Origin of the sequence: Lactococcus muris (assembly GCF_042849115.1) — a bacterium.
Lineage (GTDB): Bacteria > Bacillota > Bacilli > Lactobacillales > Streptococcaceae > Lactococcus > Lactococcus muris.
In genome coordinates this window covers 115,343-159,784 of sequence record NZ_BAAFQO010000004.1, presented here as the reverse complement: position 1 = coordinate 159,784, position 44,442 = coordinate 115,343, and the positions used below count along the sequence as shown (strand labels likewise).

Here is a 44,442-nt window from a genome sequence, read left to right as displayed (position 1 = left end):
GGAAAAACTAAGTCTGAGGCTTTGAGGTCCAGCAAAAGTGTGATAGAATCTGAATGAGTCATAGGAATCCTAACTAAAAATGGTGATTGGTAACTTCATTTTAGCGGATTACTATGGCTTTTTTCCTACAAAAAATGGCGGTAGATTTTCATCTACCACCACAGATTATACAGAACCTTATATTCTTATTTCCAAAAATCATCAAAAACGGTAATGGGCAGGTGACGCTTGTGTTCCGTTTTAAGATACCAATTTTCGATTTTTTCTTGTGCTTCGGGGCTGATTGAGCGACCTTCTGTATAGTTGTCAATATCCTCGTAAGTCACACCCAAAGCGACTTCGTCTGCCAAGCCGGGCTTGCCATCTTCCAAGTCTGCTGTAGGAACTTTCTCATAAAGAGAAGGTTCTGCGCCTAAAGCGGCGAGCAACATTTTACCCTGACGTTTATTGAGACGGAAAAGCGGCAACAGGTCAGCACCACCATCACCAAATTTTGTGTAGAAACCTGTGATATTCTCTGCTGCATGATCTGTCCCTAGCACAGCACCTTGCATGCCACCTGCAATGCCATATTGGCTAATCATACGTTGCCGTGCTTTGATATTTCCCTTGTTAAAGTCAGAAATTTCCACACCTGTTGCTTCTAAAGCCCTAACTTGCGCATCAACGGCCTCTTTAATATTTACTACCAAACTAACGTCTGGTTTGATAAATTCAAGAGCTCTTTGGGCATCTGCTTCATCTGCTTGCACACCATAGGGTAAGCGAACCGCAACAAACTTATAATCTTTATTTCCAGTCTCGGCACGCATTTCTTCCATGGCAATTTGTCCCAGACGTCCCGCCAAAGTCGAGTCTTGACCACCAGATATGCCTAAAACATAAGTTTTAATAAAAGGGTATTTCCTCAAATAATCTTTGAGAAAGTCAATAGACTTACGTATCTCCTCTTGTGCATCTATAGTGGGTTTAACTCCCAACTCTTTGATAATTTTTTCTTGTAAAGACATATTCACCCCAAAATTTTAGCCATATAAAATTCATCGACCAATGCATCATTGATTTTAAGAGACTGGCTACGTACTCCTTCAATAATAAAACCATTTGTTTTATAACAAGATATTGCTGCAGCATTATTCACTGCGACTGTGAGCTCTAAACGAGAAACTCCTGTATTTTGAGCCCAGTCCTCAAGCTCAGTAAACAAGCGGCTCGCAATACCTTGACGACGATAGTCTGCACGAACGGCAACAACAATAGAAGCTCTATGCCGTGCACGTCTATAGGCCTGACGAAAGGCAGCGAGATAAGCAACCAGCACACCTTGATCGTTGTCGGCCCCTATCAAAAAGTCAGTTGAAGCAATCTGATTGGCCAACTCATGTCGCTTCGTTTTTTGCTCATCCGGTTCAATCAGCATAAATTTGTTTTCTTGATAGATTTCTTTTTGTAATTGACCAAAAGCCTCCGCATGAGCCAGTTCAATATTTTTTATTCTCATAGTATCAATCCACTTTCATTTCAGAAACTTTGGCGCGCACTTGACTGATGAGGTGCATCTTATGGTTCCACAGTTCTTGCGACAAGTCAACAGGATAAGGCTGAGGATTGAGATTACGCTTATACTCATCCCAAAGCTCTGTCAGGTTTGCTGCAGCAAAGCTCTTGATTTCTTCTAAGCTTGGCAAAGTATAGACCTGTTGTCCCTTAACAAAAATCTCTTTGAGTAAGGATTTTGCCTTAAAGTCGCGTACATTTTTATTGATGAAAGTATGTACAGGATGAAACATATAAATTTCATCAAGCTGGTCTGGTCTTTCATCATCAAATGTGATATAGTCTCCTTCAGATTTACCATCACTTTCTCTTGTTATACGCCATATTTGTTTTTTACCCGGTGTCGAAACCTTTTCAGCATTGCTTGATAGCTTAATCGTATCCTGCATTTCACCCTGATCGTCTTCCATTGACACGAGCTTATAGACAGCACCCAGCGCTGGCTGATCATAGGCTGTGATAAGCTTGGTCCCCACACCCCAGACATCAATCTTCGCTCTTTGCATTTTCAAATTCAAGATAGTTGCCTCATCTAGGTCATTTGAAGCATAAATTTTAGCCTCGGTAAAGCCAGCCTCGTCTAATTGCTTACGTACTTTTTTGGAGATGTAAGCCATATCGCCTGAGTCGATGCGCACACCTTGGAAGTTGATTTTGTCGCCAAATTCACGTGCCACACGAATGGCTGCCGGAACACCAACGTTCAAAGTATCGTAAGTATCCACAAGGAAGACACAATCTTTATGCGTTTGAGCATAAGCCTTGAAGGCTTCATAATCGTTGCCGTAGCTCTGGACTAAAGCATGAGCATGTGTCCCACTCGGTTTAATGCCAAAGATCTTAGCCGCACGCACATTACTTGTTGCATCTGCACCTCCGATATAGGCCGCACGCGTCCCCCAGATGGCAGCATCCATTTCTTGTGCTCGGCGTGTGCCAAACTCAAGCAATGGGTCATCCCCAATGACAGACTTAATACGTGAAGCCTTTGTCGCAATCAGCGTTTGGAAATTAATGATATTCAGAACAGCCGTTTCGATAAGCTGACATTCAGCCAATGGTCCTTCTATCTGTACCAAAGGTTCGTTGGCAAAAACGAGTTCTCCTTCTTGGACAGAACGGACTGTACCTGTAAAACGAAGCTGCGCCAGATACTCTAAAAAATCCTCAGGATAATCCAAATCACGGAGGTAAGAAATATCCGTTTCTGTAAATCTTAACTTGTTCAAGTAGTCAACCATGCGTTCCAGACCTGCAAAAATAGCATAACCGTTTTCAAAAGGCATTGAACGGAAAAAGACTTCAAAAACAGAATTACGCTGATGACGCCCCAGTTCCCAGTAGGTCTGCATCATATTTATTTGATAAAGGTCTGTGTGTAAAGTTAAACTATCGTCTGGATATAGTGGCATGGTAACTCCTTTTATGAGTGACAAATTATATTCTAGCTCTATTTTAACAAAATTTAACAGTAAATTGTATTGTCATCTCTCCTCTTCTCTTAAGTTTATCGCATATTTTTCACTTTTACAGAATATTAATCATTGGAACAGGTTATTTTTTTAAATATCGTTTCTAAATTCCAGCACCATAATAGAGGGAAAAAAATCAGCTTTACTGTTTTTGAGCTATAACACCCACGAAACACTGGTAACACAGTGAAAACTCATATTTTTGAGTTTTTATAAATTGACAGTCACAAAAAATTCACAAAATGATAGGAGCACTAAAAGCTGGATCTATCGGACAGCAAAGACGAAAAGTCTCTTTGTTTATTAAATTATTTTTTAAAAATAGAAAAACATGAGATAATGATTAATGTAATATTAAAAAATAAGAAAAGAGGTTTTTATGACTAAAAACAGAACTTTACATGAAGAAAAACGTAAATCCCAGCAAAAGGCCAAACGCAAAGCTCGGCTTCACAAAATCGAAACAGCAACCGCCACATCCGCGCTTCTGCTCAATCCAGCTGTAGTGAGCGGAAAAGTGTTAGCTAAAAAAGCGGATGCCATCGGTGAGCCCCAAACCGAGCTGGTCGTCGAAGCACCAACGCCAACAGAAATCCCAGAGCTCGCAGCAATTGAAGAGCTTGAAACAGGTGCCGAGGAGAGCGCTGTACCAACTGAAACATTTGGCGTCAATCTAGAACTGCCACTACAAGTACAAGATTTTTCCGAAACATCAGTTCAGACTCCAGTTCAAAACGTAGGTATTGCTCCGACAGCCATAGCAATCTCTCCGACAGTCACAGGAGTCTGGTCTGGCATCAGTTATGAGTATGTATCAGAAAGTGGAATTTTGAACATCACAGGAGGCCAACTTCCCTATAATACTGGTGGAGGCGTGCACTTTGACACCCTTGAACAGACTATCGGTCCAATCCGAGAAATAAACTTTACAGGAAAAACCTATGCTTCAGTCAATCATTATGGACTGTTTTGGCGTTTGGAAGAGCTCACAACGATTAATTTCAATGGAAATTTTGATACTTCTGCTACAAAAAACTTCGAATCTTGGTTCCGCTGGACACCCTCTTTGACTCACATTGATTTGAGTACACTCAGCACATTAAATTTAACCACAAGTGTTAATCATATGTTTCAAGAATCTGGAGTACAATTTTTAGATTTGAGTATGCTTGATTTTTCTAGAGTGGTAGAAATGACTGGTATGTTTGAAGATGCTGGTGATTTGGAAGAGGTCATACTGCCAGAGAACTTTGGAGCTTCGGCTATGACGATGGATTGGATGTTTGATATGTATGTCAGCGGCAGTAAGTTGACAAATATTGATTTGAGTAAATTCAATACTTCTAATGTGGTACAAATGACTTTAATGTTTAGAAATCTAGACCACATACCTACACTTGATTTTAGTAATTTTGATACCTCTAAGGTAAAAATGATGAATCAAATGTTTATGCGTAGTACCTTTGAAACATTAGATTTGAGTAACTTTAATACTGCGAAAGTTCAGCAGTTTAGTCAGATGTTCCAAGAAACAGAGGTTAAACGTCTGGATTTGTCAAGTTTTGACACAACAGGTGCTGTAAGTTTCCAGAATATGTTCCAAGACTCAACAGTTGAATACCTAGACCTTTCAAGTTTTGACACCTTGTTTACAAATGTAACTCCAGCTGAGGGATGGACCTCTGAAAACTGGATGGAAAACTATGTGAAACCTTATGCAAGTCGGAAAGATATGTTGGCGAATACCCATCATCTTACAACCTTGATTTTGGGACCAAAGACGGTTCTTGAAGACACTAACCTCCCAGGGGAAATCCCAGGTTATATGAACAGCTGGATTCGTCAAGAGGACGGAAAGGTGGTGAGCTCAGAGGAACTCATGGAACTTTCTAAAACAGAAGGGAATGCCGCTGGGATATGGGTACGAGGTGTGCGTTATGAGCAAGACATTCATAACTTTGCCGTGAAAAACGATATCAGTGATGAAGGCCTTCGAGAAGCGCTTGATCAAAATATTGGTGAGCTACTTTATGCCGGTGACCAAGAGATTGATTTGGACATCACTCCTGCTCTGGACAACTATCTTGTAAAAATGAGTGCCTTACGAGATGAAAACGGCATTTTACCAGCAGGTATTTATCCGATGGAAGAGACGATGGTTTATGATGAGGATCCTGGGGAAGGGGAGCGTTCGGTACTGATTACCTTCAACTTGACACTGTTCGTCTACGATGAGGATACGACTTGGGCAGCGAACGATATTTATGTGAATCTGGAACACTTAGAGCGTAAACACAGCGAACGTCCAACGCTTGACCATGACCACTTGCTTGCTAATGGTGTGCTGAAAGCCACTCGAATTTCAACGGTTGAGGAGCTTCATGATAAAAGTATGATTGAGTTTATCGAATCAGATGTACAGGATTTGATGACAAATGAGACATCAGAAATGCTACATGAGGTTGGCTTCAAAATCAATACTCCCGAAATAAACACTTTAAATGTGGAAGGATATGATGGTATTCTGAAAGTAAATATTACAAGTGATGAGAATATGCTAGGAAATCCACCAAAAGAAAATGAAGCTGAAAAGCCCGAAAAACCAGAGCCACCAGTGATTCCAACACCGATTGTGGTGGAAGAAGATGTGGTGGATCCAACACCGATTGTAGCGGAAAAAGATATGGTAGTTCCAACGGAATTCGTGGCTGATGCAGAAAATGTACCGGCGCCAGATGATGAAGATCTCCCAAGCACTGGCGACCTAACAGACGGTGCAGCCCTTGGCGTCGCAGCATTGACCGCAGCCGCATTGCTTAAAAAACGCAAGAAAAAATCTGAAAAAGATGAAAAATAATCGCATCTGAATAGGTGAACCTTCAAATTAAAACAGACAAAAAAGCAGTCAAAACCGCTTGCACAGCGGTTTTTCATGAGGAGATTGTTCTAACACTATCCCATCCTGCAGATACGAACAACGCTGTTGAAACTCATCATTTGAGCTTAAAAAAATTGATTTTCACAAAAGTGATATATGGAACAATAAAGTAAATGAAAGCAATATTCTTTAGTGAACATTGCTTTCATTTTTTACTGATTTCATTTAGAAATATCACTTAACCAAGGAGAGAGGATAACCTATAATCTTTTAGTACAGCTCTAATCTTCCGCTTTTTTGCTATAATATGTGAAGAATAAAAAGGAGCTATCAATCCTAATGTTAGAAAAAGTAAAAAGAAATAAAATTGGAATTCTTGGCGGCAACTTTAATCCAGTCCACTTTACCCATCTGATGATGGCTGATCAAGTCGCTCAACGTCTTGACTTAGACAAGGTGTGGCTCATGCCCGAAGCTCTTCCCCCACATGTTGACGAGAAAAGAACAATCTCAGCCGAACACCGTGTAAATATGCTGGAGCTAGCGATTACGGATAACCCCCGCTTGGCTCTTGAGCTCGGGGAGGTAGAACGTGGCGGAAAATCCTATACCTATGATACGATGAAGCTCCTCACTCAAGATTATCCAGATACTGATTTTTATTTTATCATTGGTAGTGATATGGTGGAATATCTTCCAAAATGGTACAAGATTGAAGCTTTACTCGACTTGGTTCAGTTTGTTGCTGTTCAACGCTCAGCATCCCCTATCGAAAGTCCTTATCCTGTACAGTGGCTAGACTTGCCCCTCTCTTCTGTTTCCAGTACTTCTTTACGTAAGATGTTTAAAGAAGGGATTGAACCTGCTTACCTCATGCCTCAATCTGTTATTGATTATATTAAAAAAAACAAGCTCTATCTTGAAGGATAGAGCTTGTTTATTATTCTGCAAATTCTTTCTGTTTTAATAATTCATGCCCTTGAAGTACAAGGATACCAAAGACGATCAGATAAAGACATAAAAAATTCTTCTTGGTTTTTAAGTACAACTCTATTCTATAGAAGCTCCAGCTAACGTTGGCTCTTTTTTTGTTTTATGTCTTTATAAAGTTTATGACCCTCAGGAATCATAACAATCGCAATAATTAAAGTAAAAATATAGCTGTAATCATTTTGATGAGTTATTAAACCATATATAAGAGTCACTGTACATATAACTATAATTATAGATTGCATTATTTTAAATATTTTCATGACTTCACCTTGTTATTGAAAAGCAACAGCCTAAATTTGAGAACCTGAATAATTTGGAGTTGTATTGAATACAATTCCTCCCGGAAACTTAGACATAGGATAGCCCAAAGCTCCAGCTGCTGCTCCTATTGCACCAGCAGCAGCCTTAGCATATGCATGAGGAATAAAATACAAAACTCCAGCAACTACACCTGCCGAACTAGTGATTACTCCAGAAACTTGACGAATTTTGCTACGAGAAACCCCTACACGTTTCCCCCACCAATAAGTATGACTATAATTACTGCCTTCTTTAAACTTAATTCTCGATTGGTTCTGAACACCACCTGCTTCTTGTTGAGCAACCGCAGCACTTTCTGCAAAAACAACGGAATTATCTGTTTTAACTATATTTTCTTTAGAAACTTTTTTAAATTGTTGATTCAAGAACGAATTACTTTCTTTGATTATTGCTTTCAATTTAATAATTTCGTCCTGAGTAGTATTTTCAGGTAAAAGACTTTCATCAAGAACAAATTTATTGTTATCTAATTCTATTGCGTTATCGTATTTGGAAACGAAGCTTCCAGTTAATTGCTCATTCTCATCAAGATTTTGAGCAATCGCAGACTGGCTACTTACATCTGCAAAAGCAGGATTTGGTGCACCAGACAAACAAAGCACACCCAACAAAACAGCAAAACTCAGCATTAGTTGTTTTAACATAGCATTCCTCCTAAATGTCTTTTAATGAAGCATTTTTAATTTTAGAGACTCTTGAAACTGAATCGTAATTATATTGTATAATACAAAGTATAAATTTGTAGAGAGGACAAAGACCTGTAAAGGGGGTGAAAAATTTATAAAAAAGAACGAAATAATCTGGAAGATACACAGAGCAAGACAGTTAAAAAATTAAAATGAACGTGTGGGAGAAACTTTTTCTTCTTATTATTTTTTGAAGAACATAGTCAAAGTAAAATTTTCGGTTCTGTCAACTCTGCGGTGGTAATCGCTAAAAATGAGTTAGAATGAGTATGAGAAAGTTGCCTTGGGGCAGCTTTTTAGTTTGTTTTTGAGAGAATTTGTTGGAGTAAAATCCGTTTTCTGAGATGGTCAAATCTGACAAAGCCAAAGGCAATGCGTTTAATGAGTTTACAAAGATTATTCTTGCCTTCAAGTGGGCCGTTGGAATAGGGCGAAACAATGCCTCGTGAAATAGCCTGCTTGTGTTTAAGCAAGTAACGACAAGACTTTTTAAAGTCCTCTGGCAAGCTTTCAGGCAGGGTTTGGATGACTTCAAAAAAGTCCTCTGCTTGCTTGTTCTGAAAAGCATCCAGTGCACTTTGATAGACTTCATAAGCCGCTTGAAGCTGCGGGCTATAAGCCAAAAGATAATCAATGACCTCACCTTCGGTCCGCCATTCGCCCCTGAAAAGTGGCCATTGTTTCCGGTTCTGATAATTGACCTTGCCGTTCCATTTGAGGATCTGGCGCCAGTATTTCTTGAATTTGCGGTAGATTTTCCTCTTGTCGCCCTTGAGGTTTTTGAGTGCCTTCATTTCCTTGACTCACAGCTGGTTAAAGGCTCGTGACAACTGTTGGACCACATGAAAGCCGTCAATAATCAGCTGAGCGTTGGGAAAAAGCGTCAAGAGGGCAGGATAGGAGGAATTCATGTCCATGACAATGGTTTTGACTTTCAGACGTTCAGAGCGAGGAAATTTCAGGAAATAGGCCATCAAGTCCGCTTGTTTACGACTTTCTAGGATGTCAATAATATCATGTGTCAAGCCATCAGAGTAGACAAAAGCTAAGCCATTATCAGAATTTTGAGTGGCTTTAAATTCATCAAAACACAGGACTTCTGGCAGCTGCCTAAAAGCTTGTTTTAAAGAGATTTGATCCACGATTTGCCAGCAGAAAGCAGGCGACACAAAGTAACGCTTTGCCACATCTTTCATTGCCATCTTGACCTTGAAATCAAGGAGGATAGCGACCTTAACAGTAGATGAGATATTTCCCCCAGGTTCTACGAAATAAGGTGTAGGCGTAAAAGTAACGCCACAATCTGCACAGTTATACTTTGCTTTGGTCAACTCCAGAACTCTTGGCCTGTGTCCGGCAGGTGTCATAAGCACCTCAGAAGTCCTGTAATCACGGACTTTACGAGACTCAGAAATGACACCACAGCTACTACAAATGGTCTTCTTGGGGCGATAGGTAGCTTTGAAAATCAAGGCTTTGTGATACCCTGTAAGCTTAGTGTAGTCTTCGCGAACAAAATTTTCCAGTGGAAAATCTAACTCTGAGGCTTTCAAGTCGAGCGAAAGTGTGATAGAATCTGAATGAGTCATAGGAATCCTAACTAATAAATGGTGGTTGGTAACTTCATTTTAGCGGATTACTATGGCTTTTTTCCTACAAAAAAATGGCAGTAGATTTTCATCTACCACCACAGAGTATACAGAACCTTTATTCTTCAATAACTTCCTCAAAATCAACGGTCCCTTTACGCTTGTTGGCGGAAATGACACGAATTTTTAGGACATCACCCATGCGGTAAGTTTTTTCTGATTTTTTGCCCTTGAAAATGTCTTCTTCTTCATCGAATTCGATAGCTTCTTCAACACCGGTATGAAGATTGACCGTACGAATCAAACCTTGTACAGTATTTTCAAGTTCCATGAAAAGGCCAAATTTTTGAACACCGGTTACGGTAGCTGTGTAAACTTCCCCAATATGATCTTGCATATATTCTGCTTTTTTCATGGCGTCAACGATGCGTTCCGTCACAACTGCACGATGTTCCATGTCGGAAGACTGTTTAGCAATTTCAGGCAAACGGTCTTTCCATTCTTCTTTTGTACGGTTGGAATGATCTTTTGAATAAAGACGAAGCAAACGATGTACAACCAAGTCGGGATAACGACGAATTGGACTGGTAAAGTGTGTATAGTCCGTCGCGGCTAAACCATAGTGATGCGTATTTTTTTCAGAATACAAAGCTGTTGACATGGTATGACGTAATTGATAAGTCAGCGTTTTTTCAAATGCTGTACCCTTAATCTCTTCCGCAAAGTAATTCACGGCTTCATGAGAATCAGAGCTTAAGCTAAATCCAGCATCTGCAGCCTTTTCCATCAGTTTGGCAAACGCTTTTTCCTTAGGTTTGTCATGCACGCGGTAAAGCGAAGGCAGTTTTTTCTTCCGAAAATCAAGGGCAACTGTTTCGTTGGCTGCCAGCATAAAGGACTCAATCATACGTTCTGCCGTGCCACGATCACGTTTCACAACATCAATCGCATGCCCCTTTTCGTCCAAGAGAACTTTCGCTTCACTTTCATCAAATTCGATCATGCCACGTTGATGGCGCATCTCTTCGAGCAGCGCATGAAGTTCGCCAGCAATAGCAACAGAGTCCACAATTTTAGGGAACTGCTCTAAACTTTCACGATGTCCTTCTTGGCCTTTGTTGAGCATCTTGTTCACTGTGGAATAGGTCATGCGATAAGTTGTCTTAATCACCGATGGACCAATCTTATAATTGATAATTTTACCTGATTTATTGATTTCCATAATGCATGACATGGTTAGACGTTCTTGGGCTTCGTTCAGCGAACAAAGGTTATTTGAAAGTTTTACCGGCAACATGGGCACAACACGATCTGTAACGTAGACAGATGTGGCACGTGCGAAGGCCTCCTCATCTAAAGGGGAGCCATCGGTCACATAGTGAGAAACATCAGCGATGTGAACACCTAGCTCATAATTTCCATTGGCTAACTTCTTAACATGGATGGCATCATCTAAGTCTTTCGAATCCTCACCGTCAATCGTATAAGTGATTTCTGAACGGTAATCTTCACGACCAGCAAGGTCTTCCTCGGTTAATTCTTCTGGTATTGCTTCCGTTTGAGCTATTGTCTCCGGTGTAAATTCTTGCGGAATTTTCATGGCACAAAGCACCTCTAAAATATCGATCCCGACATCATCCTTGTGACCGATAATTTCTAGCAATTGCCCTTCAAAAGCCTTGTCTTCATCTGGATGCTGTGTTACTTTGACACGTACCACATCTTCTTCCTGTAACCCGGGAAGAGGCTGCCTAATGTACAAAGGATCTGTTATTTTTTCATTGTAAAGTTGAATGATTCCTTTATAACCCGTCAATTTGCTTTGACGACTTGATAAACTTTTATAGGTCCCAACGGTTTCAGTAACAGAGCGCTTTATAATTTTTATAATCTGCCCATCTGCACCACGTTTCGCATTTTTTTGATGAAGCACTCGAACAAGGACAGTATCTCCATCCATGGCTGATTTGGTAAATTTTGGTGAGATGAAGATATCATTGCTCTTGTCGATTGCATCCAGTGGGTTCACAAAACCAAAACCTTTCGAATGCTTATGAAAAATGCCTTCAACTTCTGTTTTTTCTGGTGTATTAACGATTAAATCTGATATTTTGGCCATTACTATCTTTCTGTTTTTTCAATCTATCTTTTCCATTATAACACACCCTTTGATACGTCTTTTATTTTGAAGCATTTTTGGCTTTTATATAGTTTTTCAAATCTTTTGTATATATCCCCATCTCCCATTGACGTTGAGTACTGTTGAGATACTGCGCTAAAAGATAGGCAATATAGGGTCCTGTCGTTAAGCCTGAGGATCCCAATCCACTCGCCACTATTAAACCTGCTTCGCCCTCTATTGGACCGAAAAACGGTGCAAAATCTGGTGTATAAGCCCGTGTTCCTACACGATAATTATAGGCTGTTTTTGTGAAAAAATCTTCTTTCAAAAAAGGTTGTACTCCCTTTGTCAACTGTTCAAAAGCTTCTTGGGTGGGACTTAAGTCCCAAGCCGCTTCATTCTCATGTGTAGCGCCCAGAAGCAGACGTCCCTCTTGAAAAGGAATGAGTTCTGCCTCGCCATCCAAGAAAGCCACTGGCCATTCTCCCGTCTCAAAGCTTGTATCAAAGGACAAAAGCTGCCCTTTTTGAGGGGAAACAGCTGCCGAATATCCCAGCTGTTCCAACAGACTTTTCAATGCTGGTCCAGGTGTCAAAACCAGTTCATCCACAAAGAAGCTTTCTTGAGTTGAAGCAACCTCCCAGTCATGCCTTCTCCTCCTTACTCTGGCTTCAGTTTTAATGATGTGAATCCCTTTTGCCTCTGCTCGTGCGCGAAGGTGTTCCAAGTAAGCCTTTCCATCTAGACGAGCACCACCTGAAATATACAAACTCTCCGCTGCTTTAAGTAAAGGCAGCTTTTTTTCTGTTTCCTCTGGTCTTAGACGGCGAATTTCACCAATCTCTGGTGCCGTTTTTCTACGCTCTAAGGCAAGCTGTTCAAGCTCTTGAAGTGCTTTTGAACTTCTCAAAAACAAGCTACCACATTTTTCATAGATACTTTCGTGTAAGTTAAAATCCGTCACCAATTGCTCAAAAAAGGACGCTCCATCCCGCGCTAAAGCATACCATTTTTTATTACGTCTCTTGGACAACCACGGTGAAATAATCCCGGCGCTCGCCCCTGTTGCTTGATTTTTCCCTGAGTCAAAAACCGTAATTTCAAATTGTTCTCTATCTAAATAATTGGCCAAAGTCATCCCAATGATGCCCCCACCTATAATCGCTATCTTTTTCATCTTTCTATTATACAAAAAAATACTTTCTAATGAGTAAATACCTTCTACGCACAGAGAACATAAAAAAGCATGTCCCTCAGTGGAATTTGAGAGAGCATGCCTTCCTATATACTACTTACTGGTGGACGATAAGTGCTGGACGTATCCTTAGTTGAGCGTTAGAATCATAAGTTTGCAGGGCACCTCCGGTGGTCAAGCGCCAGCCTCTACCACTTTCTCCAGGCGTACGAAGCCACCATGTACGCATTTGACCCGTGCGACGTTCCTCACGACTTTCCCAAGCTAGTCCTGGACCTGACAAACGTGCCACATCTGCCAATGACAGAGAAAAAGCTCGGCTGGTACCACTTAGGTCAACGGCAGAATTATCTGCACCTACTTCTCCTGTTAGATGAAGCGGTATCCAGCCATTACCCTCAAAAGTAACATCAGCAAATGCAATACTTCCTACTGTGAAAGTATTTTCTACAGGTTGTACCATGGCTTGAACTGCTGGGTCAAGAGCATCATACCACTGATTGAGACGAGTATTCTGATTATCCCAAGAAATCTGTACACCAGCTTCATTCCGAATAATCAAATGATTCCCACCACCCTGATTCTCCAAATAACGATACTGCTCATTAGCCATAGTGAAGATAGTCCCCGGTGCCATAATGCTAAAATTGATTTGGTCGGGTTGAACATTCTCCTCAGGCCCCGGGTTCCCCCAGTTGTTATCAATAGAGCCATTCTGTACAGCTGTCAAGAAGTCTGACAAGTCATCATGATGCGTATAGTTTGGATCTGCAGCCAAGAAGTCATTGATACGGTCGGGACTGATCAGTTGCCCGTCCACATGGATACCGTAGTAATATTCTCCCGGGATAGCATTCGCTGCTGCGGTCATCTCTGCTGCATCCAAGAGGTAAGAGGTGGTCTCTCCTGCTTGAAGTTGGTTGGCCCAGTAAGCCCAGCCTGTTTGGTGGTCGATGACCCAGAAGTTCCCGACTTTCAGGTTATTAGGTAAGGCTGCCCACTGGCTGATGGTCATCGGAGCACGCTCTTGTTGCAGGTTTTGAGCTGCATCATGGGTGACTTCTTCTCCCGGCCAAACTGGTCCGCTGTTGTCAAAGCTGTCGCCAGAGGACCAGTAGGCATCTGTACCGTCTCCGGGATGCGTAGCGCCGTCTGTGACACCGTCTGTGGCTGTGCTTGTGACCCAGTCACGGGCATGTCCTGCGGCTGCTGTCATCAGGTCTTGGTTGTCCCGGTTGAAGGTAGGCATGAACCATGGGGCATCTTGACCTGAGCGGCTCCAACCAAAGGTTAGGTTAGAGTAGGTGTTGAAGGCTGCCGAGTCTCCTACACGGGTGTTGAGGTTGTTCTCTGAGGGACGCATGACCGTCCAAGTGTCCACTTGGTCACGGACGGTATTGTTCACTATAGGGGTGAAGTCTGTATCTCCTGTTGAGCGTTTCTCCATGAACTCGGAGAGGCGGATACGGGCCATGAGAGGCACATTGCCATAGTTCTCCACGAAGACGTCCTTGTTTTCCGTGTCACGGTTGTAGTAGTCGTGGACACGGCCTCCGGGGATGTTTTCTCGGATGCGGTCATTGATGGCCCGCTGGTTGAAGGCTTGGAAGGCGAAGGTGCCGCCTACTAAGAGCAATAAGAGGGACAGGAGCGCGAGGTTGCGCAGCCGCCGCTGGTTTTTCTTTTCTGGTGTCATAAACTCCTCCTTTGACGTAACCTGTGGTTTAGATTTTTCATTACATTTGTATTTCTAATGTTACGTTTACTTTCTGAGTCTATAGTATAAAAAAAAAAAGGTCAAATGAAATGAGTGTTTGATGAGAAATAGTCGATGGAGGAATTTTTACAGCACCTCATTTTTATTATTCCCCTTTTCTAGAATAATGGTATCGGAGCTTCAACAAAAAAGAAGTTCTCTTTGGAACTTCTTATTAAATTAAACGCTGACATTTGTCAAGTGTTTTTCAAATAAAATAAAGAAAAGCCAGCACGCTTTTCTTCAAATTTTAACCATAATGCTAAAAAGAGACCACGATATGGAAACTTAAAATATCTAGCTCTCTAGATTTAAAACTCAAACAATCTCCCAACCTTTGTTCAGCAAGCTATATTTTAACTGTTTGTTCGCAAAAAAAGCATAAATAAAGGTTAAACCTCCCAATGAAGGCAAAGAAACTTCCCACATTTGCCCCGTCAACATGAAACTAATAAAACTAACTATCGTAACTCCAAGGAACATATAACCAATAACTCTCCACTCGCCCCTAAACATCAATGCCCAAATGCCAAAGAAAAATACGGTCCATGAAAAACCTTGTTTAACTATGCGCGTAGCACCTGTACTGGTGTTTTTTAATGTAATGTGAGTCATACTTATCTCCTCATCTTTCTCTTTGTTCTTTAATTTAAAATTCAAAAACCTTGCCCCAGTGTAAAAACTCCTCTTGGTCTTTTCTTCCAGTTCTCCTCTTGTTAATCTACTGTCTTCATATCAACGCTTCGAACAAATTCATATTACTTTCTCTGCGAGGTTCACTTTTATATCACGCATTTCCATTTTTTCACGATTTTTAATGCCTGATACGAAAAGAACTATGCAAATCCTATGCTATTTAAAACACTAGATTCAGCTGAATTAAATGGTGCTGTAAAAAATAAAATAAGAAACAGCGCTAAAATATAGCTAAACACCTCTCTCAGTTTTATAATATATTGACTTCATTTAATCTATTTTTTCAACGAACAACGGTTCTCTGGACTTGACTAAAAACATTGATTCGCACTTCTTCTCCGATTTCCATTGTTCCTTTTAGTTGAGCTTTGACATTAGTCACTTTACTTTTTTGTCATTTACTTCTGTAATGTTCTCTAGCTAAATACGACAAAAGAAGAATCCCAATAATCATTGAAATTCCCCAGCTCGTCCACTCTGCTGAATCTGAATGCTGTAAAAATGGTACGTAGGCCAGCAACAGCTTTTTAATTCCTAGGTTAACAGCTACGATAACTGCATAAGAAATGACACCTTGACAAAACCACTTCACGTCTTTCCTCCTTCCATAAATTTCTTCATAAGTATTTAAATCTATTTAGCGAATAAGGTAGCCAAAATGTAGAAAATGTAGATGTGTGCTGGATAAAAGATATAAAAGAAATTTTTCATCCCTTTACCCTTTTTCCCATCGTACAGTGCCATCGGTATCGCTGCAAACACCATCATCCACTGAATGCCCCTAGTTTCTAAAAGAAACAGCCCCATTGAAAGTAAGACGAGGCATAAGATTTGAATCCAACGTTTTTCTCTAAAAATATAGAATAAAAGCCCTAAAATAACCACCATAAAGCCGCCTTCAACCATCAAAATGTTAGGAACGAGTAGGAACAGCTGTATCAACCAAGTTGGTGTATTCTCATTTAATATCAAAACTTGTAAAAGGGCAGGTAAAATAGGGAGCAAAGTAATGACAATGCCTTTTAAAATCTTCTTGGCTTTCAATAAATCCCAAGCATACATGTAAACCGTTGTCATGAAGAAAGTTGAAAAAGCATTATTAATAAGCGTAATGTCTGGATTGCGCAGCAAATAAACGTTGAGCAAAATATTTCCTGCCCCCATCAAGAGAGAGGCAATCAAGAGTCGGGTCATGAGTTTTTTCTTGCTTCTCGTATAGAAAAAGCTTTCGGCCATTAAAAACAAGAAGATGGGAAAAACAGGTCGTCCCAGCATATTGAAGAACTGTGGTACGTCAGCAGTATTCCACATCTGAAAGATATGGTCAAAAATCATCAAGACAACTGCAAAAAGTTTGAGATTTGTCCCATTGAAAATACTGTTTTTTGTTTGAATTTCTTGCAAAATTTTTCTCCTTTATAAGCTTAATAACCTTGCTTTTTTCCAAAAGATGAGAGCTTTTTCCTCTTTCTTATAAAGACTTTCTCCTTGAGCAGCAGACAAACAAGAACTTAAGATTGAAAAAGGAAGTCAGTTCTTGTTTGTCTATTGTTCAAAGCTAGCCAGCAGAGAAGATAGAAAAAGGCTCCATTGATAATTCTTCCCCTATTTTAGACGCATAATACGCTATTGAAGATGAAAATTGGTGCCAAAAGCACTCCAGATCAGATCAGGTCACATTACTTTTGCCAACTTTTTTCTTAATCTTTTGTTAATATTATTCTTTTCAAAGCATTCTTATTAATACATTTATTATTTTCGTATTATTATTGTATAATTATTATGCGACTTTGACAATTTACATTTGAACTACATTTGTAAACCTTAATAAATTATTCCTTTTTGAATGTCAAAAATAAATAGACAAAATGGAGGACTACAACAGTGCTTTCTGAAACTGCACAAGCCATTATCAATCACACAATAGAGCTTTTAGAAACCAAACCTATAACATCTATTTCAATTGTAGAAATCACGTCTTCGATCCAAATCAGTCGTGTAACCTTTTATAAGTATTTTAGAAATATAAGGGATGTACTTGATGTCTTGGTTGAAGAACTGCTGCTTGGGTTCAGCCAAAAGCTTCAAGAAAAGAACACCCATTTACTTGACTTTGTGAACATGAACAGCTCTTCTGCAATAAAAGCTACCCTGTACGACAATGCTCTAGGCGTCGATAAATATTTCTATGCAAACCGCAAATACATCAAGGGCTTACTCTTCAAAAATAGCGGAATTGATTTTATCTCAATGCTACAAGCGGTGTACTACAATCATTTCCATGTTGCGATTGAAAATGTCCTGTCTATGTACGATAAGAAACTCATCTCAAGATATGTGAACTTTATGGCTTCTGGTGTTACAGCCATTTGGCAAGAATGGTTTGTCAATAATTTTGATTTATCTGTTGAAACGATAACAAATGACCGCTTAGATATGCTTGCTCCGTCGCTCACGGCACTTTACACGAGAAAATAAAAGGAAGGTCTTTATAAAACTCTTGCTAAAGCAAATCAGAAGACAGCTAAAAACGGAGAGAGTGAGCAAAAATAACCTGAACATAAGAGAGAAAGAAACTTATTTTATCCAAAGAAAAAACGCTCAGAGATGCGTTTCATTGCGCATCTTAAGCGTTTTTTCTTTAAGAATTTATCTATTTTCGTAGGCTTTCACAGTTTCTAAGAAAGCTTTACCATATTTTTTCAGTTTTACTTGTCCCACACCAGAGACTTTTAAAAATTCTTCTTCTCCCTGAGGCATGATTCGTGCCATATCTTTCAGTGAAGCATCTGAAAAAATCATGAAAGGTGGAACGCCTTCTTCTTTGGCAAGCTCAAGACGTAGTGTACGCAAGTCTTCAAACAGTTCTGCATTAAAGGATAATTCTGATGCTGTCGTCTTTTTCTCTGGACTCAAAGCTGCACGGCGCCAAACTCTTTCTCTACCCTGCAGCACGTCTATACCGCGCTTCGAAACCCCGAGTAAGGGATATTTCCCCGCAGAAACTACCAGATAGCCTTCCCCAGTCAAAAAGTCAATCAATTCTCCAATCGCTTTTTGAGAATAGTCTTTCATAATGCCAAAAGTAGAGAGTTTTTCAAAGTTCCAGCGGGCTAAATTTTTATTTTTAGAACCAACCAATACTTGTGCTACTGCTGTCTTCCCAAAGCGCTGCTCCATGCGAACTACACAGGACAGCACTTTTTGGGTTTCCAAGGTAACATCCGTACGCTCACGATCATCCAAACAATTCGAGCACTTGTGACAGTCCTCACCCTTATCACCAAAATACTGCAAAATATAGCCTTGCAAGCAAGTTTCTGAACTCGCATAAGCCTGCATCTGTCTGAGCTTTTCGTACTCTTGTTCCTTGTGCTGCTCACTTCCCTCACCTTGTTCGATGAGAAAGTTGCGCAAACGCACATCATTAGGTGAAAACAAAAGAACAGCATCCGAATCTAAACCGTCACGCCCCGCACGACCAGCCTCCTGATAATAAGCTTCAATCGTTGCAGGCATCCCATAATGAATCACAAAGCGAACATTACTCTTATTGATTCCCATGCCGAAAGCATTTGTTGCGACCATAATCGGAACAGCATCGTAAAGAAAATCCTCTTGGTTTTTCTGCCGTTCCCTTTCAGATAGCCCTGCGTGATAACGTTTTGCTGGAAAATGGTTACGGTTGAGCCATTCCGTAACTTCTTCCACCTCCTTGCGTGTGTTGGCATAAATAATGCCTGATTCATCTTGATGCTCCTTTAAATAGGACTTCAAAAAATCCCGTTTATCCTTGCCTTTCACTACTTCAAAGCGAAGATTTTCTCGTAAAAATCCAGTTTTTACAGTACTTTCTGCTGATATATGCAAAAGTTCTTGAATATCCTGTGAAACACGAGGAGTCGCTGTAGCTGTCAGAGCCAATATCGTCGGTGAAGTTGGCAAATCAGATAAACGCTCAGCAAAAGTAACATAAGAGGGCCTAAAGTCATGCCCCCACTGGGAAATACAATGTGCTTCATCGATAGCTACTAAATCAATGGGCAAGTGCTGTAAAAAGGAATTAAAAGACTCCAGTTCAAAACGCTCCGGTGCAACAAATAAAATCTTAACTTGGCCGCTTTCAACCTGTTGCATCCGAAAGTGTACCTCCATCTCATCCACAGTTGAGTTGATAAAAGTAGCAGGGATATTGGCGATATTGAGCTGGTCTACTTGATCTTTCATGAGAGAAATCAAAGGGGAAACGACCAAAGTTATCCCCTCTTGTAAAAGTGCTGGAAGCTGATAACAAATCGACTTTCCAGCCCCCGTTGGTAAGATACCGAGTGTATCTGTCCCTTGTAAGACTTGTTCTATAATTTGCTTTTGCCCTTGGCGGAAACTTTCGTAACCGAAAAATTCTTTGAGTTTTTCTTCTAAATTCATCTTTTTTTATTATAGCAAAATATGATGCACTGTGTTGCTGGTGAAAAAATAAACAATCATTCTGATGTGCTGGTTTGGCGAAGAATTGTATTAGCTATTGACTTTTAACTTGCTTGACTGATAATTGACAAATGCCACGATAAGAGAACGTAACCCAATCCAGCATGGCCATATGCAACTCAAATCTGCCGCGAATTGACTATAACGTGAACAGCTTCAAAAATAACCTCTATCAATCTTTAATTGCTCTCATCTACACATCGTACTTAAAAAAGTCAAAAACTCCTGACCAAGCAGGAGCTTCTGAAGTAAATAACCGCACTACTAATAACAGGCTTTTTCCAAAAATTTGCTTAATGTGTACGATTATAAAGGACACTTGAGATAAAGGAAAGCACAATAATCAAACCGCCAAGTAATCCAGTTACCGCTTCACCTATTTCCCAACGAATACTTGCTAAAATAAGAATAGCCAAGGTCAATATTGCCCAATGTGCCCCGTGTTCTAAATATACTAACTCATTAAGTGTTCCTTTTTCAACCAAATAAAGTGTAAGAGAGCGGACAAACATTGCCCCTATGACACCCAAACCCAGCAAAATAATAATTGGATCAGAAGTGATTGCAAAAGCACCAATCACACCATCAAAACTAAAAGAAGCATCAATAACTTCCAAGTACATGAAAAGCGAGAAGGCTGCACGACCAACTGCATACGTCGCTTCTCCTGTTGCATGCTTTGGCAAGTGCTCTGTCATCATCTCTCCAAAGCCATTAACCAGCATAAAAGTCACAATACCTAAAATCCCTGAAAAAAGAATCGCATGTGCATCAGCAGCAACAAATTCTGCTGTTAAAAGGAGAATAATCAGAGAAATAATAGCATTGGCTGCCGGAAAATGTCCAATTTGTTGTAAGAGTTTTTCAGGCAATTTCAACCACGTATGTGCTCTTTTGTCAAAGAAAAATCCCAAGGCTAGCATCAACAAAAACATTCCGCCAAAAGCGGCAATAGTGGGATGAGCATGATGCAATATATAACCATATGTCCCTGGAATCGATGAATCCCCTTTTTCCAAAGCTAAGCGCATCGCACTCACCGGATCCAAGTGAGCCGATACCCCCACAATCAAAAGCGGAAAAATCAAACGCATCCCCACTACAGCAATTAAAATTCCCACCGTTAGAAATATTTTACGCCAGGCAAGGCTCATCCGTTCTAAAATTCTTGCATTGACTATGGCGTTATCCATTGAAAGTGAAATTTCCAATACTGCAAGAATGGCTGTAATCATAAGACCGTCCCAGCCTGCATAAATATAGGCAGCAACCAACGCAATAATACTAACAATAAACGAGCTTCTAAAAATTTTCATAAATCCCTTTTCTAAATGTCCACTTCTACAAGTTGTTTTTCCCCTTTTGTTACAGAAATTTTTCCGCTAAACTGCTCGATTAAATCTTCCAGTACTCGCTCTGTTTCATCCAAATCCACAAAAAGTTTAACGGTCACATCTGATAAGAATTCACTTTCAGAGATTTCTAAACCTTGTTTACTTAAGAAACGCTGCAAGCTGTCAAAATTACTGTAATCCAATTTCAGTATGAGCTCTTCCTGAGTGACAAATTGCACCAAGCCCACTTGATCCAAAGCATGTCCCACACTGCCAGCATAAGCACGTATTAAGCCGCCCGCACCAAGTTTAATTCCGCCAAAGTATCGGGTAACTACAGCGCAGACATTCGTAATTTGTCTTTTTTTCAAAATTTCTAACATGGGAACCCCAGCTGTTCCCGAAGGTTCACCATCATCACTTGAGCGCTGAATTTCCTGTCGATCACCCAAAGCAAAAGCCGAACAATTGTGTGTCGCCTTATAATGTTCTTTTTTTATCTTCGCAATAAAGTCACGCGCTTCTTCTTCAGTATAAACGCGCTTCAAATGGCAAATGAAGCGCGACTTTTTGATTTCTTCTTCTGCACAAAAATCCTTTTTTATAGTAATCGTCATAAATAAATTTTATCAAAATTAGTGAAAACATGCGACTTTTTTCGTCCAAGAAGAATATGAACGAATTATACGGGAGATTGCTCCTCAAAAAAGAATTAAGCGCAGTACCTATTCAGGCTATTCTTTTAGAGGGGATGAAAGAAATTTCAAAAACTAAAGTCAGATGCAGCCGCTGTGGAAAAACCAGTGAGAAGAAAGAAGTACAGTTACCGATTGGGGCTTACTATTGTCCCTACTGTATTCAGATGGGACGTGTTCGCTCCGATGAAAAACTCTACCATCTTCCTCCGGAGCGCTTCCCAGCAGTCTCTTATCTCAGCTGGGAAGGGGACTTGACTCCCTCTCAGCAGTCTATATCCGAACAGCTGGTCCACTTGAACCAAAAGCATGAAACGATACTCGTCCAAGCGGTAACTGGCGCTGGAAAAACAGAGATGATTTATCAAGTCATTAACGAAACACTAAAAAGAGGGGAAGCTGTCGGTTTGACAAGCCCTCGGATTGATGTATGTCTGGAACTTTACCGGCGTTTAAAGAAAGACTTTTCCTGCCCCATCTCACTTTTACACGGGGAAGGAGAAGCCTACCGTCGCTCTCCCCTAGTCATTGCTACAACGCATCAACTCTTACGTTTTCGTCATTCCTTTGACTTACTCATTCTTGATGAGGTTGATGCTTTCCCCTTCCCTGATAATGACATTCTTTCTTTCGCGCTCAACCAAGCGCGAAAACCTTCTTCAACCTTGATTTATCTAACTGCAACAACTACACATGATTTAGAGAGACAAGTAAAATTAGGGCACATCAAAAAATTACAATTGCCGCGGCGTTTTCACGGTTCCCCACTTGTTCTCCCACAATTCTTCTGGCAGAGCAAATTTTACCAAATGATTAAAAAACAAAGAACTACAGGTTTTCCCTTACTTATTTTTGTTCCTGAAATAAGACAAGGTAAAGCACTGACTCAAGATTTAGTAGAAAAATTTCCTAAAGAAACGATTTCTTTTGTTGCCTCAACAAGTACTCAGCGACTAGAAAATGTAGAAAAATTCAGACAGAAGGAAATCTCCATCCTTGTGTCAACAACAATATTGGAGCGCGGTGTTACTTTCCCTAAAGTTGATGTTTTCGTCTATCACAGCCATCATCATAACTTTACCCGGTCAAGTTTAATCCAAATCGCAGGACGTGTTGGACGTAGCCCTCAAAGACCTGATGGGAAGGTTTATTTCTTCCATCTGGGCAAAACCAACTCCATGCTAGAAGCCTATAAAAATATTAGAGCAATGAACCAAGCAGGTGGTTTCTGATGAAGTGCTTACTCTGTCAATCTGATTTCTCTCCTTCGCTTTCCTTTTATCAGCTCTTCCTTCTCCTTCCTCAATCTCCTCGACTCTGTTCCTCTTGTTATTCAAAATTCCACTTCATAAAACCACCTCACTGCAGCCGATGTTTCAAAACTGGAGTAAATGGTATCTGTTCAGATTGCCGCTTCTGGGAAGACGAGGAAGGGATAATCATCAAACACCAAGCAATCTTCACTTACAACGAAGCCATGGAAGATTATTTTAGTCGTTATAAATTTATGGGAGATTATCGTTTACGTAAAGCCTTTAGTCACTACTTTAAGAAAGAAAAAGATTATACCATTGTCCCTGTTCCTATAAGTGAAAAACGCTTGCAAGAAAGAGGTTTTAATCAAGTCGTAGGCTTTATTGATCATCTTCACTTCATGCCCCTTTTGGAAAAAGAAGAGGGTCTTTCGCAGCACACCCTTAGCAGGAATAAAAGACTGCAAAATAAAAACACCTTCACTCTCAAAGCAAAAGTAAAGGTTCCTAACAAAGTTTTACTTATTGATGATGTCTACACTACAGGACGTACTCTACAGCATGCTATAACCGTTCTGAAAGAAGCCGGTGCCCAAGACGTAAGAAGTTTCTCACTTTGTCGCTAACTCTTAGAAAAAGATATTCCAAATTTTAGGTAGAAAGATAAAGGAAGCTACAAGCAAAGCAAAACCAGAGATTACTAAAACAGCTCCAGCAGCCATATCCTTAGCTCTCTTGGCCCGCAAATGAAATTGGTAGTCTGCAGCTAAATCAACAACATTTTCTATAGCCGAGTTCAACAATTCTGCAGTAAAAACCAAAAAAACAGCCAGGAAAAGGAAAAGCCACTCAAACTCTCTAATTTGAAAAACAATACCTGAAATCAAAGCCAATACTGCAGAAAGAGCATGCTTACGCATGTTTCTTTCTTCTTTGAAAGCCGTCCAAATTCCAGTAATTGCAAACTCCATACTGGAGACGATATTGGTATTTTTCCAACGTTTGCGCTCCGAGCTCACAGGAATTTCCCCGTCAGCAAAATCTTCCTTATTAAAAATTTTTACGTCTTTTTCTTTATCTTTTAAGTCCATAAGCAGTCAAAATCTCCTCCTGAAGTCCGAACATTTCCGCTTCTTCTTCTGGAGTATAATGGTCGTAACCATTAATATGTAAGAAGCCGTGGACCACTAACCAACCGTATTCACGCTTAAGAGAATGCCCATACTCTTTTGCTTGCTCTGCTGCCTTATCGATTGAAATGAAGAGCTCACCGATAAAGGGATCCAACTCTGTCATCAATTCTTCTGGAATTTCCATATCCTCGTCAAAGAAAAATTCTTCTTCATCCGGCTTATATTCGAGAGAAATGACATCCGTTGGTGCATCTTTTTCTCTATATTTCAGATTAATTTCTTGTGAACGTGAATTATCAACAAAAGTTACAGCCATTTCCTTAGATTCCGCGAGCTTAATATAGTCTGCCGCAAATTTTAATAGCTTTTCTGTTTGTTCGATAATCTCTTCTGAAACTTGTTCCGTTTCATCAACTAATTCGATATACATTATCTTCCCTATTATTTATTATTACTTTATATGCTTTTGTTCCATCATCTTTTTTGCAAAATTTAAAAGAGCTGCTTGAGTAGAAGGCATAACATCTTTGGGCAACTGCTCAAAAGGAAACCAGCGTGCATCTGTGACTTCACTGGCTTCAAGAAGAATTGCTCCTGAAAATTCATTACTTGTGTAAACAACATCAACGATATGCACTTCATCACCGTTGGGATAGCAGAAATGCTGCTCTTCTCCAGAACATACTGTAAATAATTCCATATCACTCACAGTCAGTCCTATTTCTTCGAACAGTTCACGTCTTGCAGCTTCTTCTGCCGTTTCTCCCGGCTCAATCGAACCACCATGATAAGACCAACAGCCTGTATCTTTACGCTTTTGGAGCAATATCCCTTCATCATTATAAATAATGAGACTCGCACAAGCAATCACAAGTGGTCGGGGACCTAATATTTTGCGCAAGTCAAGAACATAGCCTTCAGACATGTTTGTCTCCTTTTTTCTCATAAGCATTGATAATTTGAGCCACGACAGGATGACGAACGACATCTTTAACTGTAAAATAGACAAAATCAATACTGTTTAAACCAGAAAGTTTTTCCTGCGCATCAATCAAGCCAGATTTTACTTTAGAAGCCAAATCAATCTGTGAGATGTCCCCATTGACAATCATTTTTGAGTTGAACCCCAAGCGCGTGAGGAACATCTTCATCTGCATCGTTGTTGTATTCTGGGCCTCATCCAAGATAACAAAGGCATCGTCTAAAGTACGTCCACGCATGTAAGCTAGAGGTGCAATTTCGATAATTCCACGCTCCATCATCCGTTCGGTTGCATTTTTTCCTAAAATCTGGAATAAAGCATCATAAACAGGACGCAGATAAGGATCTACTTTTTCTTGTAGATCGCCTGGCAAGAAGCCGAGATTTTCACCAGCTTCAACAGCCGGACGTGTCAAGATAATCCGCTTCACTTGTCCATTACGCAATGCTTGAACAGCCATAACAACAGCTAAGAAAGTTTTGCCTGTCCCTGCAGGTCCTATGCCAAACACGACATCGTGATGCTTTACGCTGTCTACATAAAGTTTTTGGCCCACATTTTTTAAGCGGATTGGTGTCCCCACAGCATCTTTCGTCAATTCAATTTCATAAAGTGTGATGAAATTTTCAATATTATCTTCCAACACCATCTTGATTGCAATCATTGCATCTGAACTGTGTACAGGTAATCCCCGTGAAATTAAGACCAGGAGCGCTTGCAGAACCTTACGTGCTTGCTCAGGAGCATTCTCGTTATCCGCAAAAATCTGCACCCTTTCTCCCCTGTAGTTGATATCAACAGCAAGTTGAGATTCTATCAACTGTGCATTTTTATCCTGTGAGCCAAAAAGCAAAACTGCATCTTCGGGGTTTTCCAACTTAAACTCTACGGAATGTTTAGCCAAACAAATACCTTCCTGTTCTTTTATTTATAATCTTTGTCTCATTATATCATATTTCAGAGCTTATACGTGTTCACACCTGCAAATAAAAAATCACTGAGACAAATATCTCAATGATTTTTAGCTTATTTTTTCTCTACATGGGGCAGGTCGATAGATTCCGCTAAAGCAAGAGAAACTATCTGTCCTTTATAGACACTCATGCCAGAGGTAAGAGGAAGGCTTGCGGCCAACGCTTCATCTAAACCTTTATCTGCAATGAGCTTCAAGTATTCTATATTACCTTTAGACATCACTAAAGTTGATGTTCTAGGTGTCGCTCCTGGCATGTTAGGCACTGCATAATGGATAACATCATGTTTTACAAATACGGGGTTTGCATGACTGGTTGCATGTTCAATCGTTTCAACTGTTCCACCCTGGTCAATAGCAATATCCACAATAACTGAACCAGGTTTCATCAACTTAACCATATATTCCTTCACAAGTTTAGGCGGTTTAGCACCAGGTATCAAAATTGTTGAAATAAATACATCTGCTTCTTTGATATGTTCTTCCAAAGCTTCCGTTGTTGACTTAATAATCTGAATGTTTTTTCCTAAATAACGTGCTTCAAGCTCCTGTATACGCTTATCATTCAGCTCCAATATAACAACTGAACAGCCAATACTCAAGGCGATGTCTGCTGCATTCTCGGCAGCCGTTCCACCACCAAATATCACAACATGTCCTGCTTCAATCCCGCTGTCAGGAATACCTGGAAGCAGAATCCCTTGCCCTCCATGCTGTTTCTCCAAGTAATACTGTCCAAGATTAACTGCGCGTCTCCCTGCAATAGCACTTAAAGGTTTCAAAAGAGGAAAAATGCCATCAGCCGCAATATTTTCAGCGGAAAAAGCCGTAATATTCATTTCCATCATCTTCTCTACGCAGGCTTTGTTGGCTGGCAAATGCAAGAAGCCCCAAATGATTTGACCTTGTTTAAGGTATTGGTATTCTTCTTCCAGGGGTTCTTTTACCCGGACAAGAAGTTCTGCTTCCCAAGCCTTGGCACGGTCAACAATCTCAGCACCAGCTTCAATATACTGCTCATTTGAAAAACCAGCTCCTGCACCAGCTTTATTTTCTACAAAAAGTTGATGACCGGCCTCTACCAGAATTTTTACATTTTCTGGTGTCATGCCCACTCTTTCTTCTCCTTGTTTCAGGTCTTTGACAACACCTATAATCATTGTTTTTCCTCCACTTTCTGTATCCACTATAGAGTAAATATAGCATAAATAAAGCGCTTAACTTTGAGAAAGGGAAAAAAACACCCCTTTTTAGAAGAATAAGAAATTTTTGTTTTCTATTCTACAAAATATATTTTTAGTGAAAAGTAAAATGTATTGACGTCTAATACAGTGTAAGGCAAAAAAAGATATTATGTATTGAAAGGAGGAACTGAAACATAGTATCGCAATAATTTATATAGAAAGTAGGAAAACATATGCCAAGCAAAAATCTTAAAAAATTCATCATTACTGCGCTCACTGCTCTTGCACTTTTTTCGGGATCTGGCTTAGCGCAGGCCAATGACGTTCAGAAACCAGCACCCAGAGTCTGGGTGGCTACTGTCGTGCATCAAAGAGTATACACACCACAAGGTATACTTGTTCGGACCTTTTACCGTGAATTGAGGGTTATACGGGGTTACAAACTTCGTGAGATTTATTTTTCTTATGATAAAAAGAGCAAACTCTATTATCGAACCTATATTTACGACACTTACTAAGTGAAGTACACAATGACGAAAGGGAAACATATACTGTTTTCCCTTCGCTCTTTTCATGAGGAAAAAAATATGTTTATACTAAAAAAATTTTTAAGTAACAATAAAAACAAAGTACTTCTCTCCTTATTGTTGATCGGCTTAATTCTCCAGTTCATTGCCTTTGAAACCGTGGGAACCAATCTTCCTACTAACATAAATCAAAAAGTTATCACGCAAGAAAACATCCATTTTAATGAAAAAAATATTAAAGAGACCGAAATTCTTATTGAATCTGAAAATCCTCCAGAAAATGTCCAAGAAATTTTAGTCGAATTGCAAGAAGATTTAAAATTAAATAAAGAAAAGCTCCATGCATTGGAAAAAAACAATTACAAGGAGTTCTGGCGTTTAGAGAACCTTCACAACGAAAAGACGCTAAAAAAATTGGAGGAAGCTGAAAAGAAAGGCGAAGAGTCTTCTCTTGTTGGAGGACATGAGCATATCAAATCAATGTCAAAGTGGTATCACCAAGTTCTAAACAGTGGGCAAGACTTTACCCAAGCTCCAGGACTCAATCCCTCAGGCCTAGGCGCTGCCCAATATATTTTGATTGGCTTAGGAGGACTTTATGGTTTAATCCTGCTGACTTTCATCTGTGGGGACACCTTAGCGATGGAAATGCCTAATGGTTTGCGTTATTACCACCTGATGAAAAAGGATAAAAAAGTGCTACATTTCCAGCATCTGTTTATCCCTGCTGGTTTTGTGCTCCTGCTTATTCTTTTTGCCTTGCTGGTTTTTGCGCTCTTCGCTGGACTCCAGTTTGGCATGGGCTCTTGGAACTTTCCTGACTTTGTCGTTGGGGCAACTTATGATTTATTTCAGGGCGAGGAGTTGCTCTGGCGCCTGCTCTATCTACTTCTGGCCATCCTCTTTATTACAAGTTTAGGACAGCTCCTCTCACAGTTTATCAGAAAAGCTTACATTCCTTCAGCGATTATCGCTTTACTGCTAGTCACTTATTCTGTTATCCATACGCATGAAGTGATGAAGACAATCATCAAATGGATTCCTTTGACCTACTTAGATATCAACACCGTCCTTCAGTTTTCAAATGGTGAAAATTCGTGGCCAACTTCTGGAGACTTTCTCTTTGGTAGGAATTCACTTGGGATTGGTGCTCTTGTTCTTCTCTCTTGTACCATTATTTTCTACAGCACAAGCCACTTCCTTTTTACAAAGTATATTTATAGAAAGGCATAATATATTATGAAACTTGCAATAAACAACTTGACAACTCACACACTCAGTAACGTTTGCTTAACCCTTGATAGACCTGGTCTTTATGGCATCATCGGTCGAAATGGAACAGGAAAGTCTACCCTTTTTACTGCAATCAATGATGAGATGAACTTTGAGGGAGAGATTCTTATCTCTGATGGTTGGCATCAAGGAAGAGTTTCCTATGTGGCGACACTTGATATTTTTGATAGCAATCTCAAAGCAGCGGACTATATTAAAGTTTTGAGAGGAAAGGAGTGGGAACATGCCCAAAAATATATGCCCTTGTTTTCCGCTTCACGTTTCTTTGAAAAGCCGATAAAAAAATATTCTCTAGGTATGAAAGAAATACTGGCCTTTATTTATACGGTCAGTCTTGAAGCAGATGTTATCATCGTCGATGAACTGATGAATGGACTTGACAATGCAATGCGTGCCAAAGCATTTCAAATCTTAAAAGAGCTTTCTGAAACAAAAATTATCTTGCTTACTTCACACATCTTAGAAGAAGTTGAAAGATATTGCGATAAGGTTTATTTTCTTTCAAAATATGGCTTTGATGATGTCCTAGACTTTAAGGAAGCACAAAAATTAATCCGTGAAACACAAGTGTTTATGTAAAGAAAAGACATGAATCTGCCCATTAAGAAAGGCCTTCCCTCATTGTCTTTTCTTTTATATTTACAAAAAAAGCCTCTCCGAAGAGAGACTCGTTTACCATTATTTAGCTACTGCTGGGTAAACTGAAACGTGTTTTTTACCACGTTTCATTTCAAATTTAACGTGTCCTTCGATTTTAGCGAAGAGAGTATCATCGCCACCACGACCAACGTTAGCACCTGGATGGATATGTGTACCACGTTGGCGGAAAAGGATTGAACCGCCGCTTACAAGTTCACCGTCAGATGCTTTAGCACCAAGACGTTTAGCTTGTGAGTCACGACCATTGGAAGTAGAACCCCCACCTTTTTTGTGGGCGAAGAGTTGCAGATTAAGTTCAAGCATTATATTGCCCTCCATTTTCAATTTTAAGTGTAATATATTGGCTATAATTTTTAGATACTTCTCGCATAGCATTTTCAAATGCTTGGAGCAGTGTCTGAGCCAACTCGCCTTGTCTTTCAGGAGTACTCAAAGGTATTTCAACATAAAGATAACCATCTTCCATATTGGCAATGGGTTTAATCTTTGCCATTTCATAGAGATTGTTTGCTGTTGTAATTGACAAGACACTGACAGCTGCACAGACCACATCATGGCCATATTCACCTGATTCAGCGTGCCCCGAGATTTCATAGGAAACTATTTTATCCCGCTTTGTCCTGATAACTGCTTCAATCATGCCTTAAGCGTTGATTGATTTGATGACAACCTTAGTATAAGGTTGACGGTGACCTTGTTTACGGTGTGAGTGCTTTTTAGGTTTGTATTGGAAAGTAACAACTTTCTTTTGTTTACCATGTTTTTCAACTTCACCGACAACTGTCGCACCTGAAACGAGTGGAGCACCAACTTTAGTAGTAGCACCGCCGACAAGAACAACTTCATCAAAAGTTACAGTCTGACCTGCTTCAACGTTAAGTTTTTCAACGTAGATGACTTGTCCTTCTTCAACTTTAACTTGTTTACCACCAGTTTTGATGATTGCGTAGTTTGACATTGTGATTCCTCCTTGTTAGATTTTCTGCCGTTAAACGGCTGTAAGACTCGCCTTGGACCGTGAGCTTATGCTACTTGAACGATACCTCGTGCGGTTGTACTTTATGGGAGACCACAAAGACAACTACATAAGTATAACAGAAATACCTCTTAATTTCAAGAGGTACGACAAAGGTAATTTTATCTCTGTATTTTGCCAAATTCAAAGAGAGGACAAAATCTGTTACATGTTTCAAAACTACTTTCAGTTGATAAAAAAATAGTCCATAATTTAAAGCTATAAACACGTTTTATTTAGGCACAATAGTAGTCAGACCTTTGCGATAAACTTTAATATCCAGTGGAAGCGGAGAACTCTTATCTCCGTCAATTCTTGAATAAGGAACATCTTTCGTTTTATTTGACTGTATACCTATTTCTAAATGATCGGTATCAAAATAAGTAATGTCCATAAAATCCTCCACTTTGCCCTTACGTAGCTTATTTAAGTGGAATAAAATTTTGAAAAGATGAATTTCCTTCAAGGAATAAACTCGGATAAGGCCATCGTCCACCTTAGCATCCAGCGAAAGTGCTTGCCTTCCACCGATGGTATCCGTCATCGTGATGAGCAATAATTTTGTTTTTAAAGCTTTTGTTTTACCATTATATTTGAGTTCGATATGATAACTTTTATTATGACGAATAACTTTGTAGGCATCCTTCAGATAGGCAAAAGGTCCAAACTTTTTCTTTTCAGTGCTGCTCACATTCTGAGCTATGTCTGCCAAAATACCCAAGGTTAAGCTTGAAATCATGTACTCATCATTCACCTTGGCTATATCAAATTTTTGCCTCCTACCATGTTTTAGATTTCCAAGTGCAGCTTCTATGTTTTGAGGGATACGAAGGGATTTGGAAAGATTGTTCACTGTCCCGTTTGGTATAATTCCTAAAATTGAATCTCCGCCAGCTTCAAACACTCCACCACAAATTTTGTTAATCGTGCCATCACCTCCCAGAGCTATTATCAAATCTGTCTTTTCTTGCCCTGCTTTTTTGGCTAAACGAACAGCCTCTTCTGGACTTTCTGGATTCACAAACTCCAACTGAAAATCTTGATTTTCCTTTTTAGCAAAAAACTGCCTGATTGTATTTAAAACTTCTTCTTCATCATTATTTCCAGAAGCTTGATTGTAAAACACTTTTACTTTTTTCATATTCTCCTCTATTCACTTTATATAAAAATAACTTTTTCTCTTTTGTAAGGGCACAAATAAAACATTTTATTTCATTCCTGTTAAACGTCTTTCTCTTTCGCAATATCAACAAGATAGATTACCCGAGTATTGAACAGTATTCTTACAAGATTATTTATTAAAAGCATGATCCAAGCAAATGATAAACTAAAGGAAAGAATTTCAAAGGCTGTGAGATTAAGATAATGTAAGGGATGCCATAAGAAATAGCCAAGGGCAATCAAGGAAGCGAGACCATAAGAAATACGGTACATATTTTTATCCAAATCCGGCAAAAACCAACGTATACCGAGGATAGATAAGCTCATAAAGAAGACAATTAATTGTGCAGCGACATCGTGCATAATATGCGCCAATCCTGTACCGTTGTTCGGAATTAAGCCAACCAACGCAATAGATATCGCACACAAAGTCAGTAAAATTTGGAGAACCATAAAGCGTATCCGCTTTCCTAACTTCTCACGAATTAATACAAAAATATAATCAAACAAGGCAATCATCAAAGCAGCCGATACCACCAAAGTCATATTAAATTGCAAGCTCGTGTTTGACTCACTGGTCCCTAATAAGCTAAAGTTTTTTCGCCACCAATACTGGTTGTTATTAGCTGCCATACTTGCTACCAGCCCACCAACAGATACCATGATAAGCATATTAATCATCATTTGTATAGAAAACGTGTCCACAACAAAGATAAGCAGGTAATTCAAAATCGCTGAAAAAATAGCAAAGATCAAGACTGATGTCAACACATCAAAACTTAAGCCATAGAACAGCTGATTTAAAAACCAAAATAGAGCAATTAATGCTAATGTTACAATAATAAAGACTGAAAGAATAACGGAAAGAAAAGTTCGCCAGTACACTCGTGGACGCATTATATGATAAAGCTCTTTACGCTTCTTAATAAATGCAGTAATAAAAGATGTCAAGGCAACAGCATTAGCAATAACTAAAACTCCCGTAGAAATCGATTCAGTACCTGAAAGATAAATCTGATCTAGGCCCATCACTTGACTAACAATAAAAAAGAGAAGCGTACTGATTGCCGTTGGTATCAGAAAGACTCGGGCTGCATCTTCTTTTTTATTTGGTGTCTTTGCACGTATGGTAAAGCTGTTTTTATTGTTTTTAACAACTTCAATTTCTTTTTCTCTTGCTAAATCTAACTGCTCATAAAGTTCCTTAGGGAGAAGTATTTTTTTCATATCAACTCCTTTTCCAATCAATTCTCATGCGGTACTCCCCGATGGGAATATCATTCTGACTTAGGCGATATTTCAACTTCACATGGTTTAATCCCTCATCCATATGAAAGCCATCTGTCACAATTTCTAAGCGCCCTAACCCCTCATAGATTGTGTGTGTGGACATTTCTTTATGAAAACGCATGACTACCGGCTTTTCAGCATAGCGTGTCATACTTAACTCTTTTTCATCAAATTTTATTAGCACTTTTTCTTCTTCAGCATTTTTATAATACAATGCAATTTTACTTCCTAATTTTTTAACTTCTCCATCAAAAGTTTCACGAATAAATTCTTCTTGTCCATCAATAATAATGCGATTCCGAATAATAATTTCCATAAATGTTATTTTACTATAACTTGCATTATTAGTAAAATAGCAATTTGCAGTAAATTCCGTTATAATTAAATTATAGTAATGCAAGAGTTTTCACCCAGATATTGACTGCTTTTGGTAACTCTTGTTTGAAAAAATTGCTTTAAAATCAATGGCTTCCACAAAAAACTTTACTTACAAATGCAAAGGAGGTTTTTATGGCTCATCTCGAAAAAGTCTTTCGTGATCCTGTCCATGACTATATTCACGTAGAAAACCAAATTATATATGACTTAATCAACACTGCGGAATTCCAACGTCTGCGCCGTATCAAACAACTTGGAACATCTTCATATACTTTTCACGGTGCTGAACACAGTCGTTTTTCTCACTGCATGGGTGTTTATCACATTGCAAAAACTATAACAGACTGGTTCACAAAGAGCTACCCAGAAACGTGGAATCCTGAGGAAAATCTCGTTACCCAATGTGCTGCTTTATTACATGATGTAGGGCACGGCGCTTATTCGCATACTTTTGAAAGTCTTTTTGCTACAGATCATGAAGCGATGACCCGGGAAATTATTACCGCACCCTCTACTGAAATTAACGCTGTATTACGCAAGGTAGGGCCCGACTTTCCTGAACAAGTTGCTTCTGTTATTTCACATGACTATCCAAACCCTCAGGTTGTCCAACTTATCTCTAGTCAAATTGATGCTGACCGAATGGATTATCTTTTAAGGGATGCTTATTATACTGGCGCAGTTTATGGACAGTTTGATCTGACAAGAATCTTGCGTGTTATTGCTCCTCATGAGGATGGAATAGTTTTTAGAGTTTCTGGTATGCATGCCGTTGAAGACTATATCGTCAGTCGTTACCAAATGTATATGCAAGTTTATTTTCACCCTGCCAGTCGTTCAATGGAGGTTATCTTGCAGAACTTGCTTCAAAGAGCAAAGGTTTTATACCAGTTAGATCAAGAATATTTTGCTCAAACAAGTCCAGGACTGGTACCTTTCTTTGAAAATAGACAGAGCTTACATCACTATCTTTCTCTAGATGATGGGGTAATGAATACTTATTTCCAATCTTGGATGTCTAACGCAGACGATACCTTGTCTCAGCTTGCCAGCATGTACATCAATCGCCATTTGCTCAAATCAATGGAATTTACCCAAGATCAAGAACAACAACTTGATCTCTTTAGCTCAGAGGCTCCTCTTTTGGATCAGCTGCGAGAACTTGTTGAAAAAGAAGGATTTGATCCACATTATTTTACAGGTACACATAACAACTTTGACTTGCCTTATGACTTCTATCGTCCAAATTCTAACAAACCACGCACTCAAATTGAAATATTACAGAAAGATGGCAGCTTGACTGAACTTTCCGAAGTATCACCTATCGTTGCTAGTCTTGCTGGTACAATTCACGGAAACAGTCGCTTTTATTTTCCGAAAGTCATGCTGAAAAATCCTGAATTTAACCAATTGATCCGTACAAATCTTTAAATCAAATTAGAAAAGAGAAAAAACAAATGATTAAACTTATTGCTATTGACATCGACGGTACTTTGTTGGACCCTGACCGTAAAATTACACCTGAAGTTAAGCAAGCGATTGCTGATGCAAAGGCCGCTGGAGTAAAAGTTGTTATCACCACAGGCCGTCCACTCATGGGTGTTCAGAATATTCTTGAAGAACTTGAATTGACAGACTACAGTGACTATGTCATTACCTATAATGGTGCCCTAGTCCAGCGTGCAACGGGGGAAGAATTTATCATGGAAACTTTGGAAGCTGAGGACGTCTTGGATATCGATGCCGCGGCACGCAAGATTGGTGTCCATATGCATGCTATTACGAAAAAAGGGATTTATACAAGTAATCGTGATATCGGAAAATACACTGTGCACGAAGCATCATTAGTCAACATGCCTCTTTACTTCCGTCAACCCGAAGAGATTGCTGCGCTTGAAATTGCTAAGGTGATGATGATTGATGAACCTGATATTTTAGATAATGCCATTGCTTACTTGCCTTTTGAGTTTTTTGAACGTTATAACATGGTGAAGTCAACACCTTTCTATTTAGAATTTATGAATAAAAAGGCGAGCAAGGGGAATGCCGTCTTGCATTTAGCCAAGAAGCTTTTCCTAGATGTTGATGAGCTCATGGCTATTGGAGATCAAGAAAACGACCGTTCTATGCTTGAAGCTGTGGGAAATCCTGTTGTTATGGAGAATGGTAAGGAGGAACTGAAAAAAATCGCCAAATATGTCACTAAGTCTAACGCCGAGTCTGGTGTGGCCCATGCGATTAATGAATGGGTTTTGAAAGACTACAAGTGAGCTCCTTGAAGAAGCTTTATGTGGACCAATACCTCTGGTAATATTGGGAGCACTGTTCAGAGTGGTCCTTGGTGAAAAGAATAGTCCCAATATTTTGCAGTAAGAAAAAACGCCTAAGCCATTAAAATGTGGTTAAGCGTTTTTGTTTTGCTGTTTTACCTAAAATCAGTTTCTTGCTGCCTATATAACTCTTTGCTTTTAGCCCCTTCTTTTAGTAAAAAAAGTTGGGTCGGCTGCACGTTCTCTTATCAGCACCTTTATCTTTTCATCTGGCAGGTGGAGTTCTTCCGCACAGCTTTGTGAACAACAGCCCTCAAAGCGCTCTGCACAGTTTGAACACTGAATAAACAAGCGATGACAAGCTTTATTTTTACAGTTTGTATGTCTGTCGCAAGCTTCACCACATTGAGGACATGTCGAAAGAATATCATCCGTGATACGTTCTCCCATACGTTCATCAAAGACAAAATTTTTGCCAATAAATTCAATCGGGAGATTCTGCTCTTTTGCTTTGCGTGTATATTCAATAATGCCGCCCTCAATGTGGTAAACATTTTCAAAGCCCTTGTGCTTCATAAAAGCACTGGCTTTTTCACATCGAATACCACCCGTACAGTACATTACAATATTTTTATCTTTGTCCTCTTTCAACATGTCGACAGCCATGGGCAATTGTTCCCGAAACGTTGCAGATGGAACCTCCAATGCATCCTTAAAATGCCCCACTTCATACTCATAATGATTGCGCATGTCCACAAATATTGTGTCTTCTTTTCCAAGCATTTCGTTAACTTCTTCTGCCTTAAGATAATGCCCTACATCTGAAGGATCAAATGTCGGATCGTCAATACCGTCTGCAACGATTTTGTCGCGAACCTTCATTCGCAGTACCCAGAAGGATTGTCTATCGTCAGCAATTGCATAATTAAGACGAATCCCATCCAATTCAGGCGCAGCTTGATAAAGTATGGTCTTGAAAGCCTCTAAATTTGCAGTTGGTAGGCTGATTTGAGCATTGATTCCTTCAGCAGCGATATAAATACGCCCGAAAACTTTCAATTCCTCAAATTTTTTATACAAATCATCACGAAATTGTTGAGGGGCACTGATATTAAAATATTTATAAAAAGAAAGCGTGGTGCGAGGCTCTGTTTCAGCTGCCAAACGCTCTTTTAATTCTTTATTTGAAATTTTATTGTGTAAGATAGTCATGTTCCTATAGTAGCATAGCTCCATTTTCTTTTTAAGCAATGCGCTTGTTTTTTAATGAACAAAGTTTGTTTTAAGTCAAATACCGCTCAACGGACTTTTTCTTGCTGCCCCTATCAGAACAAAATTGGCTAGAAACCATAATAAAAAAACTCCTCTTACGAAAGAGTAGTTCCATTTTCTTCTTTATCAGCAAGCTCCTCTAGCTTTCGCATGCGACTCATCAGCTGTCTTTCTCCCAGCAAAATAATGAGTAAAAGCAAGCCCCATCCTGCCAATATACCAGCTGTTCGCATCAATCCATCCCCATGATAAGTTAAAAAGGCACGCCCAGGACGATTATTATCCACATAAACTTTTATTTTATCATCTATCGTTCCAAGTTTCCTAAAATAAGTGTCCAAAGGGCGTACTTGATATTCTATACCCTCAAAGGTATAATTGACCTCTTTAAAACCCTCATCACCTCGGACAATAATGCCACTTACTTCTGTTTTTATAACATTTTTGTTGGCCATATGAACCCCAGTAAAAACGAGAGCGCCTGAGAGCAATGCTAAACCAACAACGAATAAGAGAATTCTTGAAATCCCTTGAAATATTTTTACTGTATTCTTCATATACAACCTATGTAATTTCTAATAATAATTTTAGTCTCTTCCATTATGTCAAAATTATCATTAGGACTCTAGGCTGACCTTTATTTTATTATGACAACCTTATGAACGTAATTTTATATAAAAATGAGATATTTTAACGGAATAGAGTAGGTTCTGCACAGCATTTGGGACGAAATCACTGGAAAATCAGCTCTTTTTCATTGCTTTTTTGTCATTTTTCTGCCCTCAAAATTCAAAGTGGGCTAAATGTTCAGCAGGATAGTCTTTCATTAACTAATGAAAACGTTAGCATTGGTGCAGCGGTTAAATTTTCAGTTGGGACGATTAGAACTTGTCTTGCGCTTCTGTTATAATTTAACTATGAAAAAATTAGCACTGCTTTCAGATTTGCATTTAGATGTTAATGAATTTACAGATACTGAAATCAAGGTTTTAGTTGATACTTTACAGAGTCAGGATGTAACAGATTTGCACTTTGCAGGCGATATGTCCAATGACTATAAAAAAATCACCAAGCCCTTTTTCGATAAATTATCTACTGTTTTCGACATTAGTCACAATCTTGGGAATCACGACATGGTACATTTATCTGAAGAAGAAATCAACGCACAAGACTTTTCTCTCAAATATTTTGGTGATAGTCTCCTCATAGCTTTTCATGGCTGGTATGACTACTCTCTTGCTGACAATTATTCTTACGATAATATTCTTGCCTTTAAAAATAATTTTTATTTTGACCGCAAAATCCAGCGCAAATATAACGATCCACTAACGACTAAAAAAAGTCTTCACACCTTGGAAAAGATTTTACAAAGCTTAAACTTTGACGGCCGTATCATCATAGCCATGCATTTTGTCCCACATAAAGCTTTTTCTATTAATACAGCTTATAAAAAGTTTGAACGCTTCAATGCTTATCTTGGCTCTCAAGCTTTCCACCAACTTTTTACCCAGTATCCTCAAATTACAGATGTCGTCTTTGGTCATGCGCATCATCGGATTTCTACTCAAACTATAGACGGGATTACCTATCACTCACGCCCTTTAGGTTATACTTACGAATGGCAAATGGTCAGCGATTTCCTCCAAGATTATCCCGAATATCAGATAGAAGAACACTATCATTTGCGTAAAAGATATCAGGCAATCAGGTCGCTTGATAGCTGGCAAAATTATCGTGAACAGAATCTGTCAAAGGAGTTTCTTAGTAGCTTAAGTTTTTTTGAACTGCCAAGCTGAGTTCAGAAACTTTTTGAATATTATGCTATAATGATAAGCGAGAACTTTGAATTTTGGAAAGTTGGTGAAGCCTTGAATCTTCCGAAAGAAGGCGACCTTGTCACGATTCAAAGCTATAAACATGATGGCAGTTTACATCGTACCTGGCGAGATACGATGATACTGAAAACAAATGAAAATTCAATTATTGGTGTAAATGACCACACACTTGTAACCGAGTCAGACGACCGTCGTTGGGTCACACGTGAACCTGCAATCGTTTATTTCCACAAAAAGTTTTGGTTTAACATCATTGCTATGATTCGTGAGGAAGGCGTCAGCTATTACTGCAACCTTGCGAGCCCTTTTGTCTTGGACAATGAGGCCCTGAAATACATCGACTATGATCTCGATGTAAAAGTATTTAAAGATGGCGAGAAAAAACTCCTAGACGTTGAGGAATATGAACGTCACAGGAAACAAATGAACTACTCTCCTGAGATTGACTACATTTTGAAAGAAAATGTAAAAATTCTTGTTGATTGGATAAATAATGAACGTGGACCTTTCTCCAAGGAGTATGTTGACATTTGGTACAATCGCTATCATCAATTAAAAAAATAGTCCAGATGGACTATTTTTTAATTAATCGCCAATCAAGTCACGTTGCCGATAAATAAACATGCCAATCAGAGCAAATATTACTGCTAAAGCAAGTATAAATACAAAATTGCCCCAGTTCATTGTTTCGACCGGAAGTCTTGAAATATGGTGGAAAATATTAAAATTATTTAACCAAGCGGGGAGATTCAATATGTTGCCAATATAACTCATGAAGAACGCAAAGCCGAGATAAACCCAGATCAGCGCGCTAAAACGTGGAAGCACGGCCATTAGAAAGCCTAAAATCCCAAGGACAAAGAAAATCCCAACAGTCCAAGACATCCCCGCTGCAGCTACTTTAGCAAAACTGAACGCATTGTCATTATTGGCTTGGGAGAGATAGATGCCAAGCACAACAGCAAACTGAGCAAGAGCGCCTAATATCCAAGAGATAATCATATAAGTTACATAAACTTTATAACGGCTAATCGGCATGGCATAAAGTAGTTCTTGTCGATTTTTTCGTTCCTCTGTTACCATCCGCATCAGTGAAGTAACCGCAAAGCAAGCAACCATTACCGCACAAATCATAAATATTGTTGACATAAAGCTTTCAATCATGGCTTTACTTGCCGCCCTGCTGGTTTCGTTTGCCAGATGAGGGTCAATGTTAAAGAGTTTGGATATGGTTGGACTGGATTCAACAAAACCGCTGATTTGGTCAATCATTGACCCATAGGTGATTCCCAGCACAAAAAGCCCAAAAATCCAACCGATACTGGCTGTACGTTGTTGTCGAAGTGTAAGTCCTGTAAAACTGAGTAAGCTTTTAGAAGCATGCGCTTTACCGTTCACCTCCGGAATATAGCCCGCATTGACATCTCGTCTAATTTCAAGAAAATAAGCAAGAGCGAGAAGAACAAGGCTCAATCCTAGAGCGAGGAAGAGAGGAAGCCAATGATTTTTGACATAGGGACTGGTCAGATATGACCAACTTAAGGGGTTCCAATAGCCCCAATTTACATTTTGTGTGTCTGTTCCCATACGAACAAGATAGAGCAAACCAAGCAAGCCAAAAGTAGCACCTTTAGCACTGCCTGAGTCGGAAAAGATTTGCGCAAAGGCAAGAGCGAACAAGCCCCAAAGTAAACTTTGGACGCCTATAGCAGAGGCAAACAAGAGATTTTCGCTAAAAGAAGTCATACCCGGAATATTTTGCAACTGGATTGAAGTCGCCAGAACCCCCGTAATCAAGACTTGTAAAACAAAGAGTTCAATAACAAGAGCTGTCGTATTGGCTAATTTTCCGACTTGAAAAGAGCGAAAAACTTCAGCGATTCCATCTTCTTCTTCTTTTCGTGTACGATTGATAACATAGATAATCGCAACAACAGCGAATGTTATTGCCGTAATTAAAGGCATGGTCGTGCCATAAGCTGCATCCGCGGTAAAATCTTTACCTTGAGCGACCGTCATAGGACCGAACAATGCCGTCATAGCTGGTCCCTGAAAAACATTAAACATGGTTTCTCGTTGACTGTCAGTCTGCATGATAAGCTCGAATTTACCCACTCCCGACGCTGCAAAGGCCAGCACACCAACTATCCAAAAGACAAGTTTTAGCCAATCTCTCTTGAGTAAAGCCCCCAGCATACTAAAGGTTTTATTTAAAGGTTTGTCCATAGCGTTCACCTCCTACTCATAATGATGCATGAAAAGCTCTTCTAAAGTTGGTGGTGTAGACTCTAACTTCTTCACCCCATACTTAAGTAAGGTTTTTAAGATAACATCCGTTTTATCCGAGTCTACCTGAAAAACAGCCTTATTGCCATTGCGGTGCAAATCATGGACACCCTCTAATCCATGCAACGCTTCTGGCGCTTGATTAGTTTCGACTTTAAAAGTATCACGTGTCAAATGACGTAAATCATCAAGTGACCCTGTTTCAACGATTTCTCCTTTTCGAATAACAGCAACACGATCTGCTAGACGTTCGACTTCAGATAAGATATGGCTGGACAAAATAATGGCTTTCCCCGCTTTTTTGAGACGCTGGACTTCAGCTTGGAAAACCGATTCCATCAAGGGATCCAAACCACTGGTTGGCTCGTCAAATATATAAAGTTCAGCATCCGTGGCTAAGGCCGCAATTAAGGCTATCTTCTGACGGTTTCCTTTGGAATAGCTACGCGCCTTTTTCTTTGGATCAAGTTCGAACTTCTTGATAAGCTCATCACGTTTTTTTAAATCTGCATGACCATGTAACTTCAAGAAAAGGTCAATAATCTCGCCCCCAGAAAGATTGGGCCAAAGATAGACATCGCCAGGCACATAAGCAATTTTCTTATGAATCTCAATGGCATCCGTCCACACATCTTTACCAAATATTGTGGCTGAACCTCCACTCTTTTTAATAATCCCCAGCAAAACACGAATCGTTGTTGATTTTCCTGAACCATTGGGACCAATATAGCCCAAAACTTCTCCGGCATTCACATCTAATGTAACATTCTTCAAAGCTTGAAATTTACCAAAATTTTTCTGCAAGTTTTTTATTTCAACAATCTTTTGCATTGCTTTTCCTCCTCACTCCATGACCTTTTTGAACTTGATATACCTTTATAGTTCACATTGTACTCTTTTGGTTGAATAAGTTCAAATTAAAAGATATAATTTTATAAAGAATTCTTTTTTTGCGGAGAGGAAGAAAATGAATCAAACAAAGAAAAAGAAAAAAGCTATTCTGGACGTGACTACAAAGCTATTGAGAGAGCGCTTAATTTCCGATATTTCTATGGATGAAATTGCTCGACTGGCTCATGTTTCTAAGGTAACCATTTTCAAATATTATGAAAATAAAAACAAGCTGATGAACCTGGTTATCCGAAAAGAACTTGACTTTATGGTTGAGAATATTCAAAAAATAATTGCTACCGATGCAGATTTTCGTGAAACGTTTCGCCAAATCTATCACTTCAAAATGAAGCAAATTCAGTTGATGACCGATATTTTTCTGCAAAATATGATAAAACAATATGCAGCAAATCCAAGTTTTTTTGATGAAGATACACGTGAAATTCAACACCTTGTTTACCAAGAACTTTTCAGAAAAGGGCGTGCAGAAGGACAAATTTCGAAAGACTATACGGATGAAGACCTTTTTCTATACGTCGATATTATCAGCGAAGGAATGAAATCTATCCCATTAGAAACAATGATAAAACACTCTGAGCACCTAACCGAAATGTTTCTCAATTCTCTAAAAAAAGGGGAATAAACTCCACTTTATCGGAGTTATGGAATCCAATAAAAAATCACTCAATGAGGCATGTAGAAGTGCCGTCTTGGGTGATTTTTGGTTCTGGTCGCTATTTTACTTTATTGATGGACGATGAGGGCAGGACGAGCGCCACCGGCAGCGGCGGCATTTCTTGGCCCCATAGAAATTACACCATTTAGCGGATTATTAGGTTGGCCTCCAAGCACACGCAGTCCATGGTCTAAACTTGTGCTAGGCGTTCGAAGCCACCAGAAACCATGATTTGGACCACCTTCTATGCGGCCTACGTGATTAGGAAAAGCACGACCTGTACCCGATAGACGTGTCACATCTGCTAAAGATAGTGCAAAGGCACGTGGACTACCACTTGAATCAACTTGACTTATATCAACCTCAACTTCGGGAAAATCGTACAAGTTATTAGGTATCCAGCGTTCTCCTGGTCCGTCAAAGGTAAGAGAATCCCAATCAACTTCTCCTGTCACAAAATGATCTGCTACAGGTTGAACCATTGCTTGAACTGTTGGATCAAGGGAAGTGTACCAATTATTAATTCGTTCTACTTGATTATTGAAACTCGCACCAAACACGCTATTCCGAATAATCAAATGATTCCCACCACCCTGATTCTCCAAATAACGATACTGCTCCCCAGCCATAGTAAAGATCGTCCCCGGTGCCATGATGCTAAAGTTGATTTGGTCGGGTTGGACATTCTCCTCAGGGCCCGGGTTCCCCCAGTTGTTATCAATAGAGCCATTCTGTACAGCTGTCAGGAAGTCTGACAAGTCATCATGATGGGTAAAGCTTCCATCTGCAGCCAAGAAATCATTGATACGGTCAGGACTGATCAGTTGCCCGTCCACATGGATACCGTAGTAATATTCTCCCGGGATAGCATTCGCTGCTGCGGTCATCTGTGCTGCATCCAAGAGATAAGAAGTGGTCTCTCCTGCTTGAAGTTGATTCGCCCAGTAAGCCCAACCTGTTTGGTGGTCGATGACCCAGAAGTTCCCGACTTTCAGGTTATTAGGTAAGGCTGCCCACTGGCTCATGGTCATCGGGGCACGCTCTTGTTGCAGGTTTTGAGCTGCATCATGGGTGACTTCTTCTCCCGGCCAAACTGGACCGCTGTTATCAAAGCTGTCGCCAGAGGACCAGTAGGCATCTGTACCATCTCCGGGGTGAGTGGCGCCATCTGTTACCCCATCTGTGGCTGTGCTTGTGACCCAGTCACGGGCATGTCCTGCAGAGGCGGTCATCAAGTCTTGGTTGTCCCGGTTGAAGGTCGGCATGAACCATGGGGCATCTTGACCTGAACGGCTCCAACCAAAGGTCAGGTTAGAGTAGGTGTTGAAGGCTGCCGAGTCATCTACACGGGTGTTCAGGTTGGTTTCTGAGGGACGCATGACCGTCCAAGTGTCCACTTGGTCACGGATGGTGCCGTTCACTATAGGGGTGAAGTCTTGTTCTCCTGTTGAGCGTTTCTCCATGAACTCGGAGAGGCGGATACGGGCCATGAGGGGCACATTGCCATAGTTCTCCACGAAGACGTCCTTGTTTTCCGTGTCTCGGTTGTAGTAGTCGTGGACGCGGCCTCCGGGGATGTTT

42 protein-coding genes, 1 pseudogene and 1 other annotated feature (1 of these 44 running past the window's edge) are annotated in these 44,442 nt (G+C 39.8%); of the genes and pseudogenes, 13 read left to right on the top strand and 30 right to left on the bottom strand.

Annotated elements, in window-relative coordinates:
- Positions 1-185: 185 nt before the first annotated feature.
- From nadE to ACGHCK_RS03965, 3 genes are read right to left on the bottom strand one after another with little or no spacing between them, the layout of a single operon-like run.
- Complete coding sequence (gene nadE / locus ACGHCK_RS03975; RefSeq protein ID WP_202230235.1) at positions 186-1,010, bottom strand: ammonia-dependent NAD(+) synthetase; 825 nt, start codon at positions 1,008-1,010, stop codon at positions 186-188.
- Positions 1,011-1,012: 2 nt separating this feature from the next.
- A complete protein-coding gene (locus tag ACGHCK_RS03970) occupies positions 1,013-1,501 on the bottom strand; it encodes a GNAT family N-acetyltransferase (RefSeq protein ID WP_202230234.1) in 489 nt (162 codons plus the stop codon).
- Between the two features lie 4 nt (positions 1,502-1,505).
- Positions 1,506-2,969: a nicotinate phosphoribosyltransferase gene (locus ACGHCK_RS03965; protein ID WP_251423697.1), complete on the bottom strand. Its 1,464-nt coding sequence runs from the start codon at positions 2,967-2,969 to the stop codon at positions 1,506-1,508.
- A gap of 439 nt (positions 2,970-3,408) precedes the next feature.
- Here ACGHCK_RS03965 and ACGHCK_RS03960 point away from each other — a divergent pair, with 439 nt between their 5' ends.
- A complete protein-coding gene (locus tag ACGHCK_RS03960) occupies positions 3,409-5,886 on the top strand; it encodes a BspA family leucine-rich repeat surface protein (RefSeq protein ID WP_271328378.1) in 2,478 nt (825 codons plus the stop codon).
- A 360-nt stretch (positions 5,887-6,246) separates the two neighbouring features.
- Positions 6,247-6,837: a nicotinate-nucleotide adenylyltransferase gene (locus ACGHCK_RS03955; RefSeq protein ID WP_202230231.1), complete on the top strand. Its 591-nt coding sequence runs from the start codon at positions 6,247-6,249 to the stop codon at positions 6,835-6,837.
- A 353-nt stretch (positions 6,838-7,190) separates the two neighbouring features.
- Here ACGHCK_RS03955 and ACGHCK_RS03950 read toward each other — a convergent pair whose 3' ends face one another.
- The 8 genes and pseudogenes from ACGHCK_RS03950 to ACGHCK_RS03915 all read right to left on the bottom strand — a co-directional run bounded on the left by ACGHCK_RS03950 (position 7,191) and on the right by ACGHCK_RS03915 (position 16,669).
- Entirely contained in the window at positions 7,191-7,865 is a 675-nt protein-coding gene (locus ACGHCK_RS03950; protein WP_251423691.1) for a hypothetical protein, read from the bottom strand.
- Between the two features lie 338 nt (positions 7,866-8,203).
- Positions 8,204-9,103 (bottom strand): annotated as a pseudogene (locus ACGHCK_RS03945) (ISL3 family transposase).
- Positions 9,104-9,614: 511 nt separating this feature from the next.
- Entirely contained in the window at positions 9,615-11,615 is a 2,001-nt protein-coding gene (gene rnr / locus ACGHCK_RS03940) for a ribonuclease R (RefSeq protein ID WP_271328379.1), read from the bottom strand.
- 61 nt (positions 11,616-11,676) lie between these two features.
- Positions 11,677-12,795, bottom strand: coding sequence for an NAD(P)/FAD-dependent oxidoreductase (locus ACGHCK_RS03935; RefSeq protein WP_251423685.1), 1,119 nt, complete (start codon positions 12,793-12,795; stop codon positions 11,677-11,679).
- A 115-nt stretch (positions 12,796-12,910) separates the two neighbouring features.
- On the bottom strand, positions 12,911-14,509 hold the full coding sequence (locus tag ACGHCK_RS03930) for a hypothetical protein (RefSeq protein WP_394304475.1): 1,599 nt from the start codon (positions 14,507-14,509) through the stop codon (positions 12,911-12,913).
- A gap of 378 nt (positions 14,510-14,887) precedes the next feature.
- Positions 14,888-15,184, bottom strand: coding sequence for a hypothetical protein (locus ACGHCK_RS03925; RefSeq protein WP_202231040.1), 297 nt, complete (start codon positions 15,182-15,184; stop codon positions 14,888-14,890).
- 475 nt (positions 15,185-15,659) lie between these two features.
- Positions 15,660-15,857, bottom strand: a complete 198-nt coding sequence (locus ACGHCK_RS03920) for a hypothetical protein (protein ID WP_202231039.1) — start codon at positions 15,855-15,857, stop codon at positions 15,660-15,662.
- A gap of 41 nt (positions 15,858-15,898) precedes the next feature.
- Positions 15,899-16,669, bottom strand: a complete 771-nt coding sequence (locus tag ACGHCK_RS03915; protein ID WP_237459991.1) for a TraX family protein — start codon at positions 16,667-16,669, stop codon at positions 15,899-15,901.
- Positions 16,670-17,149: 480 nt separating this feature from the next.
- On the opposite strand from ACGHCK_RS03915, the gene ACGHCK_RS03910 reads away from it, so the two are divergent.
- A complete protein-coding gene (locus tag ACGHCK_RS03910) occupies positions 17,150-17,743 on the top strand; it encodes a TetR/AcrR family transcriptional regulator (protein WP_251423086.1) in 594 nt (197 codons plus the stop codon).
- Positions 17,744-17,914: 171 nt separating this feature from the next.
- On the opposite strand, the gene recQ is transcribed toward ACGHCK_RS03910, so the two are convergent.
- From recQ to ACGHCK_RS03895, 3 genes are all read right to left on the bottom strand, one after another.
- Positions 17,915-19,693 (bottom strand): DNA helicase RecQ, encoded by a 1,779-nt coding sequence (gene recQ / locus ACGHCK_RS03905; RefSeq protein WP_202231037.1) that lies wholly within the window; start codon positions 19,691-19,693, stop codon positions 17,915-17,917.
- A gap of 353 nt (positions 19,694-20,046) precedes the next feature.
- Complete coding sequence (locus ACGHCK_RS03900) at positions 20,047-21,069, bottom strand: DUF475 domain-containing protein (protein ID WP_251423083.1); 1,023 nt, start codon at positions 21,067-21,069, stop codon at positions 20,047-20,049.
- 11 nt (positions 21,070-21,080) lie between these two features.
- Positions 21,081-21,704 carry a YigZ family protein gene (locus ACGHCK_RS03895; protein ID WP_251423080.1) on the bottom strand — a complete coding sequence of 208 codons (624 nt, stop codon included), beginning with the start codon at positions 21,702-21,704 and terminating at the stop codon, positions 21,081-21,083.
- A 56-nt stretch (positions 21,705-21,760) separates the two neighbouring features.
- Between ACGHCK_RS03895 and ACGHCK_RS03890 the strand changes: the two genes are divergently transcribed.
- Both ACGHCK_RS03890 and ACGHCK_RS03885 read left to right on the top strand, forming a co-directional pair.
- Positions 21,761-23,014 (top strand): DEAD/DEAH box helicase, encoded by a 1,254-nt coding sequence (locus ACGHCK_RS03890; RefSeq protein WP_271328255.1) that lies wholly within the window; start codon positions 21,761-21,763, stop codon positions 23,012-23,014.
- Positions 23,015-23,259: 245 nt separating this feature from the next.
- Positions 23,260-23,661, top strand: coding sequence for a ComF family protein (locus ACGHCK_RS03885; protein WP_237459990.1), 402 nt, complete (start codon positions 23,260-23,262; stop codon positions 23,659-23,661).
- A gap of 3 nt (positions 23,662-23,664) precedes the next feature.
- On the opposite strand, the gene ACGHCK_RS03880 is transcribed toward ACGHCK_RS03885, so the two are convergent.
- From ACGHCK_RS03880 to ald, 5 genes are all read right to left on the bottom strand, one after another.
- Positions 23,665-24,126, bottom strand: a complete 462-nt coding sequence (locus tag ACGHCK_RS03880; protein ID WP_271328253.1) for a diacylglycerol kinase family protein — start codon at positions 24,124-24,126, stop codon at positions 23,665-23,667.
- A complete protein-coding gene (gene ybeY / locus ACGHCK_RS03875; protein ID WP_251423074.1) occupies positions 24,110-24,598 on the bottom strand; it encodes an rRNA maturation RNase YbeY in 489 nt (162 codons plus the stop codon). Before ybeY ends, ACGHCK_RS03880 begins: the two co-directional genes overlap by 17 nt.
- 21 nt (positions 24,599-24,619) lie before the next feature.
- The gene (locus ACGHCK_RS03870) at positions 24,620-25,093 is read right to left on the bottom strand and encodes an NUDIX hydrolase (protein WP_251423070.1); all 474 of its coding nucleotides are present in this window, start codon (positions 25,091-25,093) and stop codon (positions 24,620-24,622) included.
- Positions 25,086-26,054 (bottom strand): PhoH family protein, encoded by a 969-nt coding sequence (locus tag ACGHCK_RS03865; RefSeq protein WP_251423068.1) that lies wholly within the window; start codon positions 26,052-26,054, stop codon positions 25,086-25,088. The genes ACGHCK_RS03870 and ACGHCK_RS03865 overlap by 8 nt, the downstream gene beginning before the upstream one ends.
- Positions 26,055-26,176: 122 nt before the next feature.
- Positions 26,177-27,283 carry an alanine dehydrogenase gene (ald, locus tag ACGHCK_RS03860; protein WP_271328252.1) on the bottom strand — a complete coding sequence of 369 codons (1,107 nt, stop codon included), beginning with the start codon at positions 27,281-27,283 and terminating at the stop codon, positions 26,177-26,179.
- A 257-nt stretch (positions 27,284-27,540) separates the two neighbouring features.
- Here ald and ACGHCK_RS03855 point away from each other — a divergent pair, with 257 nt between their 5' ends.
- The 3 genes from ACGHCK_RS03855 to ACGHCK_RS03845 all read left to right on the top strand — a co-directional run bounded on the left by ACGHCK_RS03855 (position 27,541) and on the right by ACGHCK_RS03845 (position 29,706).
- Positions 27,541-27,825, top strand: a complete 285-nt coding sequence (locus ACGHCK_RS03855) for a hypothetical protein (protein WP_202231027.1) — start codon at positions 27,541-27,543, stop codon at positions 27,823-27,825.
- 69 nt (positions 27,826-27,894) lie between these two features.
- Positions 27,895-29,067 (top strand): hypothetical protein, encoded by a 1,173-nt coding sequence (locus ACGHCK_RS03850; protein ID WP_202231026.1) that lies wholly within the window; start codon positions 27,895-27,897, stop codon positions 29,065-29,067.
- A gap of 6 nt (positions 29,068-29,073) precedes the next feature.
- The gene (locus tag ACGHCK_RS03845; RefSeq protein ID WP_251423062.1) at positions 29,074-29,706 is read left to right on the top strand and encodes an ATP-binding cassette domain-containing protein; all 633 of its coding nucleotides are present in this window, start codon (positions 29,074-29,076) and stop codon (positions 29,704-29,706) included.
- Between the two features lie 99 nt (positions 29,707-29,805).
- On the opposite strand, the gene rpmA is transcribed toward ACGHCK_RS03845, so the two are convergent.
- The 6 genes from rpmA to ACGHCK_RS03815 all read right to left on the bottom strand — a co-directional run bounded on the left by rpmA (position 29,806) and on the right by ACGHCK_RS03815 (position 33,569).
- Positions 29,806-30,090 carry a 50S ribosomal protein L27 gene (gene rpmA, locus ACGHCK_RS03840; RefSeq protein WP_004257956.1) on the bottom strand — a complete coding sequence of 95 codons (285 nt, stop codon included), beginning with the start codon at positions 30,088-30,090 and terminating at the stop codon, positions 29,806-29,808.
- The gene (locus ACGHCK_RS03835; protein WP_202231024.1) at positions 30,083-30,427 is read right to left on the bottom strand and encodes a ribosomal-processing cysteine protease Prp; all 345 of its coding nucleotides are present in this window, start codon (positions 30,425-30,427) and stop codon (positions 30,083-30,085) included. The genes rpmA and ACGHCK_RS03835 overlap by 8 nt, the downstream gene beginning before the upstream one ends.
- A gap of 3 nt (positions 30,428-30,430) precedes the next feature.
- Positions 30,431-30,745: a 50S ribosomal protein L21 gene (gene rplU / locus ACGHCK_RS03830; RefSeq protein WP_003136338.1), complete on the bottom strand. Its 315-nt coding sequence runs from the start codon at positions 30,743-30,745 to the stop codon at positions 30,431-30,433.
- 33 nt (positions 30,746-30,778) lie between these two features.
- Positions 30,779-30,851: a sequence feature (ribosomal protein L21 leader region), on the bottom strand.
- Between the two features lie 183 nt (positions 30,852-31,034).
- A complete protein-coding gene (locus ACGHCK_RS03825) occupies positions 31,035-31,943 on the bottom strand; it encodes a diacylglycerol/lipid kinase family protein (RefSeq protein WP_251423059.1) in 909 nt (302 codons plus the stop codon).
- 80 nt (positions 31,944-32,023) lie between these two features.
- Positions 32,024-33,190 carry a DUF998 domain-containing protein gene (locus tag ACGHCK_RS03820; RefSeq protein ID WP_251423055.1) on the bottom strand — a complete coding sequence of 389 codons (1,167 nt, stop codon included), beginning with the start codon at positions 33,188-33,190 and terminating at the stop codon, positions 32,024-32,026.
- Position 33,191: 1 nt separating this feature from the next.
- Complete coding sequence (locus tag ACGHCK_RS03815) at positions 33,192-33,569, bottom strand: YwiB family protein (protein ID WP_251423052.1); 378 nt, start codon at positions 33,567-33,569, stop codon at positions 33,192-33,194.
- A gap of 194 nt (positions 33,570-33,763) precedes the next feature.
- Here ACGHCK_RS03815 and ACGHCK_RS03810 point away from each other — a divergent pair, with 194 nt between their 5' ends.
- Together ACGHCK_RS03810 and yidA are read left to right on the top strand one after the other, a co-directional pair.
- Positions 33,764-35,062 carry an HD domain-containing protein gene (locus ACGHCK_RS03810; RefSeq protein WP_251423049.1) on the top strand — a complete coding sequence of 433 codons (1,299 nt, stop codon included), beginning with the start codon at positions 33,764-33,766 and terminating at the stop codon, positions 35,060-35,062.
- A gap of 26 nt (positions 35,063-35,088) precedes the next feature.
- Entirely contained in the window at positions 35,089-35,901 is an 813-nt protein-coding gene (gene yidA / locus ACGHCK_RS03805; RefSeq protein WP_251423046.1) for a sugar-phosphatase, read from the top strand.
- A 198-nt stretch (positions 35,902-36,099) separates the two neighbouring features.
- Here the strand turns inward: yidA and trhO are convergent, their stop codons facing one another.
- Both trhO and ACGHCK_RS03795 read right to left on the bottom strand, forming a co-directional pair.
- Entirely contained in the window at positions 36,100-37,113 is a 1,014-nt protein-coding gene (gene trhO / locus ACGHCK_RS03800) for an oxygen-dependent tRNA uridine(34) hydroxylase TrhO (RefSeq protein ID WP_202231018.1), read from the bottom strand.
- Positions 37,114-37,268: 155 nt separating this feature from the next.
- Positions 37,269-37,730: a hypothetical protein gene (locus tag ACGHCK_RS03795; RefSeq protein WP_251423043.1), complete on the bottom strand. Its 462-nt coding sequence runs from the start codon at positions 37,728-37,730 to the stop codon at positions 37,269-37,271.
- Between the two features lie 360 nt (positions 37,731-38,090).
- Here ACGHCK_RS03795 and ACGHCK_RS03790 point away from each other — a divergent pair, with 360 nt between their 5' ends.
- Together ACGHCK_RS03790 and ntdP are read left to right on the top strand one after the other, a co-directional pair.
- Positions 38,091-38,969 (top strand): metallophosphoesterase family protein, encoded by an 879-nt coding sequence (locus ACGHCK_RS03790; protein WP_251423040.1) that lies wholly within the window; start codon positions 38,091-38,093, stop codon positions 38,967-38,969.
- Positions 38,970-39,041: 72 nt separating this feature from the next.
- Entirely contained in the window at positions 39,042-39,572 is a 531-nt protein-coding gene (gene ntdP / locus ACGHCK_RS03785) for a nucleoside tri-diphosphate phosphatase (protein ID WP_251423089.1), read from the top strand.
- 21 nt (positions 39,573-39,593) lie between these two features.
- Here ntdP and ACGHCK_RS03780 read toward each other — a convergent pair whose 3' ends face one another.
- Entirely contained in the window at positions 39,594-41,234 is a 1,641-nt protein-coding gene (locus tag ACGHCK_RS03780; RefSeq protein ID WP_271328251.1) for an ABC transporter permease, read from the bottom strand.
- A gap of 12 nt (positions 41,235-41,246) precedes the next feature.
- Positions 41,247-42,125 carry an ABC transporter ATP-binding protein gene (locus ACGHCK_RS03775; protein ID WP_251423035.1) on the bottom strand — a complete coding sequence of 293 codons (879 nt, stop codon included), beginning with the start codon at positions 42,123-42,125 and terminating at the stop codon, positions 41,247-41,249.
- 136 nt (positions 42,126-42,261) lie between these two features.
- On the opposite strand from ACGHCK_RS03775, the gene ACGHCK_RS03770 reads away from it, so the two are divergent.
- Positions 42,262-42,828, top strand: a complete 567-nt coding sequence (locus tag ACGHCK_RS03770) for a TetR/AcrR family transcriptional regulator (protein WP_251423032.1) — start codon at positions 42,262-42,264, stop codon at positions 42,826-42,828.
- Between the two features lie 101 nt (positions 42,829-42,929).
- Here ACGHCK_RS03770 and ACGHCK_RS03765 read toward each other — a convergent pair whose 3' ends face one another.
- Positions 42,930-44,442, bottom strand: the 3' portion of a protein-coding gene (locus ACGHCK_RS03765; RefSeq protein WP_394304474.1) for a hypothetical protein. The gene runs 131 nt beyond the window's last position; the window shows 1,513 of its 1,644 coding nt (coding positions 132-1,644); its start codon lies beyond the right edge, outside the window; the stop codon is at positions 42,930-42,932.

Bases quoted from the DNA above. Each gene is read 5' to 3' on its own strand.
- yidA (WP_251423046.1), top strand. From the start codon at position 35,089: ATGATTAAACTTATTGCTATTGACATCGACGGTACTTTGTTGGACCCT.
- ybeY (WP_251423074.1), bottom strand. From the start codon at position 24,598: ATGTATATCGAATTAGTTGATGAAACGGAACAAGTTTCAGAAGAGATT.
- ACGHCK_RS03870 (WP_251423070.1), bottom strand. From the start codon at position 25,093: ATGTCTGAAGGCTATGTTCTTGACTTGCGCAAAATATTAGGTCCCCGA.
- ACGHCK_RS03810 (WP_251423049.1), top strand. From the start codon at position 33,764: ATGGCTCATCTCGAAAAAGTCTTTCGTGATCCTGTCCATGACTATATT.
- ACGHCK_RS03815 (WP_251423052.1), bottom strand. From the start codon at position 33,569: ATGGAAATTATTATTCGGAATCGCATTATTATTGATGGACAAGAAGAA.
- ACGHCK_RS03855 (WP_202231027.1), top strand. From the start codon at position 27,541: ATGCCAAGCAAAAATCTTAAAAAATTCATCATTACTGCGCTCACTGCT.
- ACGHCK_RS03930 (WP_394304475.1), bottom strand. From the start codon at position 14,509: ATGACACCAGAAAAGAAAAACCAGCGGCGGCTGCGCAACCTCGCGCTC.
- ACGHCK_RS03795 (WP_251423043.1), bottom strand. From the start codon at position 37,730: ATGAAGAATACAGTAAAAATATTTCAAGGGATTTCAAGAATTCTCTTA.
- rnr (WP_271328379.1), bottom strand. From the start codon at position 11,615: ATGGCCAAAATATCAGATTTAATCGTTAATACACCAGAAAAAACAGAA.
- ACGHCK_RS03900 (WP_251423083.1), bottom strand. From the start codon at position 21,069: ATGAAAATTTTTAGAAGCTCGTTTATTGTTAGTATTATTGCGTTGGTT.
- ACGHCK_RS03935 (WP_251423685.1), bottom strand. From the start codon at position 12,795: ATGAAAAAGATAGCGATTATAGGTGGGGGCATCATTGGGATGACTTTG.
- ACGHCK_RS03890 (WP_271328255.1), top strand. From the start codon at position 21,761: ATGAACGAATTATACGGGAGATTGCTCCTCAAAAAAGAATTAAGCGCA.
- ACGHCK_RS03835 (WP_202231024.1), bottom strand. From the start codon at position 30,427: ATGATTGAAGCAGTTATCAGGACAAAGCGGGATAAAATAGTTTCCTAT.
- ACGHCK_RS03780 (WP_271328251.1), bottom strand. From the start codon at position 41,234: ATGGACAAACCTTTAAATAAAACCTTTAGTATGCTGGGGGCTTTACTC.
- ald (WP_271328252.1), bottom strand. From the start codon at position 27,283: ATGATTATAGGTGTTGTCAAAGACCTGAAACAAGGAGAAGAAAGAGTG.
- rplU (WP_003136338.1), bottom strand. From the start codon at position 30,745: ATGTCAAACTACGCAATCATCAAAACTGGTGGTAAACAAGTTAAAGTT.
- ACGHCK_RS03825 (WP_251423059.1), bottom strand. From the start codon at position 31,943: ATGAAAAAAGTAAAAGTGTTTTACAATCAAGCTTCTGGAAATAATGAT.
- ACGHCK_RS03895 (WP_251423080.1), bottom strand. From the start codon at position 21,704: ATGACGATTACTATAAAAAAGGATTTTTGTGCAGAAGAAGAAATCAAA.
- ACGHCK_RS03820 (WP_251423055.1), bottom strand. From the start codon at position 33,190: ATGAAAAAAATACTTCTCCCTAAGGAACTTTATGAGCAGTTAGATTTA.
- ACGHCK_RS03970 (WP_202230234.1), bottom strand. From the start codon at position 1,501: ATGAGAATAAAAAATATTGAACTGGCTCATGCGGAGGCTTTTGGTCAA.
- ACGHCK_RS03965 (WP_251423697.1), bottom strand. From the start codon at position 2,969: ATGCCACTATATCCAGACGATAGTTTAACTTTACACACAGACCTTTAT.
- ACGHCK_RS03885 (WP_237459990.1), top strand. From the start codon at position 23,260: ATGGAAGATTATTTTAGTCGTTATAAATTTATGGGAGATTATCGTTTA.
- rpmA (WP_004257956.1), bottom strand. From the start codon at position 30,090: ATGCTTGAACTTAATCTGCAACTCTTCGCCCACAAAAAAGGTGGGGGT.
- ACGHCK_RS03925 (WP_202231040.1), bottom strand. From the start codon at position 15,184: ATGACTCACATTACATTAAAAAACACCAGTACAGGTGCTACGCGCATA.
- trhO (WP_202231018.1), bottom strand. From the start codon at position 37,113: ATGACTATCTTACACAATAAAATTTCAAATAAAGAATTAAAAGAGCGT.
- ACGHCK_RS03770 (WP_251423032.1), top strand. From the start codon at position 42,262: ATGAATCAAACAAAGAAAAAGAAAAAAGCTATTCTGGACGTGACTACA.
- ACGHCK_RS03775 (WP_251423035.1), bottom strand. From the start codon at position 42,125: ATGCAAAAGATTGTTGAAATAAAAAACTTGCAGAAAAATTTTGGTAAA.
- ACGHCK_RS03850 (WP_202231026.1), top strand. From the start codon at position 27,895: ATGTTTATACTAAAAAAATTTTTAAGTAACAATAAAAACAAAGTACTT.
- ACGHCK_RS03790 (WP_251423040.1), top strand. From the start codon at position 38,091: ATGAAAAAATTAGCACTGCTTTCAGATTTGCATTTAGATGTTAATGAA.
- ACGHCK_RS03845 (WP_251423062.1), top strand. From the start codon at position 29,074: ATGAAACTTGCAATAAACAACTTGACAACTCACACACTCAGTAACGTT.
- nadE (WP_202230235.1), bottom strand. From the start codon at position 1,010: ATGTCTTTACAAGAAAAAATTATCAAAGAGTTGGGAGTTAAACCCACT.
- recQ (WP_202231037.1), bottom strand. From the start codon at position 19,693: ATGAATTTAGAAGAAAAACTCAAAGAATTTTTCGGTTACGAAAGTTTC.
- ACGHCK_RS03880 (WP_271328253.1), bottom strand. From the start codon at position 24,126: ATGGACTTAAAAGATAAAGAAAAAGACGTAAAAATTTTTAATAAGGAA.
- ACGHCK_RS03960 (WP_271328378.1), top strand. From the start codon at position 3,409: ATGACTAAAAACAGAACTTTACATGAAGAAAAACGTAAATCCCAGCAA.
- ACGHCK_RS03950 (WP_251423691.1), bottom strand. From the start codon at position 7,865: ATGTTAAAACAACTAATGCTGAGTTTTGCTGTTTTGTTGGGTGTGCTT.
- ACGHCK_RS03955 (WP_202230231.1), top strand. From the start codon at position 6,247: ATGTTAGAAAAAGTAAAAAGAAATAAAATTGGAATTCTTGGCGGCAAC.